Origin of the sequence: Bradyrhizobium ontarionense (assembly GCF_021088345.1) — a bacterium.
Taxonomy (GTDB): Bacteria; Pseudomonadota; Alphaproteobacteria; order Rhizobiales; family Xanthobacteraceae; genus Bradyrhizobium; species Bradyrhizobium ontarionense.
Genome location: NZ_CP088156.1, coordinates 2,685,843 through 2,742,971, shown reverse-complemented (window position 1 = coordinate 2,742,971; position 57,129 = coordinate 2,685,843). Strand labels below are relative to the sequence as shown.

General features: G+C 65.3%; 51 protein-coding genes (1 of these 51 cut by a window edge). 33 read left to right on the top strand and 18 right to left on the bottom strand.

Annotated features, from left to right (window positions below; genetic code table 11):
* Positions 1 to 234: 234 nt before the first annotated feature.
* Positions 235 to 2,019: a chloride channel protein gene (locus LQG66_RS12375; protein WP_231326495.1), complete on the top strand. Its 1,785-nt coding sequence runs from the start codon at positions 235 to 237 to the stop codon at positions 2,017 to 2,019.
* Between the two features lie 88 nt (positions 2,020 to 2,107).
* Positions 2,108 to 3,439 (top strand): PQQ-dependent sugar dehydrogenase, encoded by a 1,332-nt coding sequence (locus LQG66_RS12370; RefSeq protein ID WP_231326494.1) that lies wholly within the window; start codon positions 2,108 to 2,110, stop codon positions 3,437 to 3,439.
* 80 nt (positions 3,440 to 3,519) lie between these two features.
* Here the strand turns inward: LQG66_RS12370 and LQG66_RS12365 are convergent, their stop codons facing one another.
* Positions 3,520 to 4,290 (bottom strand): thermonuclease family protein, encoded by a 771-nt coding sequence (locus LQG66_RS12365; RefSeq protein ID WP_231326493.1) that lies wholly within the window; start codon positions 4,288 to 4,290, stop codon positions 3,520 to 3,522.
* A 225-nt stretch (positions 4,291 to 4,515) separates the two neighbouring features.
* Here LQG66_RS12365 and LQG66_RS12360 point away from each other — a divergent pair, with 225 nt between their 5' ends.
* From LQG66_RS12360 to LQG66_RS12335, 6 genes are all read left to right on the top strand, one after another.
* Positions 4,516 to 5,307, top strand: a complete 792-nt coding sequence (locus tag LQG66_RS12360; RefSeq protein ID WP_231326492.1) for a gluconate 2-dehydrogenase subunit 3 family protein — start codon at positions 4,516 to 4,518, stop codon at positions 5,305 to 5,307.
* Positions 5,307 to 7,073, top strand: a complete 1,767-nt coding sequence (locus tag LQG66_RS12355) for a GMC family oxidoreductase (protein ID WP_231326491.1) — start codon at positions 5,307 to 5,309, stop codon at positions 7,071 to 7,073. The genes LQG66_RS12360 and LQG66_RS12355 overlap by 1 nt, the downstream gene beginning before the upstream one ends.
* Positions 7,070 to 8,335, top strand: a complete 1,266-nt coding sequence (locus LQG66_RS12350) for a cytochrome c (RefSeq protein ID WP_231326490.1) — start codon at positions 7,070 to 7,072, stop codon at positions 8,333 to 8,335. Before LQG66_RS12355 ends, LQG66_RS12350 begins: the two co-directional genes overlap by 4 nt.
* A gap of 68 nt (positions 8,336 to 8,403) precedes the next feature.
* Positions 8,404 to 9,453 (top strand): S1C family serine protease, encoded by a 1,050-nt coding sequence (locus LQG66_RS12345; RefSeq protein WP_231326489.1) that lies wholly within the window; start codon positions 8,404 to 8,406, stop codon positions 9,451 to 9,453.
* 1,349 nt (positions 9,454 to 10,802) lie between these two features.
* Positions 10,803 to 11,138, top strand: coding sequence for a hypothetical protein (locus LQG66_RS12340; protein ID WP_231326488.1), 336 nt, complete (start codon positions 10,803 to 10,805; stop codon positions 11,136 to 11,138).
* A 357-nt stretch (positions 11,139 to 11,495) separates the two neighbouring features.
* Positions 11,496 to 11,726, top strand: a complete 231-nt coding sequence (locus tag LQG66_RS12335; protein WP_231326487.1) for a hypothetical protein — start codon at positions 11,496 to 11,498, stop codon at positions 11,724 to 11,726.
* Between the two features lie 138 nt (positions 11,727 to 11,864).
* On the opposite strand, the gene LQG66_RS12330 is transcribed toward LQG66_RS12335, so the two are convergent.
* A complete protein-coding gene (locus LQG66_RS12330; protein ID WP_231326486.1) occupies positions 11,865 to 12,353 on the bottom strand; it encodes a CBS domain-containing protein in 489 nt (162 codons plus the stop codon).
* A 403-nt stretch (positions 12,354 to 12,756) separates the two neighbouring features.
* On the opposite strand from LQG66_RS12330, the gene LQG66_RS12325 reads away from it, so the two are divergent.
* Positions 12,757 to 13,437, top strand: coding sequence for a cysteine hydrolase family protein (locus tag LQG66_RS12325; RefSeq protein ID WP_231326485.1), 681 nt, complete (start codon positions 12,757 to 12,759; stop codon positions 13,435 to 13,437).
* Positions 13,438 to 13,499: 62 nt separating this feature from the next.
* Complete coding sequence (locus LQG66_RS12320; protein ID WP_231326484.1) at positions 13,500 to 15,155, top strand: regulator; 1,656 nt, start codon at positions 13,500 to 13,502, stop codon at positions 15,153 to 15,155.
* Between the two features lie 224 nt (positions 15,156 to 15,379).
* On the opposite strand, the gene LQG66_RS12315 is transcribed toward LQG66_RS12320, so the two are convergent.
* Complete coding sequence (locus tag LQG66_RS12315) at positions 15,380 to 15,814, bottom strand: DoxX family protein (RefSeq protein ID WP_231326483.1); 435 nt, start codon at positions 15,812 to 15,814, stop codon at positions 15,380 to 15,382.
* A 103-nt stretch (positions 15,815 to 15,917) separates the two neighbouring features.
* On the opposite strand from LQG66_RS12315, the gene LQG66_RS12310 reads away from it, so the two are divergent.
* Entirely contained in the window at positions 15,918 to 16,889 is a 972-nt protein-coding gene (locus LQG66_RS12310; RefSeq protein WP_231326482.1) for a LysR family transcriptional regulator, read from the top strand.
* A gap of 334 nt (positions 16,890 to 17,223) precedes the next feature.
* On the opposite strand, the gene soxA is transcribed toward LQG66_RS12310, so the two are convergent.
* The 8 genes from soxA to LQG66_RS12270 all read right to left on the bottom strand — a co-directional run bounded on the left by soxA (position 17,224) and on the right by LQG66_RS12270 (position 24,764).
* A complete protein-coding gene (gene soxA / locus LQG66_RS12305) occupies positions 17,224 to 18,000 on the bottom strand; it encodes a sulfur oxidation c-type cytochrome SoxA (protein WP_231326481.1) in 777 nt (258 codons plus the stop codon).
* Complete coding sequence (gene soxZ, locus LQG66_RS12300; protein ID WP_231326480.1) at positions 18,000 to 18,320, bottom strand: thiosulfate oxidation carrier complex protein SoxZ; 321 nt, start codon at positions 18,318 to 18,320, stop codon at positions 18,000 to 18,002. Before soxZ ends, soxA begins: the two co-directional genes overlap by 1 nt.
* On the bottom strand, positions 18,320 to 18,808 hold the full coding sequence (locus LQG66_RS12295) for a SoxY-related AACIE arm protein (protein ID WP_231326479.1): 489 nt from the start codon (positions 18,806 to 18,808) through the stop codon (positions 18,320 to 18,322). Before LQG66_RS12295 ends, soxZ begins: the two co-directional genes overlap by 1 nt.
* Before the next feature lie 6 nt (positions 18,809 to 18,814).
* Entirely contained in the window at positions 18,815 to 19,261 is a 447-nt protein-coding gene (gene soxX, locus LQG66_RS12290) for a sulfur oxidation c-type cytochrome SoxX (RefSeq protein WP_231326478.1), read from the bottom strand.
* On the bottom strand, positions 19,245 to 20,522 hold the full coding sequence (locus tag LQG66_RS12285; protein ID WP_231326477.1) for an FCSD flavin-binding domain-containing protein: 1,278 nt from the start codon (positions 20,520 to 20,522) through the stop codon (positions 19,245 to 19,247). The genes soxX and LQG66_RS12285 overlap by 17 nt, the downstream gene beginning before the upstream one ends.
* Positions 20,523 to 20,577: 55 nt before the next feature.
* Complete coding sequence (locus LQG66_RS12280) at positions 20,578 to 22,761, bottom strand: xanthine dehydrogenase family protein molybdopterin-binding subunit (RefSeq protein ID WP_231326476.1); 2,184 nt, start codon at positions 22,759 to 22,761, stop codon at positions 20,578 to 20,580.
* Between the two features lie 10 nt (positions 22,762 to 22,771).
* Positions 22,772 to 23,221, bottom strand: a complete 450-nt coding sequence (locus LQG66_RS12275; RefSeq protein WP_231326475.1) for a (2Fe-2S)-binding protein — start codon at positions 23,219 to 23,221, stop codon at positions 22,772 to 22,774.
* A gap of 136 nt (positions 23,222 to 23,357) precedes the next feature.
* Positions 23,358 to 24,764 (bottom strand): MFS transporter, encoded by a 1,407-nt coding sequence (locus tag LQG66_RS12270; RefSeq protein WP_231326474.1) that lies wholly within the window; start codon positions 24,762 to 24,764, stop codon positions 23,358 to 23,360.
* A gap of 181 nt (positions 24,765 to 24,945) precedes the next feature.
* Between LQG66_RS12270 and LQG66_RS12265 the strand changes: the two genes are divergently transcribed.
* Positions 24,946 to 26,004 (top strand): isocitrate/isopropylmalate dehydrogenase family protein, encoded by a 1,059-nt coding sequence (locus LQG66_RS12265; protein WP_231326473.1) that lies wholly within the window; start codon positions 24,946 to 24,948, stop codon positions 26,002 to 26,004.
* 251 nt (positions 26,005 to 26,255) lie between these two features.
* On the opposite strand, the gene LQG66_RS12260 is transcribed toward LQG66_RS12265, so the two are convergent.
* Positions 26,256 to 27,254: a dienelactone hydrolase family protein gene (locus LQG66_RS12260; protein ID WP_231326472.1), complete on the bottom strand. Its 999-nt coding sequence runs from the start codon at positions 27,252 to 27,254 to the stop codon at positions 26,256 to 26,258.
* A 254-nt stretch (positions 27,255 to 27,508) separates the two neighbouring features.
* Positions 27,509 to 28,144, bottom strand: coding sequence for a GntR family transcriptional regulator (locus LQG66_RS12255; protein ID WP_231326471.1), 636 nt, complete (start codon positions 28,142 to 28,144; stop codon positions 27,509 to 27,511).
* Between the two features lie 122 nt (positions 28,145 to 28,266).
* On the opposite strand from LQG66_RS12255, the gene bioB reads away from it, so the two are divergent.
* From bioB to LQG66_RS12230, 5 genes are all read left to right on the top strand, one after another.
* Positions 28,267 to 29,319, top strand: a complete 1,053-nt coding sequence (gene bioB / locus LQG66_RS12250) for a biotin synthase BioB (RefSeq protein ID WP_231326470.1) — start codon at positions 28,267 to 28,269, stop codon at positions 29,317 to 29,319.
* Positions 29,320 to 29,425: 106 nt separating this feature from the next.
* A complete protein-coding gene (locus LQG66_RS12245; protein WP_231326469.1) occupies positions 29,426 to 30,586 on the top strand; it encodes an 8-amino-7-oxononanoate synthase in 1,161 nt (386 codons plus the stop codon).
* Positions 30,568 to 31,200: a dethiobiotin synthase gene (bioD, locus tag LQG66_RS12240; protein WP_231326468.1), complete on the top strand. Its 633-nt coding sequence runs from the start codon at positions 30,568 to 30,570 to the stop codon at positions 31,198 to 31,200. Before LQG66_RS12245 ends, bioD begins: the two co-directional genes overlap by 19 nt.
* Positions 31,197 to 32,462 (top strand): adenosylmethionine--8-amino-7-oxononanoate transaminase, encoded by a 1,266-nt coding sequence (locus tag LQG66_RS12235; RefSeq protein WP_231326467.1) that lies wholly within the window; start codon positions 31,197 to 31,199, stop codon positions 32,460 to 32,462. Before bioD ends, LQG66_RS12235 begins: the two co-directional genes overlap by 4 nt.
* An 86-nt stretch (positions 32,463 to 32,548) precedes the next feature.
* Positions 32,549 to 34,492 (top strand): alkyl/aryl-sulfatase, encoded by a 1,944-nt coding sequence (locus LQG66_RS12230; RefSeq protein WP_231326466.1) that lies wholly within the window; start codon positions 32,549 to 32,551, stop codon positions 34,490 to 34,492.
* Between the two features lie 48 nt (positions 34,493 to 34,540).
* Here the strand turns inward: LQG66_RS12230 and LQG66_RS12225 are convergent, their stop codons facing one another.
* Positions 34,541 to 35,611, bottom strand: coding sequence for a glycosyltransferase family 4 protein (locus LQG66_RS12225; RefSeq protein ID WP_231326465.1), 1,071 nt, complete (start codon positions 35,609 to 35,611; stop codon positions 34,541 to 34,543).
* Between the two features lie 303 nt (positions 35,612 to 35,914).
* Here LQG66_RS12225 and LQG66_RS12220 point away from each other — a divergent pair, with 303 nt between their 5' ends.
* From LQG66_RS12220 to LQG66_RS12205, 4 genes are all read left to right on the top strand, one after another.
* Entirely contained in the window at positions 35,915 to 37,678 is a 1,764-nt protein-coding gene (locus tag LQG66_RS12220; RefSeq protein WP_231326464.1) for an ABC transporter ATP-binding protein, read from the top strand.
* 92 nt (positions 37,679 to 37,770) lie between these two features.
* Entirely contained in the window at positions 37,771 to 39,972 is a 2,202-nt protein-coding gene (locus LQG66_RS12215; protein ID WP_231326463.1) for an amylo-alpha-1,6-glucosidase, read from the top strand.
* Positions 39,972 to 40,493, top strand: a complete 522-nt coding sequence (locus tag LQG66_RS12210; RefSeq protein ID WP_425601336.1) for a PRC-barrel domain-containing protein — start codon at positions 39,972 to 39,974, stop codon at positions 40,491 to 40,493. The genes LQG66_RS12215 and LQG66_RS12210 overlap by 1 nt, the downstream gene beginning before the upstream one ends.
* Before the next feature lie 94 nt (positions 40,494 to 40,587).
* A complete protein-coding gene (locus tag LQG66_RS12205) occupies positions 40,588 to 41,898 on the top strand; it encodes an MFS transporter (protein ID WP_231326461.1) in 1,311 nt (436 codons plus the stop codon).
* A 12-nt stretch (positions 41,899 to 41,910) separates the two neighbouring features.
* Here the strand turns inward: LQG66_RS12205 and LQG66_RS12200 are convergent, their stop codons facing one another.
* From LQG66_RS12200 to fixL, 4 genes are all read right to left on the bottom strand, one after another.
* On the bottom strand, positions 41,911 to 42,603 hold the full coding sequence (locus LQG66_RS12200) for a helix-turn-helix domain-containing protein (protein WP_231327765.1): 693 nt from the start codon (positions 42,601 to 42,603) through the stop codon (positions 41,911 to 41,913).
* Positions 42,604 to 42,795: 192 nt separating this feature from the next.
* Positions 42,796 to 43,203 (bottom strand): response regulator, encoded by a 408-nt coding sequence (locus tag LQG66_RS12195; protein ID WP_231326460.1) that lies wholly within the window; start codon positions 43,201 to 43,203, stop codon positions 42,796 to 42,798.
* 77 nt (positions 43,204 to 43,280) lie between these two features.
* Positions 43,281 to 43,898 (bottom strand): response regulator FixJ, encoded by a 618-nt coding sequence (fixJ, locus tag LQG66_RS12190; protein WP_231326459.1) that lies wholly within the window; start codon positions 43,896 to 43,898, stop codon positions 43,281 to 43,283.
* Positions 43,891 to 45,399, bottom strand: a complete 1,509-nt coding sequence (gene fixL / locus LQG66_RS12185; RefSeq protein WP_345778943.1) for a sensor protein FixL — start codon at positions 45,397 to 45,399, stop codon at positions 43,891 to 43,893. Before fixL ends, fixJ begins: the two co-directional genes overlap by 8 nt.
* Before the next feature lie 268 nt (positions 45,400 to 45,667).
* On the opposite strand from fixL, the gene LQG66_RS12180 reads away from it, so the two are divergent.
* From LQG66_RS12180 to LQG66_RS12125, 12 genes are all read left to right on the top strand, one after another.
* Positions 45,668 to 46,501 (top strand): universal stress protein, encoded by an 834-nt coding sequence (locus LQG66_RS12180; protein ID WP_231326458.1) that lies wholly within the window; start codon positions 45,668 to 45,670, stop codon positions 46,499 to 46,501.
* 37 nt (positions 46,502 to 46,538) lie between these two features.
* A complete protein-coding gene (locus LQG66_RS12175) occupies positions 46,539 to 46,964 on the top strand; it encodes a CBS domain-containing protein (RefSeq protein ID WP_231326457.1) in 426 nt (141 codons plus the stop codon).
* A 236-nt stretch (positions 46,965 to 47,200) separates the two neighbouring features.
* Positions 47,201 to 48,847 (top strand): cytochrome-c oxidase, cbb3-type subunit I, encoded by a 1,647-nt coding sequence (ccoN, locus tag LQG66_RS12170; protein ID WP_231326456.1) that lies wholly within the window; start codon positions 47,201 to 47,203, stop codon positions 48,845 to 48,847.
* Between the two features lie 10 nt (positions 48,848 to 48,857).
* A complete protein-coding gene (gene ccoO / locus LQG66_RS12165) occupies positions 48,858 to 49,592 on the top strand; it encodes a cytochrome-c oxidase, cbb3-type subunit II (RefSeq protein WP_231326455.1) in 735 nt (244 codons plus the stop codon).
* An 18-nt stretch (positions 49,593 to 49,610) separates the two neighbouring features.
* Complete coding sequence (locus tag LQG66_RS12160; RefSeq protein ID WP_231326454.1) at positions 49,611 to 49,775, top strand: cbb3-type cytochrome oxidase subunit 3; 165 nt, start codon at positions 49,611 to 49,613, stop codon at positions 49,773 to 49,775.
* A gap of 6 nt (positions 49,776 to 49,781) precedes the next feature.
* Entirely contained in the window at positions 49,782 to 50,654 is an 873-nt protein-coding gene (ccoP, locus tag LQG66_RS12155) for a cytochrome-c oxidase, cbb3-type subunit III (RefSeq protein WP_231326453.1), read from the top strand.
* Positions 50,655 to 50,767: 113 nt separating this feature from the next.
* A complete protein-coding gene (gene ccoG, locus LQG66_RS12150) occupies positions 50,768 to 52,234 on the top strand; it encodes a cytochrome c oxidase accessory protein CcoG (protein ID WP_231326452.1) in 1,467 nt (488 codons plus the stop codon).
* Positions 52,235 to 52,254: 20 nt separating this feature from the next.
* Entirely contained in the window at positions 52,255 to 52,755 is a 501-nt protein-coding gene (locus LQG66_RS12145; RefSeq protein ID WP_256460619.1) for a FixH family protein, read from the top strand.
* 14 nt (positions 52,756 to 52,769) lie between these two features.
* Positions 52,770 to 54,971: a cation-translocating P-type ATPase gene (locus LQG66_RS12140; RefSeq protein ID WP_231326451.1), complete on the top strand. Its 2,202-nt coding sequence runs from the start codon at positions 52,770 to 52,772 to the stop codon at positions 54,969 to 54,971.
* On the top strand, positions 54,962 to 55,144 hold the full coding sequence (gene ccoS / locus LQG66_RS12135) for a cbb3-type cytochrome oxidase assembly protein CcoS (RefSeq protein WP_231326450.1): 183 nt from the start codon (positions 54,962 to 54,964) through the stop codon (positions 55,142 to 55,144). Before LQG66_RS12140 ends, ccoS begins: the two co-directional genes overlap by 10 nt.
* A gap of 420 nt (positions 55,145 to 55,564) precedes the next feature.
* On the top strand, positions 55,565 to 56,716 hold the full coding sequence (locus tag LQG66_RS12130; RefSeq protein ID WP_231326449.1) for a DUF3734 domain-containing protein: 1,152 nt from the start codon (positions 55,565 to 55,567) through the stop codon (positions 56,714 to 56,716).
* A 237-nt stretch (positions 56,717 to 56,953) separates the two neighbouring features.
* On the top strand, positions 56,954 to 57,129 hold the beginning of the coding sequence (locus LQG66_RS12125; protein ID WP_231326448.1) for a methyl-accepting chemotaxis protein. The gene runs 1,948 nt beyond the window's last position; the window shows 176 of its 2,124 coding nt (coding positions 1–176); it begins with the start codon at positions 56,954 to 56,956; the stop codon falls past the right edge of the window.

Genomic DNA, 57,129 nt, shown 5'->3' with positions numbered 1-57,129 from the left:
CACGGCGGGCGCCGTCGTTTCGCGCCTGGGGAGCGGGGCGCTTGGCCCCAGCACGGGCTGTTGTGTCTGTCACGCCCCGGGGCAGCGACGCTTTCGCTCGCCGGGCAGGCGGTGGCGGTTCCATTTTCCGGACCGGTCAACCACGTTTAGGTGCGGCGGGAATTCGCGCTTGTTCGAGCAAATCCGGCAGGTTATTGCCACGAAGAGGCCTCCTCGTAGAAGAAATGGCTCTCCGTGCTGTCGCTGTCGCATATCATTGATCGCAAGGCTTCGAACCGGGTGGTCACGCGGCTGCGGGCGCTGCTGCGCAGCAACGAATTCTACCTGATCCTGCTGGCACTTGTGATCGGCGTCGCGACGGGTGCGACCGTGACGGTCATGAGCCTCATCGCGCAGCTTGCCCATATGCTGATCTATGGCATCCCGATCGACGTGCGGCTCAGCGCCAATGCCTGGGTGAACCCGGTGATCGCGGTGACGGCTCCGGCACTTGGCGGCCTCGCCCTCGGCATCATGGAGTGGCTGCGGCGGCGCTGGAAGATCGCGCCCGCTGTCGACCCGGTGGAGGCCAATGCGCTGCGCGGCGGCCGGCTGTCGATGCGCGACAGCGTCGTGGTGAGCGGCCAGACCCTGGTCTCCAATGGCTCCGGCGCCTCGGTCGGCCTCGAGGCCGGCTACACCCAGATCGGCGCCGGCATAGCCTCGCTGCTTGGGCAGTACCTCACGCTTCGCCGCAACGATATGCGCCTGATCCTCGGCTGCGGCGCGGCCGCAGCCATCGCCGCCGCGTTCGGCGCGCCGATCACGGGCGCGTTCTATGCGTGTGAGCTGATCGTAGGCGTTTACTCTGTCGGCAGCGCCGCGCCGATCCTGGCGGCGTCGCTGGCGGGCGCGCTGACGTCGCAATATCTCGCCGGGGCGCCTTATTCGATCGAGATCCAGAAGGTCGGCGCGGTCGGCTTCGAGCAGTACGTCGCGCTGTTCGTGCTGGCCCTGCTCGTGAGCGGCATCGGCATCGTGGTGATGCGCGCCTCACCTGCGGTGGAGCGGCTGTTCGTCCGCATCCCGGTCTGGCTGCGTCCTGCCGTCGGGGGCGTCTGCGTCGGCGCGATGGCCATCGTGACGCCGCAGGTGCTGGCGGCCGGACACGGCGCGATGCTGCTGGACCTGCATCGCGAGATGGCGGTCGGCATGATCGCCACCATCATCGTGCTCAAGCTCGCGGCCTGCCTGATTTCGCTGGCGTCAGGCTTTCGCGGTGGACTGTTCTTCGCCTCGCTGTTCATTGGCAGCCTGCTCGGCAAGCTGTTCGCGGGACTGCTCACGATGGTCGGCGTCGGGCTCGCACTCGATCCTGTCGTGGCGATGCTGACGGGCATGGCGACACTCGGGGTCGCCATCGTCGGCGGGCCGCTGACGATGTCGTTCCTGGTGCTGGAAATGACGCGCAGCGTCGACGTCACCGCCGTGGTGCTGGCGGCGTGCATCGTGACGTCGGTCTGCGTCCGCGTCCTGTTCGGGCACTCGTTCTCGACCTGGCGGCTGCATCTGCGCGGCGAGACCATCCGCAGCGCCAACGACGTCGGCTGGCTGCGCAATCTCACCGTCGAGCGGCTGATGCGCTCCGACGTCGGCAAGGTGCCGACCACCACCACGATCGCGGCGTGCCGGCGTGAATTCGCGCTCGGCACGCGCCAGGCCGTCGTGGTGGTCAACAACAGTGACGATTACTGCGGGTTGGTCTCGCTGCCCGACCTGTTCTCGGGCGAGCTGGATTCCATCGCCGACGAGATCCAGGTGGTCGAGCTCGCCAAATATTTCGAGGTCGCGCTGTTGCCTGAAATGAACGTCAAGACGGCGATGAAGATCTTCGACGATTCCGGCGCGGAGGTGCTGGCAGTGCTGGAATCGGAGAACAGCCGCAAGGTGATCGGCTTCCTGACCGAGTCCTTCGCGCGCCGCCGCTACGTCGAGGAGATCGATCAGGCGACGCGCGGAGTGCTCGGCGCGCTGTCGTGATCGCCTCACATCGCCGCGCTGCGTGATCTCGGGGAAGGGAACGGGATACGCTGCCGGCCGCTTGAGACGCTGGACGCGCGAGGACTGCATGATGAGACGCAAGAGAACGGCTGTCGTGGCGGCTCTGGCCGTGCTGGCGGCGACCGCGGCCGCAGCCGAACCGGCGATGCTCCAAGGGAGGGACGCGTTCGGCAGCTGGCAGGGCGATACGCCCGGCACCACCAGGCTGTTCCGCCCCCAGGACTTGCCCAAGCCGGGCGCGACGGCGTCCGCCGCCAACGTCTCGCGCGTGGTGCAGCGGCCAGCCTCCGCCGTGCCGAAGGTGGCCGACGGCTTCAAGATCGCGCTGTTCGCCGAGGGGCTGAGCGGCCCGCGGATCATCCGCACGGCGCCGAACGGCGACATCTTCGTCGCCGAGACCCGGGCGGGCCGCGTTCGCGTGCTGCGCCCGAGCGAGGACGGCAGCAGGGTTGCATCGAGCGAGATCTTCGCCGATCGGCTCGGTCACCCCTTCGGCATCGCGTTCTATCCAAGCGCCGATCCGCAATGGGTCTATGTCGCCAGCACCGAGCGGGTCATGCGCTTTCCCTACCGTAGCGGTGCCATGAAGGCGTCGGGGCCGTTGGAGGTCGTCGTCCCCGACCTGCCGGCCGGGTACGGTCATTCGACGCGCGACGTCGTCTTCACCAGGGACGACAAGCGCATGCTGGTGTCGGTCGGGTCCGCCGGCAATGTCGGCGAAGCCCTGGGCGAGCCCGCCGGTGGTCTCGCCGCCTGGACCAATGCCCATCCGCTGGGCGCGGCCTGGGGGGCGGAGATCGACCGTGCCGCCGTGCTTTCCTTCGATCCCGCCGGCAAGAACCAGAGTCTGTTTGCAACCGGTATCCGCAACTGTGTCGGGCTCGCCATTCAGCCTGCGACCGGCGCGCCCTGGTGCTCCACCAACGAGCGCGACGGCCTCGGTGACGATCTGGTCCCGGACTATGTCACGCGTGTGAAGGAGGGCGGCTTCTACGGCTGGCCCTGGTACTACATGGGCGACAATCCGGACCCGCGCCATGCCGGTGAGCGCCCCGACCTCAAGGGCAAGATCACGATTCCCGACGTGCTGCTGCAGGCGCATTCGGCGTCGCTCGGCTTGACCTTCTACGACGCGGGCCTGTTTCCGCCGGAGTATCGCGGCGACGCCTTCGCGGCCGAGCACGGCTCGTGGAACCGGTCCAAGCGCACCGGCTACAAGGTCATCCGCATCCGGCTGCAGGACGGCATGCCAACCGGTGCGTATGAGGATTTCGTCACCGGCTTCGTCGTCAACGACCGCGAAGTCTGGGGGCGGCCGGTCGGCGTCACCGTGGCGCGCGACGGCAGTCTTTTGATCTCCGAGGACGGCAACGGCACGATCTGGCGCGTGAGCCGCTGAGCAGAGCCGGCGGCTCCCGCTGACGCGACGGCGCCGACGTCAGGCTCGGCGATTGATGCCATCACCGAGGATGTCGCTCGTCACTTGCCCTTCGGTGCGCGGCAGTTGAAGGCGCGGCGGAAACCGGCCGCTCGTGCATCGTCTTCCGAGCAGAACCAGCGATCCGGCTCCGTGGTCGCGGGATAGCTCGGGCAGCCCTGCAGATGGTAGATGCCGATGTTGCCGGTGACGCGGGCGCGCACCGCGAACTTGCCCTTGATGCTGCAGCCGGGTGGCATGGCCGGCGCGTCCGGAAACAGCGCGGCGCGAATCTCGCGATCGCGGTCGGCGCGGCAGGACGCGCCGAGCAGCACGCCATCCTTCTTGTCGGTGCGGAATTCGCCCGGCGCGACGAAGCATCCTTTCCAGAGACCGCTCAGCGTCTCTCTGGCGGCCGCGATGTCATCCTTGCCGCGATATTTGGCGGCGGGGTCGGCGCTCACGGCGAAGCCTGCCCGCGCCACCTGCTGGTTCAGACTCATCTTGTCGCCGTCAACCGTGCAGATGCCGATCCGGCGCGTCTTCAGCGGCTTGTCAGGACCGAGATCGTCGCAGCGCACCGAGCGGCCGCCGATCAGCCTGGTGAGCTGCTCGCGCGCTTCGACCCCGCAGTTCCAGGAATCGGCATGATCGTCGATGCAGAGCTGATCGACCTCGGGGGCATCGATGCCGTCGAGCCGGAAGACGCTGTCGCCGAGCTGGATGGTGTCGCCGCTCCGGACGACGGCGCTTGCCGCCGTCGCCGGGCTGGTTGCGCCCGACACCACGGCGATGACCATCAAAGTCCGAGATATCGTGGTCGATATCCGCATGCCCCACTCCTTGCCCGTGCACGGCGCAGTCCTAGCACCCCGGACATTGGATGATCAATTTGTGCGTTGCGACTGCAGGATCTCCTCGTGGTGATGTTGGTCTTGTGTCGCTCAACGCAGAGCGCCATGAGCCTGCTGCATTCAAACGGCGACAGAATTGTTAACGAATCCGTCTAAGAAGAGCGCCTGCGGATCGATCACCTGATCCGCCTGCGGAGAGAGACAATGCACACCGACGATCGCTCGGCCATGCGCGCGAAGTTCGCGCCGCCGACCGAAGCGCCACGACATTCTGGAGTGTCGCGACGAAGCCTGCTGGCGACAGCCGCACTCCTGATCACGACGTCGGGTGCGACTGCCAAAGTCGTCACCAAGGTGCTGCCCTGGCGCCCCAACGAAGCCTATCCGGTCACGCCGGTGGTGCCGGGCGGCTGGCTGTTCTTCACGGCCGATGAAGCGGCGGTGGTCGATGCCATCGTCGATCGCCTGATTCCGGCGGACGAGCTTGGTCCAGGCGCCAAGGAGTCCGGGGTCACCACCTTCATCGATCGCCAGCTCACCGGCCCCTATGGCGGGCATGACTGGCTCTACATGACGGGACCATTTCCGGCGAATCCGCTGCCGACGCAGGGTCTGCAATCGCCGCTCACGCCACGCCAGCAATATCGCCAGGGGCTGGCGGCGCTCGCGGCCTACTGCAAGGCCAATTTCGGCGGGCGCGGCTTCGTCGATCTGTCTGCCGACGAAAAAGACAAGCTGCTGGCCGGCATGGAGAAGGGCGACATCAAGTTCGAAGGTTTTGCCAGCCGCATGCTGTTCAATGCCGTCCACGCCAACACGATGGAAGGATTCTTCGCCGACCCGATCTACGGCGGCAACAAGGACATGGCCGGCTGGAAGCTGATCGGCTTTCCCGGCGTGCGCTACGACTTCCGCGACGTGATCGACAATCCGAACAAGCCATACACGCTGCCGCCGGTGAGCCTGCAGGGCCAGCCCGCCTGGGGAGTACGCTGATGACCCGTCGTCTGCCACGCAAGGATGCCGTCATCGTCGGGCTCGGCTGGACCGGCTCGATCATGGCGCTCGAACTCGCCCGCTCCGGGCTGGACGTGGTCGCGATCGAGCGCGGCCCCTGGCGCGACACCGCCACCGACTTCAACATCGGCACGGCGCCCGACGAGCTGCGTTATGCGGTGCGTCACGACATCTTCCTGCGCACGCGGCAGGAAACGCTGACGATGCGCAACAACTCGTCGCAGACCGCGTTGCCGATCCGCCGCTGGGGCAGCTTCCTGCCGGGCAACGGTGTCGGTGGTGCGGGCTCGCACTGGAACGGCCAGACCTGGCGTTTCCTGCCCGACGATTTCCGTTTGCGCAGCCACATGGTCGAGCGCTACGGCGAAGGCATCATGCCGGAGGGCCATCAGATCCAGGACTGGCCGATGAGCTATGACGAGCTCGAGCCGTTCTACGACAAGTTCGAATATGTCGCGGGGATCTCGGGCAAGGCCGGCAACATCAAGGGACAGGTCCAGCCGGGCGGCAATCCGTTCGAGGGCGCGCGTGAGCGCGACTATCCGACGCCGCCGATGAAGCAGGGCTATTCGCAGGAGCTGTTCACGAAGGCGGCGAAGGAGATGGGGCTGCACCCGTTCCCGCGACCGTCGGCCAACCTGTCGGCTGCCTATACCAACCCCTATGGCTGCAGCATGGCGCCGTGCACCTATTGCGGCTTCTGCGAGCGTTTCGGCTGCTCCAACTATTCGAAGTCGTCGCCGCAGACCTGCGTGCTGCCGGCGCTGGTGCGCGAGCCCAATTTCGAAGCCCGGACCGAATGCGAGGTCACGAAGGTCCAGCTGTCGCGCGACGGGAAAACAGCGACGGGCGTCGTCTATGTCGACGCCAATGGCGAGGAATGGGAGCAGCCGGCCGACCTGGTCCTGCTGTGCGCCTACGGCCTGTTCAACGTCCGGCTGATGCTGCTGTCGGGGATCGGCAAGCCCTACGACGCCAGCACCGGCGAGGGTGTCGTCGGACGCAACTACGCCTACCAGACCGGCTCGGGGGCGACCGCGTTCTTCGACAACGTCAACTTCAATCCGTTCGCCGCGGCCGGCTCGCTCGGCGCCGCGCTGGACGACTACAACAGCGATAATTTCGATCACGGACCGCACGGCTTCGTCGGCGGCGCGTCGATCACCAACGCCTATACCAACGGTCGTCCGATCCAGTACCGCCCGACGCCGCGGGGCACGCCGAATTGGGGCTCGGCCTGGAAGAAGGCGGTGCGCGAGACCTATCAGCGCGTCACCAATGTCGGCGCGCAGGGCAGCGTGATGAGCTACCGCGCCAACTATCTCGACCTCGATCCGACCTACAAGGATCAGCTCGGCCGTCCCCTGATGCGCATGACGTTCGACTTCCAGCCGAACGAGATCAAGATGGCCAACTGGATGGCCGAGCGGTGCGAGGCGATCGCCAAGGCGATGGGCGCGAAGACGACCCAGATCAACCGCCTCAACACGCCATGGAACGTCGTGCCCTACCAGAGCACGCACAACACCGGCGGCACGGTGGCCGGCACCGATCCCAAGACCAGCGTGCTCAACCGCTATCTGCAGTCGTGGGACGTGCCGAACGTGTTCGTGATGGGCGCATCGACCTTCCCGCAGAACGCCGGCTACAACCCGACCGGCACGGTGGGAGCGCTGACCTATTGGGCGCTCGACGCCATCCAGAAGAAGTACCTGAAATCACCTGGAGCACTGGTGCAGCAATGAGCGCGATCGTGAAGACCACCAGGACCGGGCAGGCGCGCGGGCTGCGCTCCCTGCTGGCGCTCGGGCTGCTCGCCGTCGGCGGACCCGCGCTCGCCGATTCCGACAACTACGTCGAGATCATGCGCGGCAGGGCGCTGGCCACCGCGGGCGACTGCGTCGCCTGTCACACCGCGCCGGGCGGCACGCCGTTCGCAGGCGGGCTCGCGCTGCAGACGCCGTTCGGCGCCATCATGACGCCCAACCTCACGCCGGATATCGCGACCGGCATCGGCAGCTGGAGCGCGGACGATTTCGCCCGCGCCATGCATGAGGGCAAGCGCCCGAACGGCACGCGGCTCTATCCCGCGTTTCCCTATCCCTCCTACACCAAGGTGACGCGCGCGGATGCCGACGCGATCTACGCGTATCTGCGCTCGCTCGAGCCGGTGTCGAACACGGTCAACCGCAACACGTTGCCGTTTCCGTTCAATATCCGCGCCTCGATGGGGGTCTGGAACGGGCTGTTCTTCACCGCCGGCGAATTCAAACCCGATCCCGCGAAGTCGGAGGAGTACAATCGCGGCGGCTACCTGGTCGAAGGTCTCGGCCATTGCGGCGTCTGCCACACGCCGATGAACGCCCTCGGCGCCAACAAGTCCGACCACCATCTTGAAGGCGGCGTGGTCGACAACTGGACGGCGCCGAACATCACCAATGACGCCCAGGCCGGCCTCGGCAAATGGACGGTCGATGAGGTCGTGCAATATCTGAAGGTCGGGCAGGCGCGCGGCGTGCTCGCCTCCGGTCCGATGAAGGACGTGGTGGAGAACTCGACGTCCAAGATGGCGGACGCCGACCTCAAGGCGATGGCGGTCTATCTGAAGACGCGCGGCGCTGCCGGTTCGCCGGCACCCGGCGCGCTGGCCGCCAACGACAGCCGCATGAAGATCGGCGAGGCGATCTTTGTCGACACCTGCGCCGCCTGCCACGTCCGCAGCGGCGAGGGCATCCCGCACGTCTTCCCCAAGCTGGCCGGTGCGACCATCGCGACGCAGGACGATCCGGCATCGCTGATTCACATCGTCATCACCGGCGGGCAGGGGGCGGCGACTGCAACCCATCCGACCGCGCCGGCGATGCCGTCGTTCGGCTTCCGGCTCAGCGACGAGCAGATCGCAGCAGTCGTGACCTATGTCCGCAACAGCTGGGGCAACGCGGCGGCCCCGGTGACCGCGGACGCCGTGAAGGCCATTCGCGGAAAGGTGAGCGGGGCGGCGGATTAGCGGTCCCGGGCTTCGCCTTGCGCAGGCGAGGCTTGCTACCCATCTGACGTGGCAAAGGAAATCTTGCCATGTTGGACTTTACCTCCAATCTCGCCGGCGACGAGCTGTCGCCGGCGCAGGCGTCTCGTGCCGCTCCGGTCGATGATCAGGCGCTGCTCGACGCCTATTCCAATGCCGTCATCGATGTCACCGAGCGCGTCGGCCCGGCGGTCGTGCGCGTCGAGACCGGCCCCAAAGCCGGCTCGACCGCAGGCTCGCGGGCGGAGCGCGGCGGGCTGGGCTCCGGGATCGTCATCTCGCCGGACGGCCTCGTGCTGACCAACAGCCATGTGGTCGGGACGTCGAAGACCATCCGGCTGCGCGACATCGAGGGCGTCGTCACCGACGCGCAGGTGCTCGGCGTCGATCCCGACACCGATCTGGCGCTGCTGCGCGCCAACCATGCCCGCGAGCTGCGCTACGCCACGCTCGGCAACTCCAAGCGCCTGCGCCGCGGCCAGCTCGTGGTCGCGATCGGCAACCCGCTCGGCTTCGAATCGACGGTCACGGCCGGCGTCGTCTCCGCGCTCGGCCGCTCGATCCGTTCGGTGTCCGGGCGCATGATCGAGGACGTGATCCAGACCGACGCGGCGCTCAACCCCGGCAATTCCGGCGGCGCGCTGGTGTCGTCGGCCGCCGAGGTGATCGGCATCAACACCGCCATCATCCAGGGCGCGCAGGGCATCTGCTTTGCGGTGGCCAGCAACACCGCGCAGTTCGTGCTGTCGGAGATCATCCGCCACGGCTATGTCCGCCGCGCCTATATCGGCGTCTCCGGGCAGACCGCGCCGGTGCCGCGCCGGCATGCGGTGCTGGCCGGCGTCGAGAACAAGATGGGCGCGCTCTTGATGCAGATCGAGCCGGACGGCCCGGCCGCGCGGGCCGGCCTGCTGCCGGGCGACGTCGTGATCAGGCTCGACGGCGTCGACATCAACGGCGTCGACGATCTGATCCGCGTGCTCGACCGCGACCGCATCGACCGCACGCTCGCAATGGACGTGCTGCGGCTCGGCCGCCTGCGCGGCATCGACATCCACCCGGTGGAGCGCAAGCCGGCCACGCGGCAAGCGGCGTCGTGATGTCGACAGACAGGGTGGGCAAAGGCGGGACGCGGCAACGCCGCGTCGCGACGTGCCCACCATGTGCATCGCGCGTGCAATGGGGGCACGGCGCACCGTTCTTTCGTCATGGGTCGAGACAGCACGGCTGCGCGCCTTTGCCCACGGACTGAATGAGATCTCTCAGCGTTGCACTGAGCGATGCAGCGCCCTCTCCCCTTGCGGGAGAGGGCATCTCCGGCCCATCCACCCACGCGGTTGGGTGAGGGGTAGCTCTCCGCGAGCAACGGTCGTCGAGGCATACCCCTCACCCAACTGAGCTTGCCGCGCCTTCCTGCATGCCCTCTCCCGCAAGGGGAGAGGGCACATTCATGTTCAGCGCGCCTCATCTTCCGATCGTCCAAGCGCAATGATGAAGAATCCTCATGGCTGCGACGGCAGCGTCGCCCGCTTTCGTCCGATTCACATCTCAAACAGCACGGAACATGTCATCGCACTCTCGCGGCGCATCGCGCCCGAGTCGTGCATCGCATGTGTCCCTCGCAACAATGCAGAGGGCGCAGGGAATGCCGGGTGAAGGCCTCACCCATGGCCCGCCTGCGAAAAAAATGCAGGCGGCAGGTACCACAGGTGCTGCCGTAACCGGCATTCCCTGCGCGATGGTCTTCACGCTTATACGCAGTCTCCCTGGTGCGCCGGGCTTGTTGGCCACCATTCGCGACAATGCTTGCGCATTGCGCGGGACACCAGCATCGGGGTGTCAGGACGCTGCGACTTCACGTCCGCAAGCGATCGTTCGTCCGCGCCCTCGTGAGAAGACGCTGCGATCTCTCGCGGCCATCGCTCCCCGCCTCGCGTGTCGTGACGATCGCGCGCAACGCCCCTCGGCATGAGGCGGGATGCGCAGAGACAATCATAATTTCCGAAAAAGCGCAAGAAGTTTATTTTTTTCAGAATTGCAAGGAGAGGCTCGATCAGCCCGTGTCGGGCGAGGCGTTGCCGGTGGATGATCCGCTTGAGCTCACAAGCGCCAATGTTCCTCAACAATCGCGTCCGGTTCAGGTCAGGAAAGCGGGTGCATTTAGGGTGGACCTCGGGGCTGCGCAGATCAAAACTGCCCGCGGACCCAGCAGTGCAGACTTCCGATAGAGCCGGGCATCCCGCTTCGGGTCCGAAGTAGTCTTCCAGCGCTCCGGCCACTTACTTCCGGTCGAGCCTGGAGAGCAGACATTCTTCCAGCGCAATGGGAAGGTCCGGGCCCAGAAGTGGAAGTCTGCATTAAGTACGCCACGCATTCTCGGACCTCGCAGAGCAATCGTAGGGTACAATTGTCGAGGACGCGAGTGTCTGTCAAAATGAGTACGCAACGGATGGCCTTGCAGATCCTACTTCTGCTCCTTGTTCCTTATGCGATGCCGTTGCTTATGCCATCGTGGCGGTGGCTGCTCGCGTACACTATGGCAGTCGCCTTGCTCGTCACCCTCTACTTCACCGCCTGGTATTATGCTTTGATGGCAACACCAACGCGGACCGGATTGGAGGGTATCGGCTTGGCTCTTGTCCTGTCAGCTGCGATTTCTACTGCAATAGGCGCGATTGTGCGAGTGGTGACGCTCGTAGCAAAGGAGCGCTCCGTTGTTATCGGCATCAGCATTCTCGGTGCAATACTTCTACCTTTTGCAGTTCTAGTCTGGGCCAATCGGTAGGCGATCTACCACGCCCCTTCCGCGTCGGGCGAATGACCGCAACGGGTCTTGGTTGTGTAAAAAAGTCAAAAGCGGCCTGTCGGCCCTTCGATTGCCGGCCCGATCATACCCCGTGATCGGATCCCCGGCGCAAGCCAAAAGGTCCGAAATGGGCCAGTAGACGGCATCATGGGCTAGGCAGGAAATTACAGAGAGCGCCTCGCCCTACCGGACACCGCCAAGGCTGACGAAAATGACAAACCACTCGACCCCAGACCTGAATATCGAGTGTTACCGTGGACGTTGGCCCGATCCTGACGTGCCCCATACGAGCCGACTTGGCTCTACTACGAGATCGACACCGTAGCGGATGTTGTCTTGCGCACAGTCAACGTCTTCGCTGACGGTCGCATTGAGCGCAACAGCATCGCACTCGAGGAGCGGAAGGGGGACCGATGCCCTTCGCTCGTAGAAGGTCCGTTCATCGAGACCGCGCGCAGCATTCCGCTCGGTCTCATTACGGCCCTTGAGTTCGAAGAGGTCTGGCAGCGAGGGACGGACACGCCGTTCTGGTTCCCGGATGACTTTCCGAAAACCGTCCAATTTTGACAAGCGGCCGATCGGCGTCCCGGACGCCTGCTTCCGGTTAAGCATCAGAAGCAGACCTCGCCGCGAGCCGGCGGCCGGGTTGGTAACGGGGCCAGAAGCAGACATACGTGGGGGGGCGACGGCACCGCGGTTCGTCTGTCAGCCCCCGGGGCCGTCCTTCATGATGTAGCCCATCAGGTCGTCCACGTTGTGCTCCAAATCCCGGATGATGTTCTTGACGACGTCTCCGATCGAGATCACGCCCACGACCTTGCCCGCGTCCAGCACTGGCAGATGGCGAAAACTGCGCTGAGCCATCATCGCCATGCAACCGTCCAGCGGGTGGTCCGGCTTGACCGTCACCGGGTCGCGCGTCATCACTTGGCCCACCGGCGTCTGCTTCGCATCGAGCCCGGGCAGCAGCACTTTGATGGCGCAGTCACCCTGGGTCACGATACCGACCAGCGCGTCGTCGTCGATGACCAGCACCGACCGGACCCGGTTGTCGCGCATCTGGCGCAAGGCTTCGACGACCATGTCGCCGGAACGAACATGGATCAGGGCACCACTCTTCTGGGCCAGAGCGCTTCTTACTGTGCTCATCGATCTCCTCTCCGTCCTGTCCTGCCCCGCCTTGATGGTCCGCATTGAAGCATAGTCGAAATATCTTGCCTCGCCAGCACGCCGATGCAGTGCGCCTGCCCGTTGACCGAAGTCGGTTGAGGGTCAAAAGCAGAGATCGGCGGACGTTTCTCGAAACATCGGCTTCGGGCCGATAGCAGAAATCGCTGGGGCGAGGCCAACTAGCCTTGAACGGCGGCGCATGGATGCGCAGCAGCGCGAGCGTTGCATGCATTGGCCGCCCAAGAAATGAGCCGCTTCCTTCGAGAAGTCCGCTGCCCAGCGACCGGGCAGTTGTAAGCCGCCCTTTCAAGTCATTGAATTAGTTCTGACTTCGTCCGGCCGGGGGCGTGGCCGGCGATTGTACACAATGGCATAGCGCTTGCTTTGTCTGTTGCGACGCATTCTCGCGGGGAGGCAAGCGGTGGCCATGGCGAACTCACCTGCGGCGGAAATCAGGGCCGAGCCGGAGCCGATCGCGCTCGACTGGTCCGCAACCGCGCTGGTCATCATCGACATGCAGCGCGACTTCATGGAGCCCGGCGGCTTCGGCGAGACGCTCGGCAATGACGTGTCGCAGCTCGCGCGCGCCGTCGAGCCAATCGCGAAAGTGCTGGCAACAGCCCGCAGGATGGGCATGCTCGTCGTGCACACGCGCGAGGGCCACGAGCCGGATCTGTCCGACGCGCCGCCGGCCAAGGTCGAGCGCGGCGCGCCGAGCTTGCGCATCGGCGATCCCGGCCCGATGGGGCGCATCCTGATCCGCGGCGAGCCCGGGCATGACATCATTCCCGCGCTCTATCCCATCGACGGCGAGGTCGTGATCGACAAGCCGGGCAAGGGCGCGTTCTACGCCACCGAGCTCGGCGACGTGCTGAAGACGCACGGGATCGAAAACCTGCTGGTGTGCGGCGTGACCACCGAGGTCTGCGTCAACACCACGGTGCGCGAGGCCAACGACCGCGGCTATCGCTGCGTCGTCATATCAGACGGCTGCGCGTCCTACTTCCCGGAATTCCACGAGATGGGCCTGAGGATGATCAAGGCCCAGGGCGGCATTTTCGGCTGGGTTGCGCCATCCGCCGCGGTTCTCGAGGCCATGAGTTCTTAGTCGTGAGTTCTTAGTCGTGAGTTCGGAGACGTTGAACGCTTAGTCACAAGGGGAGCAAGGCGATGAGCGGAAGCGGGACGGCAAGCTCGGTCAAGGCGGATTTCAAGCCGGTGCTCTGGACACCCGGAGACTGGAACGCATTTTTCGGTTTCGGCACCAACATTCTCGTCAACATGCTCGTCCTCACCGGGCTGTTGCGCTTCGTCCTGAAGATGCCCGACAGCCTTGTGTTCGGTCGCATCCTGCCGGCGCTCGGCCTGATGATGTGCCTGTCGACGTTCTACTACGCGTTTCTCGCCTATCGACTCGCACAGAGGACCGGGCGCACCGACGTCTGCGCGCTGCCGTCGGGCGTCAGCGTCCCGCACATGTTCATCGTCACCTTCGTGATCATGCTGCCGATCACGCTCAAGACGGGTGATCCGCTGAAGGGCTGGTCGGCCGGCCTGGTCTGGGTGTTCTTCCAGAGCTTCATCCTGATGATCGGCGGCTTCATCGCGCCCTATATCCGCAAGATCACGCCGCGCGCGGCGCTGCTCGGCACGCTCGCGGGCGTCTCCGTGACCTTCATCTCGATGCGGCCGGCGCTCGAGATGTACATGACGCCGCAGATCGGCCTGGTGTGCTTCGCGATCATCCTGGTCAGCTGGTTCGGCGGCGTGAAATATCCGAAGGGTCTGCCGGCGGGGCTCGTCGCCATCGCGGTCGGCATGATCATCGCCTGGGGCTCGAACCTGTTCGGCCTCGGCCTCGGCGGTCTCAGCGTCAAGGGCGTCGGTGATGCCTTTGCCAGCTTCGGCTTCTCGGTGCCGCTGCCGGCCGTGGGCACGGTGTTCTCCGGCTTCGAATATCTCGGCATCATTCTGGTGACGGCCATTCCGTTCGGCATCTACGACCTCGTCGAGGCCATGGACAATGTCGAGAGCGCGGAAGCCGCCGGCGACGAATATCCGACCACGCGGGTGCTGACCGCCGACGGCGTCGTCAGCCTGATCGGCTGCATGATGGGCAACCCCTTCATCAACGCGGTCTATATCGGCCATCCCGGCTGGAAGGCGATGGGCGGTCGCATCGGCTATTCCGCCGCGACGGGCCTCATGGTGGTGGTGCTGTCGTGGTTCGGCATCATCTCGGTGCTGCTGGCGCTGGTGCCGGTGGTCGCGATCTCGCCGATCCTGCTCTACATCGGCATGCTGATCGGCGCGCAGGCGTTCCAGACCACGCCGGTCAAGCATGCCCCCGCGATCGTGCTGGCGTTCACGCCGCATCTGGCGGCGTGGGGCAAGCTGCAGATCGACACCATGCTGGGATCGACCATATCAGCGGCGCAAACCGTCGGCGGTCTTGCCGCGGACAAGGTCGATGCGGTCAAGTCGGCTGCCATCGCGTCCTTGCCGCAGCAGGGCGTGCTCTATCACGGGCTGGAGGTGATGGGTGGCGGCTCGATCCTGGCCGGCCTCGTGCTCGGCGCGATCGGCGTGTTCGTGATCGAACGCGACTTCGCCAAGGCGGCCGCCTTCGCACTCGCCGGCGCTGTGATGACCTATTTCGGCTTCATGCACGGTGAAGCCGTCGGCATCGGCGGCGGCTTCGGCGTCACGCCTGCGGTAGCGCTGGCCTATGTCGTGGTCGCGGGCGGACTGTTTGCGCTGGGACGGCTCGGGATGTCGGAGAGCTACGTCCCGGAAGCGGACATGCATGCGGCTCCGGCGGAGTAGTCTCACATCCATCCTGACGATCAGAACCGGCGGCCTCGTCCGCCGGTTCTGCTTTTGAGCGTCAGACGGCGGGACGATGCCGGCGCCCGCGCGCCGAGGGCCGTCGCGCCCGCCAGGAAGCCGCGCCGCGAGCGATCTGTCGTCGGGTCACTCGTCGCCGGCACCCTCGTCGCGCGGGAAAGATGCGGAGGATGGGGATGCCATCCTCCGCCGAACGGTGTCTCTCAGCTCCGCGGCGTGATCGGAGCCTTGCTGCTGCGGCCCCACAGCACGAACAGCGACAGCGCCAGCAGCACCAGGTTGACGGGCACCACCATCGTCTCGCCGCGCGAGATGTGGAAGGCCATCGCGAACACCTGCAGGGTGGCGCAACCGAGCGCTGCAAACACGGTGAGGCCCGGCTTGATGCGGGTCAGCGACGGCAAGAGGATGCCGAGTGCGCCGGCGAGATCGATCAAGCCGATCAGGCGCACGAACCATTCGGAATATTCGCCGGCCCACGGCATCATGGCCGCGAGCTGCGGGATCGGCGTGAACAGCTTCATCAAACCAGCCGAGCCGAAGCCCAGGAAGATCACGGCTTGCGTGATCCAGAGCCCGATGCGCCAGCCGAGCGCGGGCGGCAGCGGGGCGAGATCGGTCGTAGTGGTGGCGGACATGGGGACTCTCCGGGAATGTGACTCTGTCCCGACATTGGTGATTTCTTCTCATTTGATCATTACGCTTCTGGTTGAAGCATCATTTCCCAGGGGTTTATGACGGATGGACACGCTGGTCGGTATCCGGGTGTTTTGCCAGGTCGCCGAGCTCAAGAGCTTTGCGGCCGCGGCCGGGCGGCTCGGGCTTTCGCCCGCCATGGCGTCCAAGCACGTCATGCAGCTCGAACAGCGGCTATCGACGCGGCTGCTCAACCGGACCAGCCGCCGGGTCAGCCTCACCGAGGCCGGTGTCGTTTATTTCGAGCAGGTGCGGCAGATGCTCGACACGCTCGACGACGTCGAGGCGGTGGTCAGCAAGGCGACTGTGATTCCGCGCGGCATCCTGAAGGTCAGTGTGCCCGTGTGGTTCGCGAACCCGTTGTTTGCCGGCGTGCTCGCGGCCTATCGCACGCGCCATCCCGACGTCGTGCTCGACATCGACCTCAGCGGCCGGCTGGTCAATCTGATCGAGGAGGGTTTCGATCTGGCGCTCCGGGTCTCGGCGGCGCCCGGTGACGGACTGATCGCGCGGCCGCTTGCACAGGTCCTGATGCAGCTCGTTGCTGCGCCGAGCTATCTTGACGCGGCTGGGCGGCCCAAGGCGGTCGCCGATCTCAACGGCCATGCGATGCTCAAATACGCGTTGTATCCTCTCCGGGCGGTCACGTTGCCCGGTCCGGAGGGCGAGGTGGTGCTGGCCTTCAAGGACGTGCTGATCAGCGGCAACGAGACGCTGCTGCACCATGCCGCTGTCGCCGGCATGGGTATGGCGGTGCTGCCGCGATGGCTGATGGCCGACGACCTCGCCGCGGGACGACTCGAGACGGTGCTGCCGGAGGCGCTGACGATCAGGGCGCCGCTGATGGCGGTCTATCCCAGCCGCAAATATCTCTCGGCCAAGGTCCGCACCTTCATCGATTTCATCGCCGATGACCCGCTGATGAAGCAGGCCTCGGACGGCCCGACGCCGGCGATCGACGCGACGGCAGCGGGCGCAAGGAAGGGGCGGAGGCTGAGGCTGAGGCTGAGGTCTTAGGGCGTGCGGAATGAGTCTGGGCTGAACTGATTTCAGTTTTTCGCTCGCCGCTCCCGACACCCCACGCCGTCATTCCGGGGCATTCGCGCGCAAAATGGCGAAGCCATTTTGAAGCAGCGCGAATGAGCCCGGAATCCATAACCACAGGTGGTTGTGAGGACCGAGGCTGCGCATGGCGCTTATCTTCGCCAAATGACGGCTCGTGGTTATGGATTCCGGGCTCGCGCTACGCGCGCCCCGGAATGACGAGTGGAGAGAGTGCGCTCAGGCAGCGAATTGATCCGCCGTGCCGCGCCAACCGAACTTCATCGCATCATGATTTAGTCGGGCCCGCTCACGGCCGCACCGCCGGCGCCTCCATCGGCATGCCGCGAGCGCGCGACATCAGGTAGAGCTCCAGCGCGATCATGTCGGGCGCATCGAAATCCAAGGCCTGGGCGCGCACGCCGGTCATGCAGCCGCGGATGCGCCGCTGCAAGGAACCCATCGCCTGCCATTCCAGCCGGTAGATCGGATAGCCGGTCGGCTGTCCTTGCGTGATCGCCGAGCCCGCGAGGTGCTTGTCCCAATTGTCGTCGTGGCAGTTGGTACAGGCGAGATTGAGCTGGCCCTGCCGCTGCAGGAACAGCTCACGCCCGCGCGCGACTGATGGTGCGAGCCGCGGATCGTCGCCAGCCGTGATCGGCGTGTCACGCGACTGCTTCGTGATGAGTGCCGTCAGCGCCAGCATCTCGCGGCTGTCGGGCGCGAATGGATCGGCCTGCTGATGCTGCTTGCGGCAGAGATTGACGCGCTGGCCGAGATCGACCGGCACGCCGCTGATGGCGTCGAACGCCGGATAGTGCGCGGCCACGCCCTTCATGCTCATGGCCGCGTCGCCATGGCAATCGCTGCAGGATTTCTCCGCCGCACCGGTCTTCGCCGTCCACAGCGTCTCGCCGTCGAGCACCGACAGCATCGCCGGATTGGCGGTGTCGTCATCCTGCATCGCCTTCGTGTCCGATGACATGAAGCTGTATCCGGAGCGGCGCTGATCCGGCGCAATCTCCGACGCGCTGATGGGCAGGGCCACCAGCAACGCTGCGATCGCGAGCAGGGCGTTCCGTCGCATCATTCGACCGTGATGACAGCCGAGGCGTTCGCCACGAAGCCGTTGTCGCCGATCCATTCGAGCTCGAACCGGCCGCTCTCGCTGGCCGTGGTGAAGAACGACAGGAACGGGTTGGCGGCGACAGCGGGGAACAGGTCGGCGCGGAAGATCTCGCTGCCGTTGAACTTGCAGGTGAAGCTGGTGACGATGTCGCGTGGCACCACCTCGCCGGCCGCGGTGTGGCGGTAGCCCGGCTCCATGACATGGCTCATCAGCGTCTTGATTTCGATGACGGCGCCGCGTTTCGCTTTCGCGGGAACATTGACCAGGGCTGCGGCCATCACGGCATCTCCTCGGTGCAGGCGGCGAGCGTCACGATGACGTCGACGCTGACAGACCAGAACGAGCCGTCGGAGAGCTTTGCGATGGCGACCACCTTCTGCGTATCGGCGAGCCGGATGCGGGTGGCGACCTGCGCGCGGCCGGCCTGCGGCGTCAGATGGAAGTTCGCAATGTTCGGCTGCGGGTTCTTCTCGTTGAAGACGTGGATGCTCTTGACGTAGCTCTCTGTCGTCATCGGGTGATCGACGCTGACCGTCATCGGCACCGTGTTGCCGTTCTCGACCAGCGGCGGGATGTCGAGTCTGACCTTGCCTGTCAGCACATTGGCTTCGCCGACGAGGTTTCGGATCGCGGAAGCCAGCATCGCCGGGGTGGCTTGCGCGCGCCGGACGGTGACGAGCGGCAGCGCGCTGGCGCCGGCGAGCGTTCCGGCAAGCTGCAGCAGGTGGCGGCGCGAGATGTGTGTCGGTTCGAACATGCGGCTCATCGGGTCTTACTCACGCAACGTCGCAAGATAGGCGACGATGTCTTCGATCTGCTCGGCTGACAGGATGGGCTTGTCGCGCCAAGCCCGCCCGACACGCGTCAGCCCGTCGACGCGATAATAGGACGGCATGATCGTCGCCGGATTGAGCCGGCTCGCATCGACCAGCCGTAGCCGCAGTTGCGCGGGGCTGGATCGGCTCCCGGCACCGGCGAGACTCGGCGCGAGATCGCCCGGGAAGCGCACCTCCGGAAACGGACCGGAATGACAGAGGATGCAGGTCGCGCTGCGGTCGATCACCAGCGCGCGGCCCCGTGCCGCGTCGCCGGCTTGGCCGGTCAGCGAGTCCGTGATGCCGTCCCCGGTGATCGTATGCGGCGCAAGCGTCTGCGCCACGGCGGCAGCGGGCAGGGCGGTGATGATCACGGCGATGAGCCGGTTAGCCGAAGGCATCATGGGTCAGCGCCTTGAACCAGGCCGTCGCGGCCTCCGCCTCCGTCGCGCGCGTTGTGCGCGGCGCGTCGACCGGGCTGGTCCGGCCGCCCTCGACCTCGGTGAAGATGTCTCCCTTGGGCTGATAGACGCCTGCCAGCGAGAACGCGTAGTCCGGCGCGACGATGCTGTAGCAGATTCCGGTCAGTGGCGGCGGCTCGGATGGCCGTCCGGTCAGGTCACGCGCGATCACGGCCGCACAGACTTTGCCTTGGGCTTGCGCGGCGCCGGCCGATTTCGGGATGCCGCCGCCGAGACAGGCATCGCCGATGACATGAATGTCCGGGACCAGCTTCGAGGCAAAGCTCGACGCATCGATCGGACACCAGCCGGTACGGTCGGCAGCACCGGCCAGTGCCGCGATGCGGCCGGCCTTCTGCGGCGGGATGATGTTGGCGACATCGGGATTGTAGTTGCCGAACTCGGTGACGACGGCGCGCGTCGCGACGTCAACGGCGGTGACGCGGCCGCCCTGCGACAGCGGGATGCGCTCGATCATGCCGTCATAGAGCTGCTGCCACGCCTGCTCGAACAGCTTCTGCTGCGAGAAGGTGTCCTTGGCGTCGAGGATCAGCACCTTCGACTTCGGCTTGTGCGTCTTCAGATAATGCGCGATCAGGCTGGCGCGCTCATAGGGCGCCGGCGGGCAGCGTGACGGATTGGCCGGCACCGCGATCGCGACCGTGCCGCCGTCCGGCATCGCCTCGATCTGCCGGCGCAGCAGCAAAGTCTGCTCGCCGGCCTTGTAGGCGTGCGGCATGACAGCAGATGCGGCCTCGTCGTAGCCTTGCAGGGCGGTGAAATCGATTTCGATGCCCGGTGCGAGCACGAGACGGTCGTAGGACAGCGTGGCGCCGTCGGCGAGCGTCACTTTGTGCCCCGGCGCGTCGATCGCGGTGGCGGCCTGCAGGATGACGCGCACGCCTTCGCTGGCGACCCGGTCGTAGCCGAATTGCTGGGCACTGATGTCGCGCAGACCGGCGATGACCTCGTTGCTCAGGGGACATGAGGTGAACGTCTTGTTGGCCTCGACCAGCGTGACGTCGAGCCTGCCATCGGCCTGGCGCAGCGCGCGGGCGCAGCTGGCGCCGCCGAAGCCGCCGCCGATCACGACGACGCGCGCCGCGCCTTGCGCGCGCAGCACAGCAGGCGCGGCGATCATGGCCGCCGTCGCCGCGATCAGGCCGCCGACCTCTCTGCGCGTTCGCTGCCGGGCAATCATCATTGTTTCAGAAGTGCATGGCGGCAGGCTTTGTTCCGAACGCCTGCCGCCACTTGTCTCATGCAAAGGTGATGTTCTGGTCGCGCAGCGGCACTGAGCGGATGCGTTTTCCCGTCGCGGCGAAATATGCATTCAGCACCGCAGGCGCTGCGACGCCGATGGTCGGCTCGCCGACGCCGCCCCAGAATCCGCCGCTCGGGATCATGATCGCTTCCACCTTCGGCATCTCGTTGATGCGCATCGAATTGTAGGTGTCGAAGTTGGTCTGCTCGATGCGCCCGTCCTTGACGGTGCAGCCGCCGTAGAACAGCGCCGACAGCCCGTAGACGAACGAGCCGGCGATCTGCCGTTCCACCTGCGCCGGGTTGACGACGTAGCCCGGATCGGTGGAGGCGACGATGCGGTGGATCTTGATCTTGGTGCCGTCGACCACCGAGATCTCGGCGGCGCCGGCGACATAGCTGCCATAGCCGTGGAGCTGCGCCAGCCCGCGATGCACGCCTTCGGGGGCGGGCGTACCCCAGCCGATCTTCTCCGCCACGGCATTGAGCACCGCGAGATGCTTCGGATGATCGGCCATCAGCTTGCGTCGGAACTCCAGCGGATCCTGGCCGGCCGCGTCGGCGAGCTCATCCATGAAGCATTCGAGATAGATCGCGTTCTGGTTCACGTTGACGCCGCGCCAGAAGCCCGGATTGATATGCGGGTTGCGCATCGAATGCTCAATCAGGAGGTTGGGCACGGAGTAGCCGATCGTGGCCTCGCCGGTCGCGCCGAGTCCCTGGAAGGTCGCCGGATCCTTGCCGTTGACGAGCGCATCGGGCCGCAGGCTGAACAGGATCGACTGGCCGGAGATCCGCATGTGCAGCGCTGTCAGGTTGTTGTCGGCGTCGAAGCCGCCGGTCAGCTTGCACTGCGTGATCGGGTGATAGCGGCCATGCGTCATGTCCTCCTCGCGCGACCAGATCAGCTTGACCGGCGTGCCCGGCATCTCCCTGGCGATCAGCACCGCCTGGCGGACATAGTCGGTCTGGCCGCGCCGGCCGAAGCCGCCGCCGAGGATCAGCTTGTGGACCTCGCACTTCTCCGCCGGCAGGCCTGAGGCTTCGAGCACGGCGGCGAATGCCGCTTCGCCGTTCTGCGTGCCGCACCACACCTCGCAGCGATCCGCGGTGTAGACCGCCGTCGCGTTCATCGGCTCCATGGTGGCGTGGTTCTGGTACGGATAGTTGTAGACCGCCTCGACCTTCTTCACCGCGTTTCCGAGCGCAGCCTTGGCGTCGCCGTTCTCGTTGCCGACATAGGCCGGCCCGGACTCCAATCCTTCCGCCAGCCATTTTCCGATCGACGCCGAGGAGACCTTGGCGTTGTCGCCTTCGTCCCAGACGATCGGCAGCGCGTCGAGCGCCGTCTTCGCGTGCCACCAGGTGTCGGCGATCACAGCGACGGCGGTGGCCCCGACCGGCACCACCTTCTTGACGCCCTTCATGCCGGCGATCTTGGCCTCGTCATAGCTCTTCAGCTTGCCGCCGGTGACCGGACAATCCTTGATCGCGGCGTTGAGCATGTTCGGCAGCGTGACGTCGGCGCCGTAGATCATCGCGCCGGTGACCTTGTCGGCGGTGTCGAGCCGCTTGACGCCCTTGCCGATCAGGGTCCAGTCCTTCGGATCCTTCAGCTTGACGTCGACAGGCGGCGTCAGCTTGGCGGCGGCCTCGGCGACCTTGCCGTAGGTCGTGGTGCGGGCCGACGCCTTGTGCGTGATGACGCTGTTGGCGGCGGTGCATTCGGCTGATGGCACCTTCCATTGATCGGCGGCGGCCTGGATCAGCATCATGCGCGCGGCGGCGCCGCCCTTGCGCACGTAGTCCTGCGAGCTGCGGATGCCGCGGCTGCCGCCGGTGGAGAAGTCGCCCCAGACGCGCTTGCGCGCGACGTTCTGGCCGGGCGTCGGATATTCAGTCGTCACCTTGCTCCAGTCGCAGGCGAGCTCCTCGGCCACGAGCTGGGCGAGACCCGTCAGGGTGCCCTGGCCCATCTCGGAGCGGGCGACGCGGATCACGACAGTGTCGTCGGGCCGGATCACGACCCATGCGTTGACCTCGGGGGAGCCATCCGCGGCGCGCACGATCTGCGGGCCGCCGAAGGGGATGTCGAGACCAAGCGCCAGGCCGCCGCCGAGCGCGGCGGTGCCGATGACGAAGGAACGGCGGTTGAGGCGCGGCGTCACATGCTGGTTCATGCTGAGCTCCTCAGGCGTTGGCGGCGGCGTGGATCGCCTCGCGCACCTGCGCGAAGGTTCCACAGCGGCAGATGTTGGTGATGGCGTCGTTGATGTCCTGATCGCTCGGCTTCGGATTGTCCTTCAGCAGCGCGGTGACGGCCATGATCATGCCGCTCTGGCAATAGCCGCATTGCGGAACGTCGTTTTCCAGCCAGGCCTGCTGCACCTTGTGCAGGCCGCTCTCGCTCGCCAGCCCTTCGATGGTCGTGATCTGCTTGCCCACCGCCTCGGACACGGTGATGCCGCAGGAGCGGACGGCGACGCCGTCGAGATGCACGGTGCAGGCGCCGCATTGTGCAATGCCGCAGCCGTATTTGGTGCCGGTCAATCCGGCGTTCTCGCGGATCGCCCACAGCAGCGGCGTGTCGGCTTCGACGTCGAGATTATAGACTTTGCCGTTAATCGTCAGGTTTGCCATCGCAGATCCCTTTCGTTCAACTCGCCAGTTGAACTGAGGGCCCACTCTGGCGCGAACGATGGAATCGTTCAAATCAAGAATATGCGTTTGCGGCTCGGAAGATTCGTGATGGCCTGGGGTTGTTGGTTGCTCGACCTTACGAGCCGCGCGGAGGTGCAACCGCCAGCCGCAGGAAGCTCATGACGCTGCCGAGCGCGGCGAAGCCCGCGCCGAGTGCCAGCGCCAAGGTCGCCCCGTCGCGCCCCGCAAGGCTGAAGCAGAGTGCGGCCAACGCCGCCCCCGTGGTCTGTCCCGTCAGCCGCGCGGTCGCGACGATGCCGCTGGCCCCGCCGCTGCGATGCGGCGGTGCGCTTGACATGATGGCCTTCATATTCGGCGCCTGGAAGAAGCCGAACCCGATGCCGCAGATCAGCATGCGCCAGACGATGTTCGCAATGCTGGGGTTGTCCGGCAGCAGCGCCAGCAGCGCCATGCCGGTTCCGAGCATCACGAGGCCGATGCCGCCGAGCAGGCCGGCGGGAAAGCGGTCCGACAGCCGGCCGGCGATCGGCGCCATGATCGTGACTGCGAGCGGCCAGGGCGTCATGAAGAACCCGGTCTCGACCTGCGAGCGCTGCAATATGTCCTCGAAGTAGAAGGGCAGGGAGACGAAGCCGAGGCCCTGCACGGAGAAGGAACACACCGCGGTCGCCGCCGACAGCGCGAACACGCCGCGGCGGAACAGGTCGATCGGCAGCATCGGTGCCGGATGATCGGCCTGGCGCCGGGTGAGAATGACGCCGAGCACGAGAGCACCGACCAGTTCGGCTACGACCGTCGGCGGCGTCGCGCCGTGGGCGGCGCTGCCGATGCCGGTGATGAAGAGCCCTAGGCATAGCGCGGCGAGCCCGGCGCCGAGGAAGTCGAAGCCGTGATCAGCGCGCGGCGTGCGCGGCAGCATCTTCATGCCGATCAGGATGGCGATGACGCCAAACGGAAGATTGATCGCGAACAGCCACGGCCACGCGCCGAGCGAGAGAATGGCGGAAGCAATCGTCGGTCCGAAGGTGAAGGAGATGCCGACCACCAGCGCATTGTGGCCGAGACCGCGGCCGAGCATCTTGCCGGGATAGACATAGCGCACCAGCGCGGTGTTGACGCTCATGATGCCGCTGGCGCCGAGGCCCTGAAGCGCGCGGGCGACGACGAGCGTCGGCAGCGACCAGGCCAGCGCACAACCGACCGAGGCCAGCGTGAACAGCAGCAGGCCGCCGAGATAGATGCGCTGGTGGCCGACGATCTCGCCGAGCGCGCCGAGCGGCAGCAGCGTTGCGACCAATGCGATCTGGTAGATGTTGACGACCCAGACCACCTCGGCCGGCGAGACGTGCAGATCGGCCGAGATCGACGGCAGCGCGATGTTGGCAATGGCGACATCGAGCGAAGCCATGGAGAGTGCCGTGAAGATCGCGGCAATCGCCCATGGCCGCTGTCGCGGCGGCAGTCCGTCGGCGGAGCCGTCGCTGGCCATCGCGAGCTTTGGAGCGTGTTTGCGGCTGGACATGGAGACCTTCGGTTGGCGGGTGCGTCCGGTTGAGGATGTACACGGGACCGGGCGAGCGCCCCAGCCATTTCGCGCGCATGGGCGCATGCGTGCACGGCGGCAGGCTCAACAACCGGGGTGACAGCGCCGGTGCCGTCATGCTGAAACGGGCGCATCGTCGTCGCGAGGTGAGGGAGCCGCCATGCATGTTGTCGTTCTGCCGGGAGACGGCATCGGACCGGAAATCACGACGGCGACATCGCAGGTGCTGCGCGCCGCGTCCGAGCAGTTCCAGCTCGGCCTCGTGCTCGACGAGCATGCGGTAGGTCACGCGAGCCTGGCACGGTTCGGCACCACCGTGCGGCCGGACCTGCTTGGTCTCGTGAAGGCCGCTGACGGCCTGATCCTCGGACCGACGGCGACCTTCGACTTCAAGGACGAGGCGCGCGGCGAGATCAATCCATCGCGGCATTTCCGCAAGAGCCTCGATCTGTTCGCCAACATCCGCCCCGCGCGCACCTATCCGGGACGGACCAACCGGGTCGGCGATTTCGATCTCGTCGTCGTGCGCGAGAACACCGAGGGCTTCTATGCCGACCGCAACATGGAGGAGGGCAATGCCGAGCTGCGCGTGACCCCCGATGTCGTGATCTCGATGCGGCGGATCACGCGGCCGTGCTGCGAGCGCATCGCCGAGGTCGCATGCCAGCTCGCGATGAAACGGCGCAAACATCTGACCATCGTGCACAAGGCCAATGTGCTCAGGATGGGCGACGGCATGTTCCTCGACATTTGCAAAGCGACGGCCTCGCGCTATCCCGAGCTCGCGGTCGACGAGGTGCTGGTCGATGCCGCCATGGCGCATGTGGTGCGCGAGCCCGGCCGTTTCGACGTGCTGGTCACCACCAACATGTTCGGCGACATCCTCTCCGATCTGACGGCCGAGCTATCCGGCAGCCTCGGGCTCGGTGGCGCGCTCAACATGGGCGCTGACCATGCGATGGCGCAGGCTGCGCACGGCTCCGCGCCGGACATCGCCGGACGAGGCATCGCCAATCCGGTGTCGTTGATCCTGTCGGCGGCGCTGCTTCTGGACTGGCACGGCACGCGCACCCGTCAGCCGCGCTTCGTCTCGGCGGCCGCCGCCATCGAAGCCGCTGTTGCTGACGCGATCGGGCAAGGCCAGTCCACGCAGGATATCGGTGGTTCGCTCGGCACTGCCGAGGCCGCAGCTGCGATCACGGCGCGGCTGCAAGCGTGAGCGTCGACGGAGGCTAGGACCTCTGAACAGAGGGGCTGACGGTTTTCCGAGCGGACTGCCTTGCATGTGTCAGCTAAAATGAGGCGCCAAAGCGCACAAGCGGGCGCGACCCGAGTCCACCAACTTGCGCGGCACAGCAAGTCGGCAGCTATCTGAGGGTATAGTGGCCGTGGCGCTAACGCCTTCGGGAAGGCAGCTCGTGACCCTAAGCGGGCGTCGTGACGTTTGAATTTGCAGGGACGACGCTGGCGCTACGGCCGCAGGGTTCGTTGAAGGAAGGAAATCGTATCAGCGATCGACTGGGCGCGAACCGCCGCGTCAAATCCCATCGAATAGCCGGGCGCTGCGGCAAGGCAGGCTCCAAAGGCGGCTGGATCGAATGGCTTCGGCTCTCCGTCGATCAGCAAGGCCGGCCGATTCGGTCCCAATAGGAGGAGCGGACATTTTTTTGTGCTGACGAGGTCCGGGTAGAAGCGAGCAGTAGTGAGGTCGGGGACCGTCCATGCGTGGTAGGCGCCCGGATAGATTACGGTCTGGATCGGAGTTGGCGCCCCGGCGGCGCGCGCGTAGGCGAGGTAACTGTGGACCTTTGTCAGCGGAAGATTGTCGTCCTTGTCGCCAAGCAGCATCAGGATCGGGGAGCCGGTATAGGCGCCCGGATTGGCAATCGCGCCAAAAGTGCCTCCGGGATAAAATGCGACGTGGGCGACAAACCGCTCCGGTCCGGGATTGAGCGCCGATCGCAGTGGCTCCATCGCCGCAAGATGGGCCACTTCAGCGCCATACGAGAACCCAATGATCGCAATGTGCCCAGCGTCGATCCGACTGTCGCCGGAAAGAAAGCGCAGTGCGGCGTATGCGTCCGCAACGCCAATCGGCAGATATCCTGGTGATCCCTGCAGGGCTGCGCCCGTGGTTCCGCGCGCGGCAAAACTGTCATAAGTCAATGTCGCGAAGCCTGCCTTGCGCAATTCGGCGGCCACATAACCTTCGTTTGCATCGCGATAGCCGGCGAGCGTGTGTACCACGACGATGGCAGGGTACTGGTCCTTCACCTGTTCGGGAAGAACGAGGGTGGCCTTGATCGTCACCCGACCGGTAGTAGCCTCTCGCGCTAAAAGCTGGCGCATGTCGCCGTAGGTGGCCGACTGAAACGTGATTGTGGTTGTGCCTGCCTGTGGCGGCTGGGAAAGTCCGGCCGCCATTCCGTACAGGAACGCTGCTACTGCTAAGCATAAGATCCGGTACATCGGAGGCCTTCGCTTCGCCTTGACGGAGCAAAACTACCCGGCCGCCTCTGCGAAAGCTACGTCTGTTGTTGGCCCAAATTCGGCGAGATTTCGTGGTGCGGCAAGTCGGCAGCTATCTGGGGCACACCGGCCATCAAATCAAATTCATGTCACGGTAGCGCACGGCCCATGCGGTCCACTCAAAGCAGACTGGCCCCCGGACGTTCGGGGGACAGCAGTGCGCCCAAGCTAACCGTCAGATCCTCTGCGCAGAGCTACGAGCCGCCCGGCAGCGCCAGGCGCTCGATCGTCTGGTTGTGACGGGTCAGCAGCTCGCAGGCCTGCCCGATCTGCCGCGCGCGCAGCGCCTGCAGGATCAGCCGGTGGTCCTGATTGGTGCGGGGGCGCCAGCCGGCGTTGCGCGCCATCGTCAGCACCAGCCGTGAGTTGGCCAGCCGCAATCCGTCGAGGCTCGCCAGCAATCGCGGCATCGCGCAAGGCGTGACCAGCGCGCGATGAAAGGCGCGGTTCGCGGTCTCGAACTCCTGGATGGTCTCGGCATTGTCGGCCTCGATCAGCGCGAGCTCGATCGCGGCGAGATGCGCCGGCGTGTAGCGCGGTGCGGCATTGCGCAGCGCGATGACCTCGAGCGCTGTGCGCATCTCGACGATCTCCTTGGTCGATTTCGCATCCAGCGGCGCCACCCGGACGCCGCGCCGCGGCGCCGCGACCACGAGATAGAGCGCCTCGAGGTGCCGGAACGCTTCGCGCACCGGCACGTGGCTGGAGTTGAACTCGCGCGCGATGTGGTCCTGCCGCAGCGGGGCATCCGGCAGAAGTTCGCCACTGATGATGCGTGCGGTGATCGCGTCCGCGATCCGGTGGGCTGTCGTGAGATTTTCGTCCTGCATGGCGATAGATTATCTATTGAAAAAACCAATGCAGCGGAAGCGATCCTCACCTACGGTGCTCAAATACAGAGATTTCATAGATAATATCTATGAAAATCTATAATTTTGTGTGGAGCGTGGGCATGGTTGATGTGAGCGGTGCGTCGTCTGATCAAGCGGAGCAGGGCAAAGCTGTCCGCCATGATTGGACCAGAGACCAGGCGGAAGCGTTGTACGGCCTGCCGTTCCCCGACCTGATGTTCCTCGCCCAGTCGGTGCATCGCCGGCACTTCGATCCCACGCGCCTGGAGACAGCGAGCCTGCTCAGCATCAAGACCGGCGGCTGTCCGGAGGATTGCGGCTACTGCTCGCAGAGCGCGCATTACGACACGGGTCTCAAGGCGACGAAACTGATGGATCGCGACGTTGTGGTCGCCACTGCACGGCGGGCGAAGGCGGCGGGGGCCGAGCGTTTCTGCATGGCGGCTGCGTGGCGCAGCCCCCGGGAGCGCGATCTCGATCAGGTCTGCGACATGGTGAGCGCGGTGAAGGACCTGGGAATGGAAACCTGCGTCACGCTGGGGATGCTGACCCCGCCGCAGGCGCAGCGGCTCAAGCAGGCCGGGCTCGACTTCTACAACCACAATGTCGACACCTCGCCCGAGTTCTACGACCGCATCATCACCACCCGGACCTTGCAGGATCGCATCGACACGCTCGCGCATGTCCGTGACGCCGGCATCAAGGTGTGCTGCGGCGGCATCGTCGGCATGGGTGAGGAGGTGGACGACCGGCTCGGCATGCTGGTGCTGCTGGCCAACCTCGATGAGCATCCCGACAGCGTCCCGATCAATCTGTGGAACGAGGTCCAGGGCGTTCCGGTCAACGACACCGCCGCGCGACCTGATCCGATTGCACTGGTGCGATTGATCGCGGTGTCCAGGATCATGATGCCGGCCAGCGTGGTCCGCCTGTCCGCAGGCCGGCAATACATGAGCGACGAGCTGCAGAGCCTGTGCCTGCTCGCCGGCGCCAATTCGATCTTCATCGGCGACGTGCTGTTGACCACGGCCAATCCGCAAGCCGACCGCGATGCCGATCTGCTCGCGCGCCTCGGCATGACGTCGTCATTGTCGGCGCGTTCGGGCGCACCGTCTGGTGCGAGCGGGATCGCGGACGCTTCGTCCCTGGCCTGATTCGATCACCCCGTCGGGATCACGACGCGACGGTCGCCACCACCGCGCTCCGCCCGTCGTGCCCGTCCACGCGTTCGGCTGACCGAACGAGAGCGGAGCCCTGCCCATGTCGTCCGAGCGATTGGCGATCTATGCCGACGGTCTCCAGAGTCTCGCGGCCGATGATCGGCTGCGGCGGCTCAGTCCAAGGTTCGGTCTGGATTTCTCCTCCAACGACTATCTTGGTCTGGCCCAGGCGCCGCGCATCAAGCACGCCGTCGCGGCAGCCATGGAGGCCGGCACGCCGGTCGGCGCAGGCGGTTCGCGCCTGCTGCGCGGCAATTGTGCGGAGCATGAGCGGCTGGAAGCGGAAGCGGCGCGATTCTTCGGTGCTGACAGCGCGCTGTTTTTCGGCAGTGGCTATATCGCGAACTTCGCCGTGCTCACCACGCTGCCGCAACGCGACGACCTGCTGGTGCTCGATGCGCTCGTGCACGCCAGCACCCATGAGGGGGCGCGTGCCGGCCGGGCCGAGATGTGCCAGTTCATGCATAACGATCCGCAATCCGCTGAGGACGCGATCCTGGCGTGGCGGAGGGACGGCGGTGTCGGCCGGCCCTGGATCGTTGTCGAAAGCCTCTACAGCATGGATGGCGATCTCGCGCCGCTGGATGATCTGGTCGCGCTGGCCGACCGCCATGATGCTTTCTTATTGATCGACGAGGCGCATGCGACCGGCGTGCGTGGCGAGCAGGGCCGTGGCCTTGCCGCGCGCTATGAGGGACGCGAGACCATCGTGGTCGTTCATACCTGCGGCAAGGCGCTGGGTGCGGCCGGCGCGCTGGTCACGGCGAGCCACGTACTGCGCGACATCATGATCAACCGCTGCCGCTCCTTCATCTTCGCGACTGCGCCGTCGCCGCTGATGGCGGTGGCCGTCACGGAGGCGCTCGCGATCCTGCAGGACGAGCCGGAGCGGCAGCAGAAGCTGACGCAGCTCGTGGCCTTTGCCCATCGCGAGATCGTCGCGCGCTTCGGCGAGACGTGGTCGTCGTCACAGATCATTCCCTACGTCGTCGGCGACAACGCGCGCGCGATGAGCCTCGCCAGCGCCCTGCAGCTGCGCGGCTTCGACATCCGCGGCATCCGGCCGCCGACGGTGCCGGCCGGCACGGCGCGGCTCAGGCTGTCGCTGACCTTGAATATCGACGAGGCCGCGGTCGTGGCGCTGCTCGATGCGCTCGTCGACGAGATCGGAGCCGCACGGTCATGGCGCAGCGCATCGTAGTCACCGGCACCGATACCGGGATCGGCAAGACCGTGTTCGCCGCAGGCCTGACCGCGCTGCTCGGCGCTTGCTACTGGAAACCGGTCCAGGCCGGCCTTGCGGAGGAGACGGACTCTCGCCGCGTCCAGCGACTCGCCGAACTCCCCGATGACCGCGTGATCCCCGAAGCTTACCGGCTGGCCGAACCGGCCTCGCCACATCTCGCTGCGCGCCTGGAAGGCATCCGTATCGATCCGCCTGGCCTCGATCCGCCCGACGCCGGTGGCAGACCTGTCGTGATCGAGGGCGCCGGCGGCGTCATGGTGCCGCTCGATTCCGACACGCTCTATCTCGACGTCTTCACGCGATGGCGATTCCCGGTCGTGCTCTGCGCGCGCACGAGTCTCGGCACCATCAATCACTCGCTGCTGTCGCTCGAGGCTCTCCGCAGCCGCGGCATCGACGTGCTCGGCATCGCCTTCATCGGCGACGCCAATCCCGACAGCGAGGAGACGATCTGCCGTCTCGGCGGGGTGAGGCGCCTGGGCCGGCTGCCCTGGCTGTCACCGCTGACCGCGCGATCGCTGCAGCAGGCCTTCGTAGCTCAATTCCGGCGGACGGACTTCGACCGATGATGCGCAAGACGGACTCGCCGATCTGGCACCCCTTCACCCAGCATGCGCTGCAGCCCGAGATGACGCCCATCGCCCGCGGCGAGGGTGCCTATGTCTATACCGCGGATGGCCGGCGGATCATCGACGCCATCGCGTCCTGGTGGGTGGTCACGCATGGCCATTGCCATCCGCCCATCGTGCGCGCCATCCAGGAGCAGGCGGAGCAACTCGATCAGGTCATCTTCGCCGGCCATACCCATGAGCCGGCCGAGCAGGTCGCCGCTGCATTGCTCGAACTGGCACCGCCCGGGCTCGCGCATGTGTTCTTCTCCGACAGCGGATCGACCAGCGTCGAGGTCGCGCTGAAGATGGCGCTCGGCTATTTCAGGAACATCGGCGAGCCGCGCACGCGCATCGTCGTGATGCAGCATTCCTACCATGGCGACACCATCGGGGCGATGTCGATCGGCGCGCGCGGCGTGTTCAATGCGGCCTATGAGCCGCTGCTGTTCGACGTGGCCGTGGTTCCGTTCCCGGCGCCGGGGCGGGAGCAGGCATCGCTCGATGCGCTCGCGGCAGCCTGCGAGAGAGACCGGCCCGCGGCCTTCATCGTCGAGCCGCTGGTGCTCGGCGCCGGCGGCATGCTGATGTATCCGGCTTCCGTGCTGGCGGAGATGCGTCGCATCTGCACGGCGTTTGGCGTGCTGTTCATCGCCGACGAAGTCATGACGGGCTGGGGACGGACCGGAACGCTGTTCGCCTGTGAGCAGGCGGACGTCGTGCCCGACATCGCCTGCTATGCGAAGGGCCTCACCGGGGGGGCGATGCCGCTGGCCGTGACGCTGTGCCGTGCCGAGATCTTCGATGCGCATTATTCGTGCGACCGCACGCGGACGTTCTTCCACTCGAGCTCGTATACCGCCAATCCGATCGCCTGCGCGGCAGCGAGAGCCAATCTCGAGCTTTGGCGGCAGCCGGAGACGCGGGCGCGGATCGCCTCGGTCGCGGCATCCCAGGAGCGCTGTCTTGCCCGCTTTCGATATGACGAGCGATTTTCTGATCTGCGGCGCTGCGGCACCATTACGGCGCTCGATCTCCACGCCGACGAGCCCGGCTATCTCGCCGAGGTCGGGCCCAAGCTGCAAGCCTTCTTCCGTGGCAGCGACGTGCTGCTGCGTCCGCTCGGCGACACGATCTATGTCATGCCGCCTTACTGCGTCACCGCCGGCGATCTCGAGACGATCTATGCCGCGATCGATGAGGCCGTCGATCACGTGGTCTGATCGCTCGTTGTCTGCCGGCGATTTGCGCTCCACGATCCCGCGCATTAGCATCGCTCCAGCAAATTTCGTTGCGGGAGGAAGCAGCCATGAACGCGCCGGTCAGCGGTAACAGCTCCAAGGAGCCGAAGGACGCCACCGAGGCTGTGATCGCGGCGCAGCAAGCCCTGCTCGGATCTTTGCCGTTTGGCGACACGACCGATTTCGACGACGCGGCGCGCGGCTTTCTCGGCACCATCGACCAGGCCATGGTCGCGACGGCGCAGGGGCGCACCGTCTGGAGCCTCGCGCCCTATGGCTTCCTCGATGCGGAGGAAGCGCCGCCAACCGTCAATCCGAGCCTGTGGCGCCAGGCGAAGCTCAACATGCATCATGGTCTGTTCGAGGTGGTCCCCGGTGTCTATCAGGTCCGCGGGCTCGACATCGCCAACATGACCTTGATCGAGGGTGATACGGGCGTCATCGTGGTGGATACGCTGACCTCGATCGAGGGCGCGCGGGCTGCGCTCGATCTCTATTTTCAGCATCGCGGCGCGAGGCCCGTCGCGGCCGTCATGTTCACGCATACCCACACCGATCATTGGGGCGGCGCGCTCGGGGTGGTCGATGAGGACGCCGTCGCCAGCGGCCGCGTGCCGCTCATCGCGCCCAACCTGTTCATGGAGCACGCGGTCTCCGAGAACATCATTGCCGGTCCTGCGATGTTGCGTCGGGCGCAATATCAGTTCGGTCCGCTGCTCTCCAAAGGGCCGAAAGGGCATGTCGATTGCGGTCTCGGCAAGACCATGGCGGCGGGCGGCGTGGCCTTGCTGCGGCCGACCGACCTGATCATGGCGACCGGCGATATCAGGACGATCGACGGCGTGAGCTTCGAATTCCAGATGGCGCCCAACAGCGAGGCGCCTGCGGAGATGCATTTCTTCGTGCCGCGCTACGGGCTCCTGAACCTCGCCGAGAACTGCACGCACAATTTTCACAATCTGCTGCCGTTCCGCGGCGCCGACGTGCGCGACGCGCTGGCGTGGTCGAAATATCTCGGTGAGGCGCTGCAGCTATGGGGCGGCAAGGCCGAGGTCATGTGTGGCCAGCACCATTGGCCGGTGTGGGGGGCGAGCCGGATCGACCAGATGATCCGCGAGCAGCGCGACCTCTACAAGTTCGCGCATGACCAGACCGTGCGGCTGATGAACCATGGCCTGACGGCAAGCGAGATCGCCGAGCAGATCACGTTGCCAAGGAGTCTTGACGGCGCGTGGCACGCGCGCGGCTATTACGGCCATATCCGGCATAATGTGAAGGCGATCTACCAGAAATATCTCGGCTGGTATGACGCCAATCCGGTCAATCTCGATCCTCTGCCGCCCGTCGAGGCGGGCCGCAAATACGTCGCCTACATGGGCGGCGCCGACGCATTGCTGGCGCGGGCGCGCGAGGATTTTGCAAGGGGCGAATTCCGCTTCGTCGCGCAGGTGGTCGGCCATCTCGTGTTCGCCGAGCCGGACAATGCCGCGGCGCGCGCGCTGCTGGCCGATACGCTGGAGCAACTCGGCTATGCCGCCGAGAGCGCGACCTGGCGCAACGCCTATCTGTTCGGCGCGCAGGAGCTGCGCCACGGCATGCCGGAAATTCCACCCCGACCGGGCCTGCCGCGCGACACTCTGGCGGCGCTGCGGACGGAGCAGTTGTGGGACGTGCTGGGCGTGCGGTTGAACGGGCCGAAGGCGGAGGGCAGGCACATCGTCCTGAACTGGACGTTCACCGACACCGACGAGCGCTTCGTGCTCACCCTGCAGAATTGCGCGTTGACCTATGCCGCGGGCGTGCAGGCCTCGACCGCAGATGCCGGCTTCACGCTGGCACGTTCGACGCTCGATGAGCTCATCGCCAAGCTCACGACCTTTCCGGAAGCGGTCGCAGCCGGAAAGCTCGCGTTCATCGGCAACCCGATGCGGCTCGCCGAGCTGATGTCCCTGATGGACGAGTTTCCACGCATGTTCGCGATCGTCGAACCGAAGCGCGCCACCATCACATGAGGTGAGGCGAAGGTCGGCCTGTCACCGGCCTCCGCTGCCGTCGTGGCGTTACTCTGCGCTGCTGACCAGCCTGATGCGCGGCTCGGCCCGTTCGATCAGGCTGCGATAGGCAGCGAGATAGTCGAGCGCCATGCGGCGCGCCGTGAAGCGCCGTTCGAACTGCTCGCGCACCCGGGCGCGGCTGAGATCGGGCAAGCGGCCGATGGCGGCCACCGCGCTGAGCTCGTCCTCGACGATGAAGCCGGTGAGGCCGTCGTCGATCACTTCCGGGACTGAGCCGCGATTATAGGCGATCACGGGGGTGCCGCAGGCCATCGCCTCGATCATGACGAGACCGAACGGTTCGGGCCAGTCGATCGGCAGCAGCAGGCCGAGTGCGCCGGACAGGAAGTCCGGCTTCTCGTGGTCGCCGATTTCGCCGATGTACTCGACGAGCGGATTGCCATTGATCAGCGGATAGATCAGCTGGTCGTAATAGTCCTGGTCGGCGCGATCGACCTTGGCTGCAATCTTCAGCGGAATGCCACAACGCATCGCGATCTTGATCGCGCGGTCGACACCCTTCTCGGGCGCGATGCGTCCGAGCACGGCAAGATAGCTCGGCGTCACCGGCCTGGGCGTGAGGAGCTTCTCGGGCAAACCGTGCAGCACGGTACGGACCCAGTTGGCGTTCGGCACCGGGCGTCGCTGCGCATCTGAGATCGAGACGACGGGAACATCCTTGAACATCGAGAACACCGGCTGGTGTTCCGGGAGATCGAGCCTGCCGTGCAACGTGGTCAGGAATGGCGTGGGTTGCCGAGAGAACAGCGAGAACGGGTAATAGTCGAGGTGGAAGTGGAGGGCATCGAACGCTTCATCGTCGCATTTCTGCCGAACGCCCTCCAACATGACCATGTGCAGCGCATTGGGATCGCGCACTGAGCCATCGAGACGCAATGCCTTCGGCCATGTCGGGCATAGTCGGGCGGAAGTCTGGGAATCGCCGCTTGCAAACAGGGTGACATCATGGCCGAGGGCGACAAGCTCTTCAGTCAACCAGTGGACCACTCGCTCGGTCCCGCCGTAGAGCTTGGGAGGCACCGCCTCCGTCAAGGGAGCAACCTGCGCGATGCGCATCTCATCGTCTCCTATATGTGATCATGGAGAGAGGCTCCTCCTCGATCTGGCGACACCGTGATGGGAACGTTCTCGCATCTGCGAAGTTCCTTTCACCGATGACACTTTCTTCGACACATCGTTCCAAGCCATGTCTCATTGATGCCATCTGATGCTTCCAACCCTGCGCGTAATGCGGATGTTGAGACACGTCGACGCCGCATGGCGATGCGGCGGGAACCAAGGACTACGCGTTGTCTCTGGTCGGTTCCGTTTCAGGGTCGCTACCTCAGAAAGATAATAGTTCTCTCTCACGGACAGGCCATGGATCAGCTCTCAGGCTACACGTACCGACCGTTTCCGTTTGTCATGCGCTATCTGCGTCAGCGCTCGGCATCGCATCTCGTGATCCTCGGCGCTGTTGCTGGCGCCGTTGCCTGCTCCGTCGGCACGCAATACGGCGTCAAGTTTCTGGTCGACAGCCTCTCGGCCGGCCCTCATGCCGGAGGCGGAGTCTGGGTGGCCTTCGCGTTGCTGATTTCCCTGATCGCGGCCGATAACATTCTGTGGCGTGTCGCCAGCTGGATCGCGAGCTTCACCTTCGTGAGGGTCACAGGTGACCTTCGTCGCGACATCTTCCGTCATCTCACCGGCCATTCACCCAGCTACTTCGGCGACCGTCTGCCGGGAATGTTGTCCAGCCGGATCACCGCGACGTCGAACGCGGTCTTCACAGTCGAGAACATGTTCATGTGGAACGTGCTGCCGCCGTGTCTGGCGACGGTCGCGGCCATCTGCCTGATCGGAACCGTGAGCGGACCGATGGCGGTCGGCCTGCTGCTGATTGCGTCGGCGATGGTGGTTGCGATGTTCCGCCTCGCGGCAGCCGGCAAGCCGCTGCATGATGATTTTGCCGACAAGGCCGCCATGGTCGATGGCGAAATGGTCGACGTGATCTCGAACATGCCTCTGGTCCGGGCGTTTTGCGGCCTGCGCCACGAACACGATCGCTTTGATGCGACTGTGAACAGGGAGCTCGCGGCGCGCGCGCGGAGCCTGCGCTATCTCGAGAAGTTGCGCATTCTCCATGCGACGGTGACGATCGTGCTGACCGTCGCACTGATGGCGTGGGCGATCTCGCTGTGGCAGCGGGGCGGTGCGACCACCGGCGACGTGGTGCTGGTCTGCACGCTGGGTCTGTGCATTCTCAACGCGACCCGCGATCTTGCCGTGGCGATGGTGGATGTGACCCAGCATGTCGCGCGCATGAGCGAGGCGATCGCAACTCTGCTGCAGCCACATGAGCTGCGCGATGATCCGGAGGCCGAGCCGCTGATCAAGAGTGGTGCTGCGATCGCCTTCGACAACGTCACCTTCCACTATCCGGGCGGCCACAAGCTGTTCGAGAACTTCACGCTGCGTCTGCAGCCGGGCCAGCGCGTCGGCCTAGTCGGCCAGTCCGGCGGCGGCAAGTCCAGCCTGTTCACGCTGTTGCAGCGGTTCTACGATCCGCAAACAGGCCACATCACGATCGATGGGCAGAATATCGCCAGGGTGACCCAGCAGAGCCTGCGCGAGGCGATCTCGGTGGTGCCGCAGGACATCTCGCTGTTCCATCGTTCCATTCTCGAGAACATTCGCTACGGCCGGCCGAGCGCGACCGATGACGAGGTGCTGCGGGCCGCCATCGCGGCACGCTGCGACTTTGTCGAGACCCTGCCGGAAGGATTGCAGACGATGGTCGGCGACCGCGGGGTGAAACTGTCCGGCGGCCAGCGCCAGCGCATCGCGATTGCCCGCGCCTTCCTCAAGGACGCACCGATCCTGCTGCTGGACGAGGCAACCGCCGCGCTCGACAGCGAGTCGGAAGAGGCGATCCGGGAAGCCTTGAGCCGGCTGATGCGCGGGCGTACCGTGATTGCGATCGCGCATCGACTGGCGACCTTGCGCAATTTCGATCGTGTCGTCGTCCTGAGGTCGGGCAGAATCATCGAGGACGGCGCGCCGGACCGGCTGATGCAGGGCGAGGGACCCTATCGCGAGCTCGTGACCCAGGAAATGAGCCGGCTCGCCAAGTTCGCTGCCTGACGAAATCAGGCCCGATGTCGTGATCGCACGCCGGGCGATCCAAGTGGCGTTCGTGGTGCCCGGCGCATCATCCAACAAGGCACGAGGTCAACATGTCGGCCGAAGTCGCAATCACGCTCTCATCAATGGTGCACCCGGACGAGCCGGTGGAGCAGCCATTCTACATTCCCATGACAGGGCCGACAGCCCGGCCGCGGCGGTCGCTCAAACACGACGACACCTTCATCGTGCTCGACGGCCACGGCGACATCGGCGCGTCGGCAGGTGGTCCGGACGGCCTGTTCCACGCCGATACGCGCTATCTGGCGCGGCTCGAGCTGACGCTCGATGACGTTCAGCCGTTGCTGCTGGGCTCCAGTCTGCGCGATGACAATTCGGGCCTGACCGTCGATCTCACCAATCCCGACATCTACCGTCAGGGCCGGCATGTGCTGGCAAAGGACATCCTGCACATCGTGCGTACGATCTTCCTCTGGCGCGGCACCGCCTATCAGCGAATCGGGGTCCAGAACCACGGCGACCGGCGCGCCAGCTTCGATCTCAAGCTCGCCTTCGACAATGATTTTGCCGATCTGTTCGAGGCGCGCGGCGCGGTCCGGCCCCGCCGCGGCACGGGCTCCGGCCGGTTGATGGGACCGGGCGAAGTCGTGCTGGACTATCGCGGGCTGGACGAGGTGGTGCGGACGACTGCGCTGAATTTCGATCCGTGCCCGATGCGGCTGGCGGTCAATTCGGCGAGCTATCATTTCGATCTCGAGCCGCAGGAGTCGATCTCGCTGTTCGTCACGGTCACGTGCAATGGGGGCGCCGGTGGCGAGCCGGGCCGCTTCTTCCGCAGCATGCTCGCCCACCGTCGCGAGATGCGACGCTGCACGGGCGGCGCCGCGAGCATCGAGACCTCCAACGACATTCTCAACGAGGTGCTGTGCCAGGCGGCCGCGGACCTCAACATCCTGATGACGGATACGCCGCAGGGACGCTATCCCTACGCCGGCATCCCCTGGTACTCGACGACGTTCGGCCGTGACGGCCTGATCACGGCGTTGCAGATGCTGTGGGTCGATCCGCGGATCGCCCGCGGTGTGCTGCGCAGGCTGGCGGTCTATCAGGCGAGCAAGACCGATCCGCTCGCGGATGCGGAGCCCGGCAAGATCCTGCACGAGATGCGGGGCGGCGAGATGGCGGCGCTGCGCGAGGTGCCGTTCGCCTGCTACTACGGCAGCGTCGATTCGACTCCGCTGTTCGTCCTGCTGGCCGGCCTCTACCTCGACCGGACCGGCGATATCGAAACATTGCAGGAGCTGTGGCCGGCGATCGAGCGGGCTCTGCACTGGATCGACGGACCGGGCGATCCCGATCACGACGGCTTCGTCGAGTATCAGCGCGCCTCGGAGCATGGCCTCGCCAACCAGGGCTGGAAGGATTCCTACGACGCGGTCTTTCATGCCGATGGGCGGCTCGCCGAAGGCAACATCGCGCTTGCCGAGGTGCAGGGCTATGTCTTCGCCGGCAAGCGGCTGGCAGCGCGCTGCGCGCGCCGGCTCGGCCGCGTCGATCTGGCTGAGCGGCTGGAGTTGGAGGCGGCGCGCCTCGCCGAACGGTTCGAGACCGCCTTCTGGTGCGAGGAGCTCAACACTTACGCCTTGGCGCTGGACGGCGACAAGAATCCCTGCCGCGTACGCACCTCCAATGCAGGGCAGCTGCTGTTCAGCGGCATGGTGCGCGAGGACCGGGCCCGCAAGGTGGCTGCGGATCTGCTGCGGCCGCACTTCTTCTCGGGCTGGGGCATCCGCACGGTCGCCCATGGCGAGGTGCGCTACAATCCGATGTCCTATCATGACGGTTCGATCTGGCCGCACGACAACGCGCTGATCGCGCTCGGCCTGTCGCGCTATGGCCTCAAGCATGCGGTCGAGCAGGTGTTCACGGGACTGTTCGAAGCCGCCGCCTACATGGACCTGCGCCGGCTGCCGGAGCTGTTCTGCGGCTTCAGGCGCGAGAAGCATCGCGGACCGACGCTCTATCCGGTGGCGTGCGTACCGCAGGCCTGGGCCAGCGCCACGCCTTTCACGCTGCTCGAAGCGGCCCTCGGGCTCGAATTCGACGCCGATCGCGGCGAGATTCGTCTGCGCAATCCGCGGCTGCCGGCCTTCCTCGATTGGGTGGTGCTGCGGGATCTCAGGCTCGGCAGCTCGGCGATTGATCTGCGTATCCACCGGCACGGCGAGGATGTCTCGATCGAGGTGCTGCGCCGACGCGGCCAGATCCAGGTCTCCATGGTGCTGGCGCAATGATGATGCCGAAGCGCGCGCCCCATATCCGCGCTCGTCTCCTGCTCCTCGCATTGTTAGTGCTTGCGGGCGCGACATGGCATGCGAACGACGGCCGGGCGCAGCAGAGTCCGCCGGAGCCTGCTGCAAAGGAGACGTCGCCGCCTGCCGCGCCTGCGAAGGAGCCGGCGCCGCCGCCTTCGGTCACGATTCTCGGTGCGCGTGACGCGCATGGCGTGCTTGGTCGGGACGTGCGCAGTTCCACCGGCGAGGACATGGGACAGATCGTCGATGTGATCGTCGACCTCTCGGGAACCGTCCGGGCGGCCGTGATCGATTTCGGCGGATTCCTCGGTGTCGGCAGCCGCAAGATCGTGGTCGACTGGACCGCGCTCGACTTCAAGCATCTCGCCGACAAGAGCGACCAGGTCACGCTGGACCTCACCAAGGAGCAGGTGAAGACCGCTCCCGAGTACAAGGAGGACAAGCCCGTGGTGGTGCTGGGCGCCGCCGGGAAGCTGTCACCCTGGATTTTCGATCATTGAATTGATGCATGACGCCTCCGTCGGCGGTTCTTTGCGCGGCCCGGAGAGGCGCCCCTGTGAGTCCCGCGACCGATGTGAATTGGGACGTTGAACCATGCCGATTGCGCGGCCGTCCATATCACCTGACCCGGAGCCGCGAGGCCAGGATCGTGCACGCCCGGGCACCTTGCGCGAGCATGGTCCTGCCGGCAAACCTGCGGCGTCGCGCCAGAGCCTGCGCGGGCTCGACTGGTTCATCTTCTTTCTGGCCGATGTGCAGACGGGATTCGGTCCCTTTATCGCAGTTTATCTCACGACCCAGAAATGGACTCAGGCGCAGATCGGGCTGGTGCTGTCGATCGGCGGCATCGTCGGACTGATCGGGCAGATGCCGGGCGGCGCGATCATCGATGCCGCGAGGTCCGAGCGGCGCGTCGCGGGGTTCGCCGTCGCCGCCATCGGCTGCAGCGCGCTCGCCTATGCGGCGTGGCCGATCTTTCCGGCGGTGGCCAGCGCCGCGATCCTGCATGCCGCCGCGAGCTGCGTCCTTGGTCCTGCGATCGCGGCCATCAGCCTCGGCCTGGTCGGGCCGCGCGGCATGGCGGAGCGGCTTGGCCGCAACGCGCGCTTCGCCTCGCTCGGCAGCGGCGTAGCGGCGGCCGTCATGGGAACCTGCGGCTATCTCATCTCCAGCCGCGCCGTTTTCCTGGTGACCTTCATTCTCGCCTTTCCGACCCTGATCGCGCTGTCGCGGATTCGCGAGCGCGAAATCGACATTGCGCGTGCGCATGGCCATGCCGACCAGGAGGACAGGGAGGTCGCGCGGCTGTCTGGCCTGCTCGGCCTGTTGCGGCAGCGTGCGCTGCTGGTGTTTGCGCTCGGCGTGTTTCTGCTGCAACTCGCCAATGCCGCGATGTTGCCGCTGATGGCGGGGCTGGTGACGACGAAATCGAGCGAATGGGCGCCGATGCTGATCGCGTTCTGCATCGTCGTGCCGCAGGCGATCGTCGCGCTGACCTCACCCTCGGTCGGCGCGGTGGCGCAGCAATGGGGCCGCCGGCCGATGTTGATGCTGGGCTTTGCCGCGCTCGCGATTCGCGGCGCACTGTTCGCCGTCGTGCACGACCCCTATCTCCTGGTCGCCGTGCAGATCTTCGACGGCGTCACGGCCGCTGTCTTCGCCGTGATGATTCCGTTGACGGTGGCCGACGTGGCGTTCGGCAGCGGCCACTTCAATCTCGCGCAGGGCATCGTCGGGACCGCGACGGGCATTGGCGCATCGCTGTCGACCGTCATGGCCGGTATCGTCAACGACAGGTTCGGCAGCGCCACCGCCTTCACGGGTCTGTCGGGTGTGGCGCTGGCGGGTCTGGTTCTGATCGCGCTCGTGATGCCCGAGACCGGGCAGCGCGCGCGCAAGGCGTGAGGAAACGGAGGCTCAGGCGTCCATGCTGCGCAGGCGCTGGCGGTTGCGCAGGACGATCTGACGTGCGCCGGAGAAGCCGAGAACACCCTGGCTCTGCAGCTGCGACAGAGCGCGCGACACGGTCTCCAGCGTCAGGCCGAGATAGTCGCCGATGTCGCGGCGGCACATCGGCAGCGCCATCATGCCGGCGACGGCGAGGCGGCGGTCCATCTCGAGCAGGAAGGTTGCGACCCGCTCCATCGCGGTCTTGCGTCCGAGCAGCAGCATGTGGTCCTCGGCATGGCGGAGATCGCCGGCGGTCATGGTCCACAGCTTGCGGGCGACCGCGAGGTCGACGCCGGCGGCCTGTTCGAGGCTGCGGCGCTTCACCAGGCGAACCGAGGTGTCGATGATGGCTTCGGCGGCGAGCCGATGCAAAGAGCCGAATTCAAGGCCGAACACGTCGCCCGGAAGATGGAAGGCGCCGATCTGGCGGCGGCCGTCGGAGAGCAACTTGTAGCTGCGAACAGCGCCGGAGATTACCTGGTAGACGTATTCGGCCGGTTCGTCCTCACCGTAGATCTCCTCGTCCTTCTTGTAGGAGAATTCGCTGGCGATCAGCCCGGCATGGCCGGTGATCTCGGCAAACGGATTGATTGCAGGAGACTGAACGGCGGGGTTGGCGTTGGGGCTGACGACCGAACTGGTAACCGGCTGATTGAGCATGACCATCTCCTTGCGGCGGATGGCGTTGTGGTACACGGCGGCTCCCGTTAAGGACATTTCGCGCGATATCTTAAGGGGGTCCCCTTACGTAGATCTACGTAGGCTCGGGCCGCTTTCGGCCTGAAGTCCCTGAAACGATTTTGCCCGCGCAAGACCGCGCAGGAGTCAGGGATTTGAGATCGGCGGTCCGAGTCAGGAGACGCGCTGGGCCGCGGGAGGAGGGGGCTCCTTGGCGATCGCCTTGCGAATCCGCTTGACCAGATTCTCATCGAGCAAGGGCTTCAGCAGCAAGTCCTGGATTCCCACGGCAGCAGCACGCGCGGCCAGCCGGTCGTCGTAGTGGCCCGTGATCAGCACCACCGGAGCCGTCGCGCCCTGCTTGCGCAACCTTTCGGCGAGCTCAACCCCGTTGAGCTCAGGCATCTTGTAGTCGATGACGAAACAGTCCACCGGAGCGCGGTCCGATACGTTCAGCAGTGCGATGCCGCTGCGGAAGGTGCGGACGTCGAAGCCGTCGGCCTCCAGCAGAAAGCGTAGCGAGCTGAGGACGTCAGCATCGTCGTCGGCTACGTAGACCGTAGGTTTTGTGTGAGCCGACATGGCACGTGCCGCGATAATGTCATGTTGAACGGATGCGCAACATAACACTCGATTCCGTCAAGTCAGCTTGATCTAGCTCAATCCTTCAGCGTGCCGGCGCGCATCGCGAGACGGACCAGCTCGGAGAGGCTGTTGGCTCCCATCTTGGTCATTACGTTGGCCCGATAGACCTCGATCGTGCGCGGGCTGATGTCGTATTCGCGCGCGATCAGCTTGTTGGAGAGGCCGGACATCAATCCGTCCATCACCTGGCGCTCCCTTGGGCTCAGGCTCGCAATGCGCACCAGGATGTCGTGCGTCACCGATTCAGTCTTGGCGGCCGGCTCGGCCTCCCGGATCGCGGTCTCGATCATCGCAACCAGTCGCTCGTCCTCGAACGGCTTCTCCAGAAAGTCGACCGCACCGAGCTTCATCGCTTCCACCGCAAGCGGCACGTCGCCATGACCGGTCATGACCAGGATGGGAAAGCTGCTGCCCGTGGCCTTCATGCGCTTCAGAAGCTCGATGCCGTCGATGCCGGGCATCCGCACGTCCGAGAGGACGCAGCCGAAGCTGAGCGTCGGCAGGCGGTCGAGAAACGCCTGCGCGTGCTCGAACAGCCTCACGTCAAACCCGGATGAATCGAGCAGGAAGTTGAGCGAGTCCCGCATCGCCTCGTCGTCGTCGATCACATAGACCTTCGCCCGTTCAGCCATCATGCTCGACCTTGGTTGGGGCGGCCGGCAGGGTGAAGCGGAATGTCGCCCCGCCCGCCTCGTTGTTCTCGGCCCACATTCGCCCGCCATGGGCCTCGATGATGGAACGGCTGATCGAGAGGCCGACTCCCATTCCGGTGTCCTTGGTGGTGAAGAAGGTCTTGAACAGGTTGGGCATGACGTCGTCGTGAAAGCCCGTTCCGGTATCGGACACGGCGATCTCGATCAAGTCGTCACTGATTCTGCGGTTGGTTGCCGCGAGCTCGCGCCGTGCGGAGTGCGCCATGGCCTCCAATGCGTTGCGGAACAGATTGACGAGCACTTGCTGGATCTGGACCCGGTCCGCCAGCACCAGATCGGCATCCGGATTGAGCTGGAAGCGGAGCTGGACGTTCTGCTCGCGGGCGCCGGCGAGCCCGAGCGCGCCCGCTTCCTCGATCAGCTTCGAAAGGCTCTCGACCCGCTTTTCCGATTCGCCCCGCGAGACGAAGTCGCGCAGGCGGCGGATGATCTGGCCGGCGCGAATCGCCTGCTCGGCGGCGCGATCCATCGCGCTTTCGATCTTGCCCGTATTCGGATCGCTGCTGCCGGCAAGCAGTCGGCGCGATCCTTTCATGTAGTTGCTGATGGCCGCCAGCGGCTGATTCAGCTCATGGGCCAGCGCAGAGGCCATCTCCCCCATCGCGCTGAGACGCGACACGTGAACCAGCTCCGACTGCAATTCGCGCAGTCGCGCCTGGGTCTGCTGGTGCTCGGTGAGGTCATGGGCGAAGCCCGTGAAATAGGGCTTGCCGCCGGATTGCATCTCGCCGATCGACAGGTGCATCGGGAACGTCGCGCCGTCGCGGCGGCGCCCGGTCACGATGCGGCCGATGCCGATGATGTGGCGTTCGCGGCTGGCATGATAGCGGACGAGGTAGCCGGCATGGCGCGAACGGTCCGGCTCCGGCATCAGCTCGCTGACGTCGAGGCCGACGGCTTCCTCCTCGGTATAGCCGAACATCCGCTCGGCCGCGGCGCTGAAGAACTGGATGATGCCGCTGCCGTCGATCACGATCATCGCGTCGGGCACGGTGTCCAGGATAGAGCGGAAATGCTGCTCGCGCAGGCGCAGCGCCTCTTCCAGCCGCTTCTCCTGGTCGATGTCGAGGGCGATGCCGCGCAGATACCGGGGCTCGCCGGCCTCGTCGGGCACCACGCCGGCAAGCACGCGAATCCAGTGGCCGCCGGACATCTTGAACGACAGGTCGACCCCGGTGCCCTGGTGACGTGAGTGCCCGATCGCCGCTTCGACCGGCGCCCGATCCGCAGGCGCGAGCAGCGCCAGGAACGACCCGTACGTCAGGGGCTGATCGGCGGGGACGCCGAACAGTTTGCGCGTGGTCACCGACCAGTAGAATTCGTCGGTCGCGAGGTCGAGATCCCATGCGCCAAAGCCCAGCGCGCGGGCGTCTTCGGGCCGGAGGTCTGCGTCCGGGAAAGGTTGGGTGACGCCGCGCACTTCGAAACTTTCGATCGATTCGCCGTTGTTACCAGGATTCGGCCGCAGCCGGAGCAGTCGGCCACTGCGGTATTCTATACCAGATTGGGCCGCTGGAACCCCTCGCCGATGTAAACTTTGGTTCGAGAATTCAAGGCTTTCTCCGGTTTCCGGTCGAGTTCCATCGGCCGCCTCCGTCCGTGTTCCGCTGCCCAATATTGATCTATCTCATCACGGTGGGTGATTTCATCTCTAAGAGTTGCATGGAAGCAATGTTTGGAGAGGCGGGATGACGTTCGCGACAGTCATGGTGAGCCTTGCGCTCAACCAGCCGAATGACGCCCGCCTGCAGGTTGCAGGCGATCTGGCGGCACGATTCGAGGCCGGGATGATTGGCGTGGCCGCGGCCGAGTTCACCCCGCCGCTGTATTTCACGACCGGCGAGCAGGCCCAGGAGCTGATCGATCAGGGCGAGGCTGCGCTTCATGCCCGGCTCGGAGAACTCGAACAGCAATTCCGCGCCGTGGTCGGCGACCGCGCCGCTGCCTCGAGCTGGCGCAGTGCGCTGGACTTTCCGGCCCGTTACGTTCTGGCCCAGGCGCGCGCTGCGGATATCCTCGTGACCGGAAGCGTTCCTCCCGGCTTTTCCGATGTGTTCGCGATCGCCAGTCCCAAGGATCTGGTGATGCAGGCCGGCCGGCCGTTGCTCGTGGTGCCGGACAATGTCAGCTGGCTCGATCTCGGGACCGTGCTGGTGGCGTGGAAGGAGACCCCGGAAGCGCGCCGCGCGGTCGCCGACGCGCTGCCGCTGCTCGGCAAGGCGAAAGACGTCGTCGTCGTCGAGGTTCTGGAAAACGCGTCCGAGTATGACGCCTGCGAGGCGCGCCTCCATGACGTCGTCGCGTGGCTCGGTCGCCACGGGATCGTTGCGTCAGCCCGGGTCGACGAGTCGGGGCAGGGGCGCAACGTCGCGGCCAAGCTCGACGCGATCGCGGCGGATATCACTGCCGGCCTCGTCGTCGCCGGGGCCTATGGTCATTCGCGCTTCCGCGAGCTGGTGCTCGGCGGGGTCACCGAGCATCTGGTGACCCGCACCGAGCGATGCGTGCTGCTGTCGCACTGAAATTTCGATCGTTCCATCCGAGAACAGGATTGCCGCCTTGTACAGATTTCTCGAGGAAACCGCCGGCAACTACATGACGCGGAACGTCACGACCGTGACCCGGGAGACGACCATCCGCGAGCTCGGCGAGATGTTCGACCGTGACGACTTCAATACCTATCCCGTCGTCGAGAACGACGAGGTGATCGGTATCGTCACCAAGTTCGACGTGCTGAAGTGCTTCGCCTTCACGCCCAATCAGATGCTGCCGCGCTACAGCGACCTGATGAACCGCACGGTCGCCGACGTGATGACGTCCGAATTCATCTATGTCAGGCCCGACACCAAGCTGACGCGCGTGTTGCAGCTGATGGTCGAGCACCGCATCCGCAGCCTCCCCGTGACCGGCGGCGACAACCGCCTGGTTGGGATCGTCGCCCGCGAAGACATCGTGAGGGCGCTTGCAGCCGCCGCCAAGGACTGATGGCGGAGAGCCGATCTTCAACGCCTGATACGAACGTCTAAGAACATCATCCCGCACGCGCGCCCTGCGCGTGCGGGATGATGCGTCAGCGGGTCATGCAGCCGCGGCCCGGCGTACGCTTAGTCGTGCAACACCCGGCTTCTTTGCTGGCGAACCGGTCGCAAAGTTGATTTCGATCAATTCCACGTGTGAACGATTGTGGTTGCTGGTCTCGTGTTCTTTCAGCGAGATTCCGCATGAGCGCGTCTTCATCAACAAAATCCATGACCATCGGCGAAAGTGGCTTGTCGCTTACGTTCGCCGTTACCGCCTTCCTGTGCGTCTTCGCTGCGGCGAAGGCACTGGATTCGGCCTTCGCGTTCCACGCCTCGCTCGCGGCTGCCGCCAGCGCGGCGTCCGTCTTCTTCATCCTCAACCGCTACTTCGAACGCGGTGAACTGCCTCCGCAGGAGGTCAACGGCCGGCCGAACTACAATCTCGGTCCGATCAAGTTCGCCTCGTTCATGGCGATGTTCTGGGGCATCGCCGGCTTCACCGTCGGCCTGATCATCGCCTCGCAGCTGGCGTGGCCCTGGCTGAACTTCGATCTGCCGTGGACCAGCTTCGGCCGTCTGCGACCGTTGCACACCTCGGCCGTGATCTTCGCCTTCGGGGGTAACGTGCTGCTGGCGACGTCGTTCTACGTCGTGCAGCGGACCTGCCGGGTGCGGCTCGTCGGTGATCTTGCGCCCTGGTTCGTGGTGCTCGGCTACAACTTCTTCATCCTGATCGCGGGCACCGGCTATCTGCTCGGGGTCACGGAGGGCAAGGAGTACGCTGAGCCCGAATGGTATTCCGACCTGTGGCTGACGATCGTCTGGGTGACCTATCTGCTCGTCTTCCTGGGGACGATCATCAAGCGCAAGGAGCCACACATCTTCGTGGCGAACTGGTTCTACCTTGCCTTCATCGTCACGATCGCGGTCCTGCATCTCGGCAACAATCCGGCCCTGCCGGTGTCGTTCTTCGGGTCGAAGTCCTACATCGCCTGGGGCGGCGTGCAGGATGCGATGTTCCAGTGGTGGTACGGCCACAACGCGGTCGGCTTCTTCCTGACCGCCGGCTTCCTCGCCATCATGTACTACTTCATCCCGAAGCGGGCGGAACGGCCGATCTATTCCTACCGGCTGTCGATCATCCACTTCTGGGCGCTGATCTTCCTCTACATCTGGGCCGGTCCGCACCACCTGCACTACACGGCGCTGCCGGACTGGACGCAGACCCTCGGCATGACCTTCTCGATCATGCTGTGGATGCCCTCCTGGGGCGGCATGATCAACGGCCTGATGACCTTGTCGGGGGCGTGGGACAAGCTGCGGACCGACCCCGTGCTGCGCATGCTGGTCGTTTCGGTCGCCTTCTACGGCATGTCGACCTTCGAAGGTCCGATGATGTCGATCAAGGTGGTCAACTCGCTCAGCCACTACACCGACTGGACCATCGGTCACGTGCACTCGGGTGCGCTCGGCTGGGTCGGCTTCGTGTCCTTCGGCGCGCTGTACTGCCTGGTGCCGTGGATCTGGAACCGCAAGGGTCTCTACAGCCTCAAGCTCGTGAACTGGCACTTCTGGACGGCCACGCTCGGCATCGTGCTCTACATCTCCGCGATGTGGGTCTCGGGCATCCTGCAGGGTCTGATGTGGCGGTCCTACACGGCGCTCGGCTTCCTCGAATACTCGTTCATCGAGACCGTCGAGGCGATGCACCCCTTCTACATCATCCGTGCCGCTGGTGGCGCACTGTTCCTGATCGGCTCACTCATCATGGCCTACAATCTCTGGATGACGGTCCGTGTCGGTGAGGAAGAAGTTCAGTCGCCCGTCGCTCTTCAGCCGGCGGAGTGAGGTATCAACCATGTCTTTCTGGCAACGACACCAAGTCTTCGAGAAGAACTCGATCATCCTGGTCATCGGCATCCTGCTGGTGATCGCGATCGGCGGCCTCGTCGAGATCACTCCGCTCTTCTACCTGAAGAGCACGATCGAGGCGGTCGACGGTATCAGGCCCTATACGCCGCTCGAACTGGCGGGCCGCAACATCTACGTCCGCGAGGGCTGCTATCTATGCCACTCGCAGATGATCCGTCCGCTGCGCGACGAAGTGGAACGTTATGGCCACTTCTCGCTGGCGGCGGAGAGCATGTACGACCATCCGTTCCAGTGGGGCTCCAAGCGTACGGGGCCTGACCTCGCCCGCGTCGGCAACAAATATTCCGACGACTGGCACGTCACCCACCTGACCAACCCGCGCGCCATCGTGCCGCAGTCGATCATGCCCGGCTATCCCTTCCTGAAGGAGACCGAGCTCAATCTCGACAACGCCGCCGATCACCTGAAGACGCTGCGTGCGGTGGGCGTGCCCTACACGGATGACCAGATCGCCAATGCGGCGGCCGACCTCAAGGCGCAGGTCGATCCGGACGGGGCCGGTGCCGAGGCGCTCGCCAAGCGCTATCCCAAGGCGGTGGTGCGCAACTTCGACGGCAAGGCGGGTGCGCCGACCGAAATGGATGCCCTGGTGGCCTATCTGCAGATGCTAGGGACGCTGGTCGACTTCAAGATCTACAACGAAAAAGCCAACCTGCGTTGAGTTCGAGAGGCAAACATCATGAAGCCCATCATTGCGGTTGAAAACATTGCGTCGTCACTCGTGACGACGCTGTGGACCCCGATCTTCGTCGCAATCTTCATTGCGATCGTGACCTACGCGCTCTGGCCTCGCAACAAGGCCGCTTTCGACGAGGCGGCGAACATGCCGTTGCGGGAGGATTAACTCATCATGGCTGACCATACCGAAGTCGACAGTGTCTCCGGCACCGCCACAACCGGCCACGCCTGGGACGGCATCAAGGAGCTCAACACCCCGCTGCCGCGGTGGTGGGTGATCACCTTCTACATCACCATCGTCTGGGCGATCGGCTACTGGATCGTGTATCCGGCCTGGCCGACCATCTCCAGCAACACCCAGGGCCTGCTCGGCTACTCGTCCCGCGCGGACGTGGCGGTTGAGCTTGCCAACCTCGAGAAGATCCGCGGCGGCAAGATGGCGGCGCTCGCGACCGCCTCGCTTGCCGACATCGAGAAGGATCCGGCCATGCTGGCCTTGGCGCGTGCCAAGGGCAAAACCGTGTTCGGCGACAATTGTGCCGCCTGCCACGGTACCGGCGCGACCGGCGCGAAGGGCTTCCCGAACCTGAACGACGACGACTGGCTGTGGGGCGGCTCGCTGGAGCAGATCCAGCAGACCTTGCTCTATGGCGTGCGCTCGGGTCATCCGAAGACGCGTGAAAGCCAGATGCTCGCCTTCGGCAAGGACGGTGTCCTGAAGCCGGCGGAGATCGTGACGGTCGCCAACTACGTCCGGGAGCTGGCGGGACTGCCGACCCGGCCGGGCTACGACGCCAAGGCGGGTGCCAAGATCTTCGCCGAGAACTGCGTGGCCTGCCATGGCGACAATGCCAAGGGCAATCCGGACCTCGGTGCGCCGAACCTGACCGACAAGATCTGGCTCTATGGCGCGGATGAGGCGACCCTGATCGAGACCATCACCAATGGCCGCGGTGGTGTGATGCCGGCCTGGGAAGGCCGTCTCGACCCCACCACGATCAAGGCGATGGCGGTCTACGTCCACTCGCTGGGCGGAGGAAAGTAACGGAAATCCAACGGATCTTTCCCTTCAATTGAGCTGGATCAACCGGGCGGCCGGAGGTGGGCATACCTTCGGCCGCAAATGCGAGAAGACCCCCCAGCCATGTACCGCCAGCCATGAACCAGACGGTAAAACCGGACGACCTGCAGCCGGTGGACGATTACGGTCCGCTCTACGAGGCCCACAAGAAGGTCTACCCGCAGAGCGTCTCCGGGACCTTTCGCCGCATCAAATGGGGCCTGATGGGCTTCTGCCTGGGCGTCTACTATTTCCTGCCCTTCATCCGCTGGAATCGCGGTCTCGCCGCGCCTGATCAGGCGGTGCTGGTCGATCTCCCCAACCAGCGCTTCTACTTCTTCTTCATTGAGCTGTGGCCGCAGGAGGTCTACTATTTCACCGGCCTGCTGATCATCGCCGCCATCGGCCTGTTCCTGATGAACGCGATCGGCGGCCGCATCTGGTGCGGCTATCTGTGCCCGCAGACGGTGTGGACCGACCTGTTCTATGCCGTTGAGCGCCTGATCGAGGGCGACCGGCGCGAGCGCATGAAGAAGGATGCCTCCAGCGATCCGATGAAGCTGGAGCGGATCTCGGAGATCGTGCTCAAGCATTCGATCTGGCTGTTGATCGCGTGGTGGACCGGCGGCGCCTGGGTGCTCTATTTCAACGATGCGCCGACGCTGGTCAAGGAGCTCGTCACCTTCCAGGGACCGATGCTGGCCTATATCTGGATCGCGATTCTGACGGCGACGACCTACACGCTGGCGGGCTTCATGCGCGAGCAGGTCTGCGTCTACATGTGTCCCTGGCCGCGCATCCAGGCTGCGCTCACCGACGAATGGGCGCTCAACGTCACCTACCGCTACGACCGCGGCGAGACCCGCACATCGGTCAAGAAGGCCGCCGAGCTGCGCGCCCTCGGCCAACCGGCCGGCGACTGCATCGACTGCCGGCAATGCGTCGCGGTGTGCCCGACTGGAATCGACATTCGCGATGGGGCGCAGATGGATTGCATCCAGTGCGGCCTGTGCATCGACGCGTGCGACACCGTCATGACCAAAATTGGCCGTCCGCCGCGCCTGATCGCCTATGACAACGACATCAACATCCATCGCCGGCAGGAAGGCAAGCCGCCGGTCTACAAGCTCGTACGCGCGCGGACGGTTGCTTATGCCGCGATCATCGCCGTGGTCGGCGGTGCCATGGTCTACAAGCTGGCCACGCGCTCGCTGCTCGACGTCAACGTCTTGCACGACCGCAATCCGATCGCGGTTAAGCTCTCGGACGGCTCGGTCCGCAATGCCTATACGATGCGTGTGCTCAACAAGCACGGCTTCGACCGCGTGATCGCCATCGATATCGAGGGGCCGGCAAATGCAATCGTCCATGTCGTCGGCGCCGACTCGGTCACGCCGGATCGTCCGATGATCGTGGTCGGCCGCGACCAGACCGAGGAGCTGCGTCTCCTGGTCACCGCGCCGGCCGAGAACAATCCGGACAAGTCGATCCCCGTCAAATTCTTCGTCACCGACATCGGTCTCGGCGTCGTCGCCTCCGCCGCCGACAATTTCGTCAGCCCTTAAAGACCCGAAGGAGCCCGCCAATGGCCAGCCGTTCAGAACGATCCAAGCCGCTGACCGGACGCATGGTGCTGGCCATGCTCCTCGCATTCTTCGGGACTGTGATCGGCGTCAACGTCTATATGATGAAGATGGCGATTTCGACGCTGCCGGGCACCGAGGTCGACAGCGCCTATAGCGCCAGTCTCGGTTACGAGAAGGAGATCACGGCGGCGCGCGACCAGGAGGCGCGGCGCTGGAACGTCGAGGCGCATATCGAACGTGGCACGGATGGTGCTGCAGTCCTGCAGGTCAATGCGCGCGACGCGAGCGGCAAGCCGGTGTCGGGCCTGAAATTCCAGGGCCGGCTCGAGCGGCCCGCCGACAAGCGTGCCGATCAGGAGGTCGCGCTCGCTGAGGTCGGCATCGGCATCTATCGCGGCACCGCGGAAGCGATTGCGCCCGGCCAGTGGGACCTGGTGCTCGAAGGCGACTCCAGCGGGCGGCGCATGTTCATGTCCAAGAATCGCGTGCTGCTGAACTAAAGGGAATGGCGACCATGCAAGTGACGCGCGACTTCTCGCACTACGTCAAGGATCTCGGGGCAGGCCTGAAGCACATCGACCTCGCGGTCGAAGGCGTCAGCTGCGCCGGCTGCATGGCCAAGATCGAGCGCGGGCTGTCGGCGCTGCCCGACGTGACCTTGGCGCGCGTCAATCTGACCGACCGGCGCCTGGCGCTCGAGTGGAAGCAGGGCACGCTCGACCCGGCCAAATTCATCGATCGTCTCGCCGAGCTCGGCTACAAGGCCTATCCGTTCGAGAAGGCGAGCGCAGAGGCGACTGAGGCCGAGGAGTCGCGGTTCCTGCTGCGCTGCCTGGGGGTCGCGGCCTTCGCCACCATGAACGTCATGATGCTGTCGATCCCGGTGTGGTCCGGCAACGTCAGCGACATGCTGCCGGAGCAGCGCGACTTCTTCCATTGGCTGTCGGCCGTCATCGCACTGCCGGCGGCGGCCTATGCCGGACAGCCCTTCTTCCGCTCGGCCTGGCGGGCGCTCAAGGGCGGCAACGTCAACATGGACGTGCCGATCTGCATCGGCGTGATCCTGGCTTTGGGCATGTCCATCGTCGAGACCTTCCACCACGCCGAGCACGCCTATTTCGACGCCGCGATCATGCTGCTGACCTTCCTGCTGGTCGGCCGCTATCTCGACCAGAACATGCGGCGGCGGACGCGCGCGGTGGCCGGCAATCTCGCCGCGCTGAAGGCGGAGACCGCGACCAAGTTCATCGGCGCCGATGAGATCTCGGAGGTGCCTGTCGCGGCCGTCCGCGCCGGCGATCTCGTGCTGCTGCGGCCCGGCGAGCGCTGCGCCGTCGACGGCGTCGTGGTCGAAGGCCGCTCCGAGATCGACCAGAGCCTGATCACCGGCGAGACGCTGTACGTGCCGGCCGAGCAGGGCACGGCCGTCTACGCCGGCTCGCTCAACATTTCCGGCACGCTGCGGGTGAAGGTGTCTGCGGCGGCGGAGGGCACGCTGCTGGCCGAGATCACGCGCCTGCTCGACAATGCGCTGCAGGCCCGCTCGCGCTACATGCGGCTGGCCGACCGCGCCTCGCGGCTCTATGCGCCGGTGGTGCATGCCACTGCGGCGCTCACCGTGCTCGGCTGGGTGCTGGCGGGCGCGAGCTGGCACGATGCCATCGTCACGGGTATCGCCGTGCTGATCATCACCTGTCCCTGTGCGCTCGGCCTTGCCATTCCGACCGTGCAGACCGTGGCTTCGGGCGCGATGTTCAAGTCGGGCGTGCTGCTCAATGCCGGCGACGCGATCGAGCGCCTCGCCGAGGCCGACCACGTCATCTTCGACAAGACCGGGACCTTGACGCTGCCCGAGCTGGAGGTCGTCAACGCCGCCGATATTCCGGCTGATGTGTTCGCGCTGGCCGGCCAGCTCGCGCTGTCGAGCCATCATCCGGTCGCATCTGCCGTCGCCCAGGCCGCCAAGGCGAGGTCGCCGCTGATGGGCGCGACGGAGGAGCCCGGGCAGGGCGTGCGCGCCGTCGTCGGTGGCGTCGAGATCAGGCTGGGCCGTCCGTCCTTCTGCGGCGCCGAGGCGCTGGTTGCACGGGATGCGGATCGCGATCCGGAAGCCTCGGTGGTCGCGTTCAGCCGCGGCGATGAGAAGTTCCTGCTCTCGGTGCGCCAGGGACTGCGCCCCGATGCCGCGAAGATCATTGCGGGTCTGCAGCGGCGCGGCATCAAGGTCGAGATCCTCTCGGGCGATCGCGAGGCCGCGGTGGCCGCAGCCGCCAAGGCGCTCGGCATCAGCGAGTGGCGCGCCGGCGTGACGCCGGCCGACAAGATCGCGCGTATCGAGGAGCTCAAGCGCGGAGGCGCCAAGGTGATGATGGTCGGCGACGGCATGAACGACGCGCCGTCGCTGGCGGCCGCGCATGTCTCGATGTCGCCGATCTCGGCCGCGCATCTCAGCCAGGCGACCGCTGATCTCGTCTTCCTCGGCCGTCCGCTCGCGCCGGTGCTGGTTGCGATCGACTACGCGCGCAAGGCGCTGCATCTGATGCGGCAGAACCTGTGGCTCGCGGTCGGCTACAACTTCTTCGCGGTGCCCCTTGCGATCAGCGGTGTCGTGACCCCACTGATCGCGGCGGCAGCGATGTCAGGCTCTTCGATCCTGGTGATGCTGAATGCACTGCGCGCCCGCAAGGTTGCGGAGGAGGCCTCGTCATGGAAGTGATGATCATTCTCGTCCCGCTCGCTTTGGCGCTCGGCCTTGCCGGATTGGCCGGCTTTCTCTGGTCGCTCAAGAGCGGCCAGTATGAGGACCTCGAAGGCGCCGCCTGGCGCGCGATCGCCGATGACGATCAGCCGGCGCCTCCGCCGCCCGAGCCGGCCCCCAGCCGGCCCTGACGCCGGTTCGCGCGAGATCGCGCTCGCCCGCGCTGCCGATGCTGTCTGTTGATGCGGCATGTCATCGTGTCGGCGATCCGGTCGCGACACGACTGCAGGCAACGGGATGGCTCCCACGAGCCTGCTGGTCCGGCACCAGGCCGCAGCCGGCCCATACCCGCCGTCTCGCGTGCAATAGCCTTTGTCGACCGCTGCGATCTGCTTTCTGACGTCCGCCCGCTGGCCGTGTGCGCCCGATTGCCTCGCAAAGCGAAATTCATTCGCCTATCAATACGACCTGGACTGCTCGGCGCGATGCATCGATTGCCGGCGGTGCACTTCCGGTTGACGGTGGCTGGACCCTGCAGGAAAGGCGGGGCCTGCGTAACGGCGGCATGTGAATCGCGAAGAAGACGGGGCGAGGGCGGGAGAACAGGAGACATGGCCGTGGTCAACGACAGCGCACGCGCGACGATCGATCGTAGCAAGATCCCCGGACAGGTGGTTCTGGTGCTGCAGGGCGGCGGTGCACTCGGATCCTATCAGGCCGGCGTCTATCAGGCGCTGCACGAGGCCGGTTTGGAGCCTGACTGGGTCATCGGCACATCGATCGGTGCGATCAATGCGAGCTTGATCGCCGGCAGCCCTGTGCATGAGCGGATGGCGCGGCTTCGGGAGTTCTGGAAGCGCATGCACCGCCAGCCCGCCTGGACCGTGCGGACGGCGTTTCCCGATCTCAACGAGCGCTTGTCCTATTGGATGACCGTGACGCAAGGCGTTCCCGGCTTCTTTCGTCCCAACGCGCTGGCGCATGCCGGCGAGTCCTATCCGCTCGGTGCCGAACAGGCGGGCTACTACGCGACCGCTCCGTTGCGCGAGACCTTGCAGGAACTGGTCGATTTCGATCTCGTGAACAATGGCGGCCTGCGGCTGACCGTCGGGGCCGCGCATGTCCGCACCAGCCGAATGCACTATTTCGACAACCGCGACAGCGCGCTCGATGTGCGTCACATCCTCGCTTCCGGTGCACTGCCGCCGGCATTTCCGGCGGTACGCATCGACGGCGAATTGTATTGGGACGGCGGCATCCTCTCGAATACGCCGACCGAGGTCGTGTTCGACGACAACCCGCGCAAGGACGCACTGATCTTTGCGATCAATCTGTGGAATCCGCAAGGCACGGAGCCGACTACGATGGCGGAGGTGCTCAACCGGCACAAGGATGTGCAGTATTCGAGCCGGATCTCGAGCCATATCGCCCGTCAGCAGCAGATCCACCGGCTACGTCACGTCATCAACCAGCTGGCCGCGCACCTACCGGAATCGGCCCGGAATGATCCTGCCGTTCGCGATCTCGTCAGCTACGGCTGTCAGACGCGGATGCACGTCGTCCAGCTGTTAGCTCCGCAGCTCGATCGCGAGAGCCATACCAAGGACATCGATTTTAGCGCGAGAGGTATTTCGGTGCGCTGGAATGCCGGCTATCAGCACACGCAGTCGGCGCTGGAGCGGATGCCCTGGACCGGCGAGTTCGATCCGCTATCCGGCGTGGTGCTGCATGAGCCGCCGTCGGATGCGATGACGACTGAGTAGTTGCGCATGCTGCAGTGCAAATTCATCTTTTGAGAGGCATCCAGGCACCACTCGCGTCCATTCGGTTTAAGGGATTGGTGGTAGTTTGCTCTTAATCATGATGGCGGCGCGCGTCTTCGACGTGATGAGTTCTTGGCCGATCCACCGCAGAGACGCTGCCAAGGTCCATCGCGCAGGTCCCGTTGCCCCACCAGTAATGATGCTGGTCGGCATTACCCGCTTTGATTGGAATTGCAGATGTCCGAGCGCGCGATGCTGGAGCACGAGACCTTCAAGCCGGAGACCGGTGCGGTCAGTCTCAAATGGAAGATTCTCGCCGGCAATCTGTTGACCGGGTTCTTTGCCATGGCCTTCGCCTGTGCGCTGGCGTGGAGCGGATGGGGCGATCTGCGCAAGCGTGAACAGGCGGCGCG

Bases quoted from the DNA above. Each gene is read 5' to 3' on its own strand.
- ccoS (WP_231326450.1), top strand. From the start codon at position 54,962: ATGGAAGTGATGATCATTCTCGTCCCGCTCGCTTTGGCGCTCGGCCTT.
- LQG66_RS12310 (WP_231326482.1), top strand. From the start codon at position 15,918: ATGGACACGCTGGTCGGTATCCGGGTGTTTTGCCAGGTCGCCGAGCTC.
- soxX (WP_231326478.1), bottom strand. From the start codon at position 19,261: ATGATGCCTTCGGCTAACCGGCTCATCGCCGTGATCATCACCGCCCTG.
- LQG66_RS12270 (WP_231326474.1), bottom strand. From the start codon at position 24,764: ATGTCCAGCCGCAAACACGCTCCAAAGCTCGCGATGGCCAGCGACGGC.
- LQG66_RS12195 (WP_231326460.1), bottom strand. From the start codon at position 43,203: ATGTCGGCTCACACAAAACCTACGGTCTACGTAGCCGACGACGATGCT.
- LQG66_RS12345 (WP_231326489.1), top strand. From the start codon at position 8,404: ATGTTGGACTTTACCTCCAATCTCGCCGGCGACGAGCTGTCGCCGGCG.
- LQG66_RS12260 (WP_231326472.1), bottom strand. From the start codon at position 27,254: ATGTACCGGATCTTATGCTTAGCAGTAGCAGCGTTCCTGTACGGAATG.
- LQG66_RS12265 (WP_231326473.1), top strand. From the start codon at position 24,946: ATGCATGTTGTCGTTCTGCCGGGAGACGGCATCGGACCGGAAATCACG.
- LQG66_RS12205 (WP_231326461.1), top strand. From the start codon at position 40,588: ATGCCGATTGCGCGGCCGTCCATATCACCTGACCCGGAGCCGCGAGGC.
- LQG66_RS12255 (WP_231326471.1), bottom strand. From the start codon at position 28,144: ATGCAGGACGAAAATCTCACGACAGCCCACCGGATCGCGGACGCGATC.
- ccoP (WP_231326453.1), top strand. From the start codon at position 49,782: ATGGCTGACCATACCGAAGTCGACAGTGTCTCCGGCACCGCCACAACC.
- LQG66_RS12130 (WP_231326449.1), top strand. From the start codon at position 55,565: ATGGCCGTGGTCAACGACAGCGCACGCGCGACGATCGATCGTAGCAAG.
- LQG66_RS12230 (WP_231326466.1), top strand. From the start codon at position 32,549: ATGAACGCGCCGGTCAGCGGTAACAGCTCCAAGGAGCCGAAGGACGCC.
- LQG66_RS12315 (WP_231326483.1), bottom strand. From the start codon at position 15,814: ATGTCCGCCACCACTACGACCGATCTCGCCCCGCTGCCGCCCGCGCTC.
- LQG66_RS12220 (WP_231326464.1), top strand. From the start codon at position 35,915: ATGGATCAGCTCTCAGGCTACACGTACCGACCGTTTCCGTTTGTCATG.
- bioB (WP_231326470.1), top strand. From the start codon at position 28,267: ATGGTTGATGTGAGCGGTGCGTCGTCTGATCAAGCGGAGCAGGGCAAA.
- LQG66_RS12330 (WP_231326486.1), bottom strand. From the start codon at position 12,353: ATGCGGACCATCAAGGCGGGGCAGGACAGGACGGAGAGGAGATCGATG.
- soxZ (WP_231326480.1), bottom strand. From the start codon at position 18,320: ATGGCCGCAGCCCTGGTCAATGTTCCCGCGAAAGCGAAACGCGGCGCC.
- LQG66_RS12295 (WP_231326479.1), bottom strand. From the start codon at position 18,808: ATGAGCCGCATGTTCGAACCGACACACATCTCGCGCCGCCACCTGCTG.
- LQG66_RS12360 (WP_231326492.1), top strand. From the start codon at position 4,516: ATGCACACCGACGATCGCTCGGCCATGCGCGCGAAGTTCGCGCCGCCG.
- LQG66_RS12215 (WP_231326463.1), top strand. From the start codon at position 37,771: ATGTCGGCCGAAGTCGCAATCACGCTCTCATCAATGGTGCACCCGGAC.
- LQG66_RS12225 (WP_231326465.1), bottom strand. From the start codon at position 35,611: ATGCGCATCGCGCAGGTTGCTCCCTTGACGGAGGCGGTGCCTCCCAAG.
- bioD (WP_231326468.1), top strand. From the start codon at position 30,568: ATGGCGCAGCGCATCGTAGTCACCGGCACCGATACCGGGATCGGCAAG.
- LQG66_RS12140 (WP_231326451.1), top strand. From the start codon at position 52,770: ATGCAAGTGACGCGCGACTTCTCGCACTACGTCAAGGATCTCGGGGCA.
- LQG66_RS12320 (WP_231326484.1), top strand. From the start codon at position 13,500: ATGAGCGGAAGCGGGACGGCAAGCTCGGTCAAGGCGGATTTCAAGCCG.
- LQG66_RS12370 (WP_231326494.1), top strand. From the start codon at position 2,108: ATGATGAGACGCAAGAGAACGGCTGTCGTGGCGGCTCTGGCCGTGCTG.
- LQG66_RS12280 (WP_231326476.1), bottom strand. From the start codon at position 22,761: ATGAACCAGCATGTGACGCCGCGCCTCAACCGCCGTTCCTTCGTCATC.
- ccoG (WP_231326452.1), top strand. From the start codon at position 50,768: ATGAACCAGACGGTAAAACCGGACGACCTGCAGCCGGTGGACGATTAC.
- LQG66_RS12285 (WP_231326477.1), bottom strand. From the start codon at position 20,522: ATGATGATTGCCCGGCAGCGAACGCGCAGAGAGGTCGGCGGCCTGATC.
- LQG66_RS12340 (WP_231326488.1), top strand. From the start codon at position 10,803: ATGGCCTTGCAGATCCTACTTCTGCTCCTTGTTCCTTATGCGATGCCG.
- LQG66_RS12245 (WP_231326469.1), top strand. From the start codon at position 29,426: ATGTCGTCCGAGCGATTGGCGATCTATGCCGACGGTCTCCAGAGTCTC.
- LQG66_RS12355 (WP_231326491.1), top strand. From the start codon at position 5,307: ATGACCCGTCGTCTGCCACGCAAGGATGCCGTCATCGTCGGGCTCGGC.
- LQG66_RS12325 (WP_231326485.1), top strand. From the start codon at position 12,757: ATGGCGAACTCACCTGCGGCGGAAATCAGGGCCGAGCCGGAGCCGATC.
- LQG66_RS12365 (WP_231326493.1), bottom strand. From the start codon at position 4,290: ATGCGGATATCGACCACGATATCTCGGACTTTGATGGTCATCGCCGTG.
- ccoO (WP_231326455.1), top strand. From the start codon at position 48,858: ATGTCTTTCTGGCAACGACACCAAGTCTTCGAGAAGAACTCGATCATC.
- LQG66_RS12235 (WP_231326467.1), top strand. From the start codon at position 31,197: ATGATGCGCAAGACGGACTCGCCGATCTGGCACCCCTTCACCCAGCAT.
- LQG66_RS12210 (WP_425601336.1), top strand. From the start codon at position 39,972: ATGATGCCGAAGCGCGCGCCCCATATCCGCGCTCGTCTCCTGCTCCTC.
- LQG66_RS12350 (WP_231326490.1), top strand. From the start codon at position 7,070: ATGAGCGCGATCGTGAAGACCACCAGGACCGGGCAGGCGCGCGGGCTG.
- LQG66_RS12145 (WP_256460619.1), top strand. From the start codon at position 52,255: ATGGCCAGCCGTTCAGAACGATCCAAGCCGCTGACCGGACGCATGGTG.
- LQG66_RS12275 (WP_231326475.1), bottom strand. From the start codon at position 23,221: ATGGCAAACCTGACGATTAACGGCAAAGTCTATAATCTCGACGTCGAA.
- LQG66_RS12200 (WP_231327765.1), bottom strand. From the start codon at position 42,603: ATGCTCAATCAGCCGGTTACCAGTTCGGTCGTCAGCCCCAACGCCAAC.
- LQG66_RS12160 (WP_231326454.1), top strand. From the start codon at position 49,611: ATGAAGCCCATCATTGCGGTTGAAAACATTGCGTCGTCACTCGTGACG.
- fixJ (WP_231326459.1), bottom strand. From the start codon at position 43,898: ATGGCTGAACGGGCGAAGGTCTATGTGATCGACGACGACGAGGCGATG.
- ccoN (WP_231326456.1), top strand. From the start codon at position 47,201: ATGAGCGCGTCTTCATCAACAAAATCCATGACCATCGGCGAAAGTGGC.
- LQG66_RS12180 (WP_231326458.1), top strand. From the start codon at position 45,668: ATGACGTTCGCGACAGTCATGGTGAGCCTTGCGCTCAACCAGCCGAAT.
- soxA (WP_231326481.1), bottom strand. From the start codon at position 18,000: ATGCGACGGAACGCCCTGCTCGCGATCGCAGCGTTGCTGGTGGCCCTG.